62 protein-coding genes (2 of these 62 only partly in view) are annotated in these 53,726 nt (G+C 57.6%); 32 read left to right on the plus strand and 30 right to left on the minus strand.

Annotated elements, in window-relative coordinates:
- The 4 genes in view from P3G59_RS11935 to P3G59_RS11950 are tightly spaced (each overlapping or abutting the next) and all read right to left on the minus strand, a layout consistent with a single transcriptional unit that may run on beyond the window.
- Positions 1-218, minus strand: the beginning of a protein-coding gene (locus tag P3G59_RS11935) for an SDR family oxidoreductase (RefSeq protein WP_277761694.1). 592 nt of this gene lie to the left of the window's left edge; the window shows 218 of its 810 coding nt (coding positions 1-218); the start codon lies at positions 216-218; the stop codon falls past the left edge of the window.
- A complete protein-coding gene (locus P3G59_RS11940; protein ID WP_277761695.1) occupies positions 205-879 on the minus strand; it encodes an iron-containing redox enzyme family protein in 675 nt (224 codons plus the stop codon). Before P3G59_RS11940 ends, P3G59_RS11935 begins: the two co-directional genes overlap by 14 nt.
- Positions 876-2,357 carry an AMP-binding protein gene (locus tag P3G59_RS11945; RefSeq protein WP_277761696.1) on the minus strand — a complete coding sequence of 494 codons (1,482 nt, stop codon included), beginning with the start codon at positions 2,355-2,357 and terminating at the stop codon, positions 876-878. Before P3G59_RS11945 ends, P3G59_RS11940 begins: the two co-directional genes overlap by 4 nt.
- Positions 2,347-3,024, minus strand: coding sequence for a thermostable hemolysin (locus tag P3G59_RS11950; protein ID WP_277761697.1), 678 nt, complete (start codon positions 3,022-3,024; stop codon positions 2,347-2,349). The genes P3G59_RS11945 and P3G59_RS11950 overlap by 11 nt, the downstream gene beginning before the upstream one ends.
- 208 nt (positions 3,025-3,232) lie before the next feature.
- Here P3G59_RS11950 and P3G59_RS11955 point away from each other — a divergent pair, with 208 nt between their 5' ends.
- The 7 genes from P3G59_RS11955 to P3G59_RS11985 all read left to right on the plus strand — a co-directional run bounded on the left by P3G59_RS11955 (position 3,233) and on the right by P3G59_RS11985 (position 9,044).
- Entirely contained in the window at positions 3,233-3,781 is a 549-nt protein-coding gene (locus P3G59_RS11955; protein WP_277761698.1) for a cytochrome b, read from the plus strand.
- A gap of 198 nt (positions 3,782-3,979) precedes the next feature.
- Positions 3,980-4,873: a tetratricopeptide repeat protein gene (locus tag P3G59_RS11960; RefSeq protein WP_277761699.1), complete on the plus strand. Its 894-nt coding sequence runs from the start codon at positions 3,980-3,982 to the stop codon at positions 4,871-4,873.
- Between the two features lie 125 nt (positions 4,874-4,998).
- Positions 4,999-5,211, plus strand: a complete 213-nt coding sequence (locus tag P3G59_RS11965) for a DUF4287 domain-containing protein (RefSeq protein WP_277761700.1) — start codon at positions 4,999-5,001, stop codon at positions 5,209-5,211.
- 13 nt (positions 5,212-5,224) lie between these two features.
- Positions 5,225-5,704 (plus strand): GNAT family protein, encoded by a 480-nt coding sequence (locus P3G59_RS11970; RefSeq protein ID WP_277761701.1) that lies wholly within the window; start codon positions 5,225-5,227, stop codon positions 5,702-5,704.
- A gap of 643 nt (positions 5,705-6,347) precedes the next feature.
- On the plus strand, positions 6,348-6,710 hold the full coding sequence (locus tag P3G59_RS11975; protein WP_277761702.1) for a DUF6124 family protein: 363 nt from the start codon (positions 6,348-6,350) through the stop codon (positions 6,708-6,710).
- 136 nt (positions 6,711-6,846) lie between these two features.
- Complete coding sequence (locus P3G59_RS11980; RefSeq protein WP_277761703.1) at positions 6,847-8,388, plus strand: DUF2235 domain-containing protein; 1,542 nt, start codon at positions 6,847-6,849, stop codon at positions 8,386-8,388.
- Positions 8,388-9,044 carry a DUF2931 family protein gene (locus P3G59_RS11985; RefSeq protein WP_277761704.1) on the plus strand — a complete coding sequence of 219 codons (657 nt, stop codon included), beginning with the start codon at positions 8,388-8,390 and terminating at the stop codon, positions 9,042-9,044. The genes P3G59_RS11980 and P3G59_RS11985 overlap by 1 nt, the downstream gene beginning before the upstream one ends.
- Positions 9,045-9,395: 351 nt before the next feature.
- Here P3G59_RS11985 and P3G59_RS11990 read toward each other — a convergent pair whose 3' ends face one another.
- From P3G59_RS11990 to P3G59_RS12005, 4 genes are all read right to left on the minus strand, one after another.
- A complete protein-coding gene (locus P3G59_RS11990; protein ID WP_277761705.1) occupies positions 9,396-10,481 on the minus strand; it encodes a DUF6161 domain-containing protein in 1,086 nt (361 codons plus the stop codon).
- A 267-nt stretch (positions 10,482-10,748) separates the two neighbouring features.
- Positions 10,749-11,015 (minus strand): DUF1883 domain-containing protein, encoded by a 267-nt coding sequence (locus tag P3G59_RS11995; RefSeq protein WP_277761706.1) that lies wholly within the window; start codon positions 11,013-11,015, stop codon positions 10,749-10,751.
- 601 nt (positions 11,016-11,616) lie between these two features.
- Positions 11,617-12,723 (minus strand): DNA alkylation repair protein, encoded by a 1,107-nt coding sequence (locus P3G59_RS12000; RefSeq protein WP_277761707.1) that lies wholly within the window; start codon positions 12,721-12,723, stop codon positions 11,617-11,619.
- Positions 12,724-12,725: 2 nt separating this feature from the next.
- On the minus strand, positions 12,726-13,331 hold the full coding sequence (locus tag P3G59_RS12005; protein ID WP_277761708.1) for a glutathione S-transferase: 606 nt from the start codon (positions 13,329-13,331) through the stop codon (positions 12,726-12,728).
- A gap of 363 nt (positions 13,332-13,694) precedes the next feature.
- Here P3G59_RS12005 and P3G59_RS12010 point away from each other — a divergent pair, with 363 nt between their 5' ends.
- Positions 13,695-14,345 (plus strand): hypothetical protein, encoded by a 651-nt coding sequence (locus P3G59_RS12010; protein WP_277761709.1) that lies wholly within the window; start codon positions 13,695-13,697, stop codon positions 14,343-14,345.
- Positions 14,346-14,516: 171 nt separating this feature from the next.
- Here P3G59_RS12010 and P3G59_RS12015 read toward each other — a convergent pair whose 3' ends face one another.
- On the minus strand, positions 14,517-15,425 hold the full coding sequence (locus P3G59_RS12015) for a MurR/RpiR family transcriptional regulator (protein ID WP_277761710.1): 909 nt from the start codon (positions 15,423-15,425) through the stop codon (positions 14,517-14,519).
- A gap of 401 nt (positions 15,426-15,826) precedes the next feature.
- On the opposite strand from P3G59_RS12015, the gene P3G59_RS12020 reads away from it, so the two are divergent.
- From P3G59_RS12020 to P3G59_RS12030, 3 genes are all read left to right on the plus strand, one after another.
- Positions 15,827-16,231, plus strand: a complete 405-nt coding sequence (locus tag P3G59_RS12020; protein ID WP_003225981.1) for a TraR/DksA family transcriptional regulator — start codon at positions 15,827-15,829, stop codon at positions 16,229-16,231.
- Positions 16,232-16,459: 228 nt separating this feature from the next.
- On the plus strand, positions 16,460-18,064 hold the full coding sequence (locus P3G59_RS12025) for a methyl-accepting chemotaxis protein (RefSeq protein WP_277761711.1): 1,605 nt from the start codon (positions 16,460-16,462) through the stop codon (positions 18,062-18,064).
- 113 nt (positions 18,065-18,177) lie between these two features.
- Positions 18,178-18,381 (plus strand): hypothetical protein, encoded by a 204-nt coding sequence (locus P3G59_RS12030; RefSeq protein WP_122600076.1) that lies wholly within the window; start codon positions 18,178-18,180, stop codon positions 18,379-18,381.
- Between the two features lie 6 nt (positions 18,382-18,387).
- Here P3G59_RS12030 and P3G59_RS12035 read toward each other — a convergent pair whose 3' ends face one another.
- Together P3G59_RS12035 and P3G59_RS12040 are read right to left on the minus strand one after the other, a co-directional pair.
- On the minus strand, positions 18,388-18,624 hold the full coding sequence (locus P3G59_RS12035; RefSeq protein WP_277761712.1) for a DUF2789 family protein: 237 nt from the start codon (positions 18,622-18,624) through the stop codon (positions 18,388-18,390).
- A 50-nt stretch (positions 18,625-18,674) separates the two neighbouring features.
- Complete coding sequence (locus P3G59_RS12040) at positions 18,675-18,926, minus strand: hypothetical protein (protein WP_277761713.1); 252 nt, start codon at positions 18,924-18,926, stop codon at positions 18,675-18,677.
- A gap of 420 nt (positions 18,927-19,346) precedes the next feature.
- Between P3G59_RS12040 and P3G59_RS12045 the strand changes: the two genes are divergently transcribed.
- The 3 genes from P3G59_RS12045 to P3G59_RS12055 all read left to right on the plus strand — a co-directional run bounded on the left by P3G59_RS12045 (position 19,347) and on the right by P3G59_RS12055 (position 21,134).
- Positions 19,347-19,796, plus strand: a complete 450-nt coding sequence (locus tag P3G59_RS12045; protein ID WP_052178306.1) for a hypothetical protein — start codon at positions 19,347-19,349, stop codon at positions 19,794-19,796.
- On the plus strand, positions 19,793-19,990 hold the full coding sequence (locus tag P3G59_RS12050) for a hypothetical protein (protein WP_277761714.1): 198 nt from the start codon (positions 19,793-19,795) through the stop codon (positions 19,988-19,990). Before P3G59_RS12045 ends, P3G59_RS12050 begins: the two co-directional genes overlap by 4 nt.
- A gap of 127 nt (positions 19,991-20,117) precedes the next feature.
- Positions 20,118-21,134 carry an ABC transporter substrate-binding protein gene (locus P3G59_RS12055; protein WP_277761715.1) on the plus strand — a complete coding sequence of 339 codons (1,017 nt, stop codon included), beginning with the start codon at positions 20,118-20,120 and terminating at the stop codon, positions 21,132-21,134.
- A 95-nt stretch (positions 21,135-21,229) separates the two neighbouring features.
- On the opposite strand, the gene P3G59_RS12060 is transcribed toward P3G59_RS12055, so the two are convergent.
- Together P3G59_RS12060 and P3G59_RS12065 are read right to left on the minus strand one after the other, a co-directional pair.
- The gene (locus tag P3G59_RS12060; RefSeq protein WP_277761716.1) at positions 21,230-23,362 is read right to left on the minus strand and encodes a TonB-dependent receptor; all 2,133 of its coding nucleotides are present in this window, start codon (positions 23,360-23,362) and stop codon (positions 21,230-21,232) included.
- A 92-nt stretch (positions 23,363-23,454) separates the two neighbouring features.
- On the minus strand, positions 23,455-23,844 hold the full coding sequence (locus P3G59_RS12065; protein WP_277761717.1) for a DUF2946 domain-containing protein: 390 nt from the start codon (positions 23,842-23,844) through the stop codon (positions 23,455-23,457).
- Positions 23,845-23,938: 94 nt separating this feature from the next.
- Between P3G59_RS12065 and P3G59_RS12070 the strand changes: the two genes are divergently transcribed.
- Positions 23,939-24,379: a DUF3995 domain-containing protein gene (locus P3G59_RS12070; RefSeq protein WP_277761718.1), complete on the plus strand. Its 441-nt coding sequence runs from the start codon at positions 23,939-23,941 to the stop codon at positions 24,377-24,379.
- 116 nt (positions 24,380-24,495) lie between these two features.
- Here the strand turns inward: P3G59_RS12070 and P3G59_RS12075 are convergent, their stop codons facing one another.
- The 6 genes from P3G59_RS12075 to P3G59_RS12100 are packed head-to-tail and all read right to left on the minus strand — an operon-like array spanning position 24,496 to position 30,553.
- Entirely contained in the window at positions 24,496-24,858 is a 363-nt protein-coding gene (locus P3G59_RS12075; protein ID WP_122600082.1) for a Na+/H+ antiporter subunit G, read from the minus strand.
- Positions 24,855-25,133 (minus strand): K+/H+ antiporter subunit F, encoded by a 279-nt coding sequence (locus tag P3G59_RS12080; RefSeq protein WP_007910754.1) that lies wholly within the window; start codon positions 25,131-25,133, stop codon positions 24,855-24,857. The genes P3G59_RS12075 and P3G59_RS12080 overlap by 4 nt, the downstream gene beginning before the upstream one ends.
- Positions 25,130-25,618: a Na+/H+ antiporter subunit E gene (locus P3G59_RS12085; protein ID WP_277761719.1), complete on the minus strand. Its 489-nt coding sequence runs from the start codon at positions 25,616-25,618 to the stop codon at positions 25,130-25,132. The genes P3G59_RS12080 and P3G59_RS12085 overlap by 4 nt, the downstream gene beginning before the upstream one ends.
- Positions 25,615-27,294: a monovalent cation/H+ antiporter subunit D gene (locus P3G59_RS12090; RefSeq protein WP_277761720.1), complete on the minus strand. Its 1,680-nt coding sequence runs from the start codon at positions 27,292-27,294 to the stop codon at positions 25,615-25,617. Before P3G59_RS12090 ends, P3G59_RS12085 begins: the two co-directional genes overlap by 4 nt.
- Positions 27,291-27,635: a Na+/H+ antiporter subunit C gene (locus P3G59_RS12095; RefSeq protein WP_007910763.1), complete on the minus strand. Its 345-nt coding sequence runs from the start codon at positions 27,633-27,635 to the stop codon at positions 27,291-27,293. The genes P3G59_RS12090 and P3G59_RS12095 overlap by 4 nt, the downstream gene beginning before the upstream one ends.
- On the minus strand, positions 27,635-30,553 hold the full coding sequence (locus P3G59_RS12100) for a monovalent cation/H+ antiporter subunit A (RefSeq protein ID WP_277761721.1): 2,919 nt from the start codon (positions 30,551-30,553) through the stop codon (positions 27,635-27,637). Before P3G59_RS12100 ends, P3G59_RS12095 begins: the two co-directional genes overlap by 1 nt.
- Positions 30,554-30,918: 365 nt before the next feature.
- Here P3G59_RS12100 and P3G59_RS12105 point away from each other — a divergent pair, with 365 nt between their 5' ends.
- Complete coding sequence (locus P3G59_RS12105; RefSeq protein WP_277761722.1) at positions 30,919-32,616, plus strand: hypothetical protein; 1,698 nt, start codon at positions 30,919-30,921, stop codon at positions 32,614-32,616.
- A gap of 201 nt (positions 32,617-32,817) precedes the next feature.
- Here the strand turns inward: P3G59_RS12105 and P3G59_RS12110 are convergent, their stop codons facing one another.
- A complete protein-coding gene (locus P3G59_RS12110) occupies positions 32,818-33,753 on the minus strand; it encodes a DMT family transporter (protein ID WP_277761723.1) in 936 nt (311 codons plus the stop codon).
- Positions 33,754-33,838: 85 nt separating this feature from the next.
- Between P3G59_RS12110 and P3G59_RS12115 the strand changes: the two genes are divergently transcribed.
- The 3 genes from P3G59_RS12115 (at position 33,839) to P3G59_RS12125 (ending at position 36,499) form a co-directional block, all read left to right on the plus strand.
- Positions 33,839-34,402, plus strand: coding sequence for an XRE family transcriptional regulator (locus P3G59_RS12115; protein ID WP_277761724.1), 564 nt, complete (start codon positions 33,839-33,841; stop codon positions 34,400-34,402).
- A 125-nt stretch (positions 34,403-34,527) separates the two neighbouring features.
- Complete coding sequence (locus P3G59_RS12120; RefSeq protein WP_277761725.1) at positions 34,528-34,878, plus strand: hypothetical protein; 351 nt, start codon at positions 34,528-34,530, stop codon at positions 34,876-34,878.
- A 181-nt stretch (positions 34,879-35,059) separates the two neighbouring features.
- Positions 35,060-36,499: an FAD/NAD(P)-binding protein gene (locus tag P3G59_RS12125; RefSeq protein ID WP_277761726.1), complete on the plus strand. Its 1,440-nt coding sequence runs from the start codon at positions 35,060-35,062 to the stop codon at positions 36,497-36,499.
- Between the two features lie 200 nt (positions 36,500-36,699).
- On the opposite strand, the gene ppnN is transcribed toward P3G59_RS12125, so the two are convergent.
- A complete protein-coding gene (ppnN, locus tag P3G59_RS12130; protein WP_242206313.1) occupies positions 36,700-38,073 on the minus strand; it encodes a nucleotide 5'-monophosphate nucleosidase PpnN in 1,374 nt (457 codons plus the stop codon).
- 224 nt (positions 38,074-38,297) lie between these two features.
- On the opposite strand from ppnN, the gene P3G59_RS12135 reads away from it, so the two are divergent.
- The gene (locus P3G59_RS12135; RefSeq protein ID WP_277761727.1) at positions 38,298-38,825 is read left to right on the plus strand and encodes a DUF3087 domain-containing protein; all 528 of its coding nucleotides are present in this window, start codon (positions 38,298-38,300) and stop codon (positions 38,823-38,825) included.
- On the opposite strand, the gene P3G59_RS12140 is transcribed toward P3G59_RS12135, so the two are convergent.
- Positions 38,822-39,208 (minus strand): DUF2784 domain-containing protein, encoded by a 387-nt coding sequence (locus tag P3G59_RS12140; protein ID WP_277761728.1) that lies wholly within the window; start codon positions 39,206-39,208, stop codon positions 38,822-38,824. The two genes, P3G59_RS12135 and P3G59_RS12140, sit on opposite strands and share 4 nt — an antisense overlap.
- Positions 39,209-39,393: 185 nt before the next feature.
- On the opposite strand from P3G59_RS12140, the gene P3G59_RS12145 reads away from it, so the two are divergent.
- From P3G59_RS12145 to P3G59_RS12155, 3 genes are read left to right on the plus strand one after another with little or no spacing between them, the layout of a single operon-like run.
- Complete coding sequence (locus P3G59_RS12145; RefSeq protein WP_277761729.1) at positions 39,394-40,092, plus strand: AzlC family ABC transporter permease; 699 nt, start codon at positions 39,394-39,396, stop codon at positions 40,090-40,092.
- Positions 40,092-40,403 (plus strand): AzlD domain-containing protein, encoded by a 312-nt coding sequence (locus P3G59_RS12150; protein ID WP_174244501.1) that lies wholly within the window; start codon positions 40,092-40,094, stop codon positions 40,401-40,403. Before P3G59_RS12145 ends, P3G59_RS12150 begins: the two co-directional genes overlap by 1 nt.
- Before the next feature lie 53 nt (positions 40,404-40,456).
- Complete coding sequence (locus P3G59_RS12155) at positions 40,457-40,603, plus strand: hypothetical protein (RefSeq protein ID WP_277761730.1); 147 nt, start codon at positions 40,457-40,459, stop codon at positions 40,601-40,603.
- 46 nt (positions 40,604-40,649) lie between these two features.
- Here the strand turns inward: P3G59_RS12155 and P3G59_RS12160 are convergent, their stop codons facing one another.
- The 4 genes from P3G59_RS12160 to P3G59_RS12175 all read right to left on the minus strand — a co-directional run bounded on the left by P3G59_RS12160 (position 40,650) and on the right by P3G59_RS12175 (position 43,846).
- Positions 40,650-40,922 (minus strand): hypothetical protein, encoded by a 273-nt coding sequence (locus P3G59_RS12160; protein WP_277761731.1) that lies wholly within the window; start codon positions 40,920-40,922, stop codon positions 40,650-40,652.
- A 330-nt stretch (positions 40,923-41,252) separates the two neighbouring features.
- The gene (locus P3G59_RS12165; protein ID WP_277761732.1) at positions 41,253-41,933 is read right to left on the minus strand and encodes an SOS response-associated peptidase family protein; all 681 of its coding nucleotides are present in this window, start codon (positions 41,931-41,933) and stop codon (positions 41,253-41,255) included.
- Between the two features lie 29 nt (positions 41,934-41,962).
- Entirely contained in the window at positions 41,963-42,805 is an 843-nt protein-coding gene (locus P3G59_RS12170) for an ABC transporter permease (protein WP_277761733.1), read from the minus strand.
- Positions 42,806-42,865: 60 nt separating this feature from the next.
- A complete protein-coding gene (locus P3G59_RS12175; protein WP_277761734.1) occupies positions 42,866-43,846 on the minus strand; it encodes an aliphatic sulfonate ABC transporter substrate-binding protein in 981 nt (326 codons plus the stop codon).
- A 293-nt stretch (positions 43,847-44,139) separates the two neighbouring features.
- On the opposite strand from P3G59_RS12175, the gene P3G59_RS12180 reads away from it, so the two are divergent.
- From P3G59_RS12180 to P3G59_RS12190, 3 genes are all read left to right on the plus strand, one after another.
- Complete coding sequence (locus P3G59_RS12180) at positions 44,140-45,087, plus strand: ABC transporter substrate-binding protein (protein ID WP_277761735.1); 948 nt, start codon at positions 44,140-44,142, stop codon at positions 45,085-45,087.
- A 131-nt stretch (positions 45,088-45,218) separates the two neighbouring features.
- A complete protein-coding gene (locus P3G59_RS12185) occupies positions 45,219-46,118 on the plus strand; it encodes a polysaccharide deacetylase family protein (protein ID WP_277761736.1) in 900 nt (299 codons plus the stop codon).
- Between the two features lie 112 nt (positions 46,119-46,230).
- The gene (locus P3G59_RS12190) at positions 46,231-46,473 is read left to right on the plus strand and encodes a DUF1652 domain-containing protein (protein WP_016983016.1); all 243 of its coding nucleotides are present in this window, start codon (positions 46,231-46,233) and stop codon (positions 46,471-46,473) included.
- 4 nt (positions 46,474-46,477) lie between these two features.
- On the opposite strand, the gene P3G59_RS12195 is transcribed toward P3G59_RS12190, so the two are convergent.
- Positions 46,478-46,840, minus strand: a complete 363-nt coding sequence (locus P3G59_RS12195; protein ID WP_277761737.1) for an NUDIX hydrolase — start codon at positions 46,838-46,840, stop codon at positions 46,478-46,480.
- A gap of 225 nt (positions 46,841-47,065) precedes the next feature.
- Here P3G59_RS12195 and P3G59_RS12200 point away from each other — a divergent pair, with 225 nt between their 5' ends.
- Positions 47,066-47,263, plus strand: coding sequence for a DUF2188 domain-containing protein (locus P3G59_RS12200; protein ID WP_150652516.1), 198 nt, complete (start codon positions 47,066-47,068; stop codon positions 47,261-47,263).
- A gap of 67 nt (positions 47,264-47,330) precedes the next feature.
- Here the strand turns inward: P3G59_RS12200 and P3G59_RS12205 are convergent, their stop codons facing one another.
- On the minus strand, positions 47,331-47,570 hold the full coding sequence (locus P3G59_RS12205) for a hypothetical protein (RefSeq protein WP_065259780.1): 240 nt from the start codon (positions 47,568-47,570) through the stop codon (positions 47,331-47,333).
- Positions 47,571-47,755: 185 nt separating this feature from the next.
- On the opposite strand from P3G59_RS12205, the gene P3G59_RS12210 reads away from it, so the two are divergent.
- Positions 47,756-48,091 (plus strand): hypothetical protein, encoded by a 336-nt coding sequence (locus tag P3G59_RS12210; RefSeq protein ID WP_277761738.1) that lies wholly within the window; start codon positions 47,756-47,758, stop codon positions 48,089-48,091.
- A 78-nt stretch (positions 48,092-48,169) separates the two neighbouring features.
- On the opposite strand, the gene P3G59_RS12215 is transcribed toward P3G59_RS12210, so the two are convergent.
- Positions 48,170-48,718 carry an Rrf2 family transcriptional regulator gene (locus P3G59_RS12215; protein WP_277761739.1) on the minus strand — a complete coding sequence of 183 codons (549 nt, stop codon included), beginning with the start codon at positions 48,716-48,718 and terminating at the stop codon, positions 48,170-48,172.
- 292 nt (positions 48,719-49,010) lie between these two features.
- On the opposite strand from P3G59_RS12215, the gene P3G59_RS12220 reads away from it, so the two are divergent.
- Both P3G59_RS12220 and P3G59_RS12225 read left to right on the plus strand, forming a co-directional pair.
- The gene (locus P3G59_RS12220; protein WP_277761740.1) at positions 49,011-50,216 is read left to right on the plus strand and encodes an NAD(P)/FAD-dependent oxidoreductase; all 1,206 of its coding nucleotides are present in this window, start codon (positions 49,011-49,013) and stop codon (positions 50,214-50,216) included.
- A gap of 175 nt (positions 50,217-50,391) precedes the next feature.
- Positions 50,392-50,997, plus strand: coding sequence for a DUF6338 family protein (locus P3G59_RS12225; protein ID WP_277761741.1), 606 nt, complete (start codon positions 50,392-50,394; stop codon positions 50,995-50,997).
- A gap of 127 nt (positions 50,998-51,124) precedes the next feature.
- On the opposite strand, the gene P3G59_RS12230 is transcribed toward P3G59_RS12225, so the two are convergent.
- Complete coding sequence (locus P3G59_RS12230) at positions 51,125-52,024, minus strand: LysR substrate-binding domain-containing protein (RefSeq protein WP_277761742.1); 900 nt, start codon at positions 52,022-52,024, stop codon at positions 51,125-51,127.
- A gap of 117 nt (positions 52,025-52,141) precedes the next feature.
- Here P3G59_RS12230 and P3G59_RS12235 point away from each other — a divergent pair, with 117 nt between their 5' ends.
- Both P3G59_RS12235 and P3G59_RS12240 read left to right on the plus strand, forming a co-directional pair.
- A complete protein-coding gene (locus P3G59_RS12235; RefSeq protein ID WP_277761743.1) occupies positions 52,142-53,509 on the plus strand; it encodes an MFS transporter in 1,368 nt (455 codons plus the stop codon).
- Positions 53,510-53,539: 30 nt separating this feature from the next.
- Positions 53,540-53,726, plus strand: the 5' portion of a protein-coding gene (locus P3G59_RS12240) for a glucarate dehydratase family protein (RefSeq protein WP_277761744.1). It continues 1,088 nt past the right edge of the window; only the first 187 of its 1,275 coding nucleotides appear in the window; it begins with the start codon at positions 53,540-53,542; the stop codon falls past the right edge of the window.

Genomic DNA, 53,726 nt, shown 5'->3' on the forward strand with positions numbered 1-53,726 from the left:
GCGGCGACCAACACTTTGCGCCGGTCGCTGAGGAAGGTCAGGTCAGCGCCGACCCAGCACAACGACTCGGGGTAGCGCTTGAGCAGCGGCGCCAGTGCCTCCTGATGCCGCGCTACCGCCAGCACATGGGCACCAGCGGCGCACAAGGTTTCGGCGATGGCCAGGCCGATGCCGCCACTGGCGCCGGTCAGCACCACCCGCGCCTCACGCAGCTGCATGTTGAGCCTCCGCGTCACGCGGCAAGCCACGGAACATGTCGGTGTACAGGCGATAAACGACCTTCGAGGCATGGATCACGGCGGCTTGATCGGCAGGATCTTCCAACTGATTCATCAGGTGCCGATAGGTTTGCATGTGCTCGATGTCGAGCGAACCGTGGGAGCTCAGGTAACTGAACGCGGTTTCCGGCAACGCCAGGCGCTCGCGAATGCTGCCCGCCGCGTGGGTGGCCAGGGCGATGCTGGTGCCTTCGAGCACGTTGACCATGCCGAACAGACCCACCGGATTGCCCCGGGCGATCAGGTCGTAAAGGAAGCTGACCATCAACTCGATCGACAACGACGGCTGCCCGTCGCGCACCGCATCGTGATCACCGCCACACGCGGCGATGTCGTTGAGCACCCAGTGCTCGTGGCCGTATTCGTCTTCGATGTACTCGGCTACCGCTTTGCGCAGCCATTCCAGACGCGTCGGCAGGCGTGCGCCGCAGGCCATCATCAGCGGCACGGTATGGCGCACGTGGTAATACGCCTGGGCGAGAAACGCCCGATAACTGTCGAGGCTGACCTTGCCTTGCAGGGCATCGAGGATGATCGGCAGGTTGAACAGTTCGTGGCGTTCCTGTTGCGTGGCTTCTTGCAGGGTGTCAAAAAAACTCATGATGCGGACTCCTCGGAAACAGCGGATTCGGTCAATTGCGCGTGGTACTGCGCGACGATGGCGTCGCGGCGCGGGCGGCCGTTGGCGGTGAGCAAGCCATTGGCGGCGGTGAACGGTTGTGGCAGTCGCGTCCACTGATGCACCTGGGCGTAATCGGGCAAGGCCTCGTTGGCTTCGGCGACGGCAGCGGCCAGTTCGGCGTCGGTGCAGTCCGGGCGATGCGGCCAGAGCAGGGCGTGATTGCGCGGCAAGGCCTCGCCGTAAACGAACGCCTGAGCGATATGGCGGCGCTGGGTCAGCTCGGACTCGACCCATTCCGGGTTGACGTTGCGCCCGAAACTGGTGACGAACTGGTGCTTCTCGCGGCCCTTGAGATAAAGAAAACCTTCCGGGTCAAACTCACCCAGATCGCCGCTCGGCCACCACTCATCAGCGTACGGCGCGTCGCCCAGATAACCGAGCAACGTCGAGCCCTTGATCAGCACTTCGCCGTCCTCGGCCAGGCGCACTTCGACATGCGGCAACGGTCGGCCGACGCTGCCGGGGCGGCGCGCACCAGGGCGATTGAGGCACACCACCGAGGCGCATTCGGACAAGCCGTAACCTTCATAAACCGGCAGCCCGAGCCGTTGCGCGCGGTGCAGCAGATCCGCCGACACCCGCGCACCGCCGACAGCGGCAAAGCGAAGAGTTTGCGGGTCGAAGGCTTTCTGCTCGGCGGCGCTGACCAGTAACAGCAGCAACTGCGGCACCAGGATCAGACTCTCCGGCGCACGGCTGGCCAGATAACCGAGCAGGCGCGGAATCTCGACACCGCTGGCGCCCTGAATGCCGAGGGTTTTCTGGCTCGGCAAACTGAGCATCGCGCCGGCATACAGCGCGGCGTAACAGCCGAGGTTCTCCAGCAAGATCGCCAACGGCAACAGCGCCAGATGATGCTGCGGGCCTGTCGCTTCGCTGGCTTGATGCAGCTCCCGTGCAACCCGCAGCAGGCTGTCGGCGCTCAGGCACACACCTTTCGGCGTGCCGGTGGTGCCGGACGTGAAGGTGAGTTTTGCCGTGCCGGCCGGCATACGACTGGGGCCACTGAACGAGCGGCACCAGAACTCGCCGCGTTGTTCATAGCCGGCCGCGAGCAGTTCGGCGCCCAGCTCCGGCTCGGCGATCACTCGTTCGGCCTGGCTCTGTTCCAGACAGTGGGCACGTTGCGCCGCACTGAAAAACGGCGGCAGGGTCACGCAAGTCAGGCCTTCGAACAGCACGGCCAGATCCCAGAGCATCGCGTCGACGCCGTTGTCCAGCGCCAGCGCAATCACCTGCGCTTGCTCATCGCGCAAGCGCTCCTGGCGATACAGCACCTCGGCGTACACCGTGGCGTAATCGAGTTTCAGCGTGTCGCCCCACAGGGCGGTCGCGTTGTCATTGCGCCGGGCATGGTCGCGCAGGGTTTCCTGGAAGCGTTGCAGTTCAAGCGACATGGCAGGCTCCTTCAATCGAACTCGGCAAACCCAGGCGGGTAAACAGGCCGATATTGCGCAAATGGATGAACCCGGCGCGGATGTTGCCGACGTGCACCCAAGGTTTACTTTCGTAATAACTGCCCCAGTGTTGACGCTCGTCACCCAATCGATCCGGATCAGCGGCGCACAATGTCACTGGCTTCAAACCCAGGCGATGGAAGCTGTTGACCAGGCCGATGTTGCCGGTGAACGTCACCCATTCCAGGCCGCCCATGGCCAGCAGGTAGGTGATAGCGATGATGCTCAGGCGCGCACTGCCGGTGTCGCTGGCGGCGAGGTTGCCGACTTCGACGATGGCGCTGCGCTCGACCGGACGATTCGCCGCCGCGCTGATCAACGGTTCGATTGGCTCATCCAGATAGCGCTCGAGAAACAGTGGCTGCAGATGCGCGCGACGCACCCCGGCCACGGCACACAACTCGCCATCGCCGTTGTGCATGCCGAACAGCTCGGGCATGAAGTGGCGAATATCGGCACCATGGGCCTTGCGAAAACGTTGCTGAATGAAGGCTTCGAACGGCTCTCGCAGGGCATCGTCGGGCAGGGCACCGGTCAACGTCATCTGCGGCGTCTCGGCTTGACCGAAGCGCAGGGGCAGGGGGATGTTCCAGTCGAAATCGGGCATGGGCAGAACGCCTCCCTCAATGGTTTGAGGCGAGTATCGGAGGCATTTCTTAACGAAGTCTGAAGGTGAAAAAAGGTTAATCTGACGCTCTGTCTTCAGACTCTCTTAAGACTGGGCGGGCAGGGTAACGCCGTCGGTTCGCCCGGCAACCGGATCGAGACGGTCGAACGAATCGGCCGCCATTCACGACTATCACGAGGCGCAGCTTATGACCCGCGACACCGCCGTAACCCGTTATGGAAAACTCTCAATCACCCTGCACTGGCTGATGCTGGCGCTGTTCGTCGGCGTCTACGCCTGCGTCGAAATCAAGGGCTACATGCCCAAGGGCAGCGAAGCGCGCGGCTTGCTGATGGGCTTCCACGGCCTGTTCGGCGCGAGCATCTTCGCCCTGGTATGGATCCGCCTGCTCGGCCGCCTCAGTCCACGCCCGCCGATCACGCCCAAGCCACCGGCGTGGCAGACCGGCATCGCGCACCTGACACACCTGGCGCTGTACGGCCTGATGATCGCCACCCCAATCCTCGCCTGGCTGATGCTCGCCGCCGCCGACAAACCGTTCCCGTACTTCGGCTTCCACGTCCCGGCACCCGTGGCCATCGACCCGGACTTCGCCAAGCAACTGAAGTACTGGCATGAACTGATTGGCAGCACCGGTTACTGGCTGATCGGGCTGCATGCGCTGGCGGGGTTGTTTCACCATTATTGGGTGCGGGATAACACCCTCGTTCGCATGCTGCCGGGGCGTACGGAATAACCCTGATCCACTACAACCCCTGTGGGAGCGAGCCTGCTCGCGAAAGCGGTGTGTCAGCCTATGATGACGTTGGCTGACACGGCCTCTTCGCGAGCAGGCTCGCTCCCACAGTTTTTTGTGGTGTGTTCGAGTAACCGACACCTCAGGTTTTGCGCCTGCCTGCCGATGAAATCTGCACGATTTCAACGGATGCCATTCATGAACAAGGTTGTTGCTGTACTGGCGCTTACTGCCCTCGTTGCAGGCTGCAAATCCCACCATCGCCCCAATCTTGCGAACGATGAATTCCCCAGCTTTCGTTGTGCGGCGTACTTCAAGCAAGCGTCGATCAGCGAGCAGCAGTTCGACGACATCCGCTATCTCAGCACCCAGAACACCAACTGCAAGGTGATCCTCGGTGAGATGTACGAGCAGGGACATGGCGTGCCGAAAGATATCGAGAAGGCCAAAGACATCTATGAGGCGGTGGCCCGACGTGCGCCGAATGTCTACAGCCGCCTGGGCGATATGGCGGCAGCCGGTGTCGGCGGGCCGGTCGATCTGGTGGCTGCCCGGGACTTTTATGAGCGCTCTATCGCGGAGCCCGGCAATACCGCAATGGAGCTCAAAGTCGCCGAGTTTCTGGAGAACGGCAAAGGCGGCCCGCAAGACCTTCAGGGGGCGCTGAAGCTGTATTTCAAAGCCGACTCATGGGACAACCTCCAACGCCTGCGCACCAAAGGCGTGGTGATGACGATCGAACAACAACAGCAGTACAACAAGGTTTATCTCAACCGGATGCAGTACGGCGTCAGGGCGAAGATTGAAGATATCGAGAAAGCGCTGGCGCAAGAAAAGCTGTCGACCCCCGAGCGCAAGTCGGTGCAGCTGGAACTGACTTACACCCCCGGCTCGTTGATGCCAGCAATCGCCTTGCGGCAAAGTTGCGGTAACAGTGCCATCGACCAAAAAGTCATGCAGGGCTTTAGCGATTACCGATACCCCGGCGAACCGATCCTTTCGCCGGAGCAGAAAAACCACACAACTGTCGCCAGCGTCAGGACCGATGGGCTGACCGATAGAGAGCGACTCAGAGCGCTATCGAAAAAATAACGGGTGCCGTGTGGCCCGAACTGATCGGCGGGCCACTTGCCGGAACAGCGTCTCGCGTCCACTCTATGACCTGCCGACAAGGAGCGTCCGCCGACCCTCCGTCGGGACCACAGGGAGTTTGCAACATGAGCGAAGACAACAAGGTAAAAGGCCCGGCGTCGTACTTTCCCTCCATCGAGAAAAAATACGGTCAGCCCATCGATCACTGGCTGAACCTGCTCGCCGGCCTCGCCGACAAGAAACACATGGAACTGGTGGCGTGGCTCAAGGAGGAACACGGCATGGGCCACGGCCATGCCAACGCCTTGGTTGCGCATCATCTGGCGGGTAAAAAGTGAGGGCAGGGCAGCGATGAATTTCACCCACCGGCCAGTGACGGCCGACGACGTCAACACCCTCTGCAGCTTTCCCCAAGGTGAACAAGAGCTGTTCTTCATGTTCCCGAAAGCCAACTTCCCGCTGACGGAAGAGCAGATGCACAGCGCGATCAGCCAGCGTTTCGACTCCACGGTGTTCCTGGCCAACGGCGAATTCGTCGGCTTCGCCAACTTCTACCGCGCTGAGCACGATGGCATCTGCTGCATCGGCAACGTCATCGTCGCGCCCTACGCCCGTGGCCAAGGTGTTGCGCAATACATCGTCGAAACCATGACCGCACTGGGTTTCGAAAAATACCAGGCCAAGGAAGTGCAACTGTCCTGCTTCAATGAAAACACCGCAGGCCTGCTGCTCTACCCAAAACTCGGCTTCGTGCCGTTCTCCATCGAAGAGCGCCCGGCGCCGGGTGGCAAACGTTCAGCGTTGATCAACATGACACGCCACCGACCCTAACCATCCCCCAATCCCTGTGGGAGCCGGGCTTGCCCGCGATGATGCCAGCCGGCCACTGCGAACCCCGAGCCCAACACAAAACCTGTGGGAGCGAGCCTGCTCGCGAAGACGTCAGCCCAGCCACCCCAAATCCCAAGCCAGACTCAATCCCCTGTAGGAGTGAGCCTGCTCGCGATAACGCCAGCTCAGCCACCACCAATCCCAACTCAACCACAAATCCCTGTGGGAGCGAGCTTGCTCGCGAAGACGTCCACCCAATCACCCCATCAACCACTGACCGAAATAAACAGTAAAAACCACCACTGTTTAAACGAAGCCTCAAGTAACCACCGAAACCCTACAACGCCTTGCGCCGTTACCTACGACTAAGCCAGAATCCGCCGGCTTGTGCGTCTAGGTCGCGGGTTCTATCGTCTGTCGGTCGCTGAAAACAGCGATCGGGTTTGGTAGCCCTGAGTTTTCGTAGATTGCATAAGCATCATGATTCGCAGTGTCTGTTCGACACGGCTTTATGGTGGTCATGCACAGGGCGTCTTCGGGCGCGCCGGTTTTCTACGTCCCGGTCTACCAACCTGCGCATGGCCGCCACCCTCGTTTGGTAGCGAGAGTGACGGCTCCTTTTTTTGACGTAGGAGCTTCATCAATGATCAAACCAACACCCAACCCACCAGAAACCGACTCAACTTCCCCCTACGAATCCCCCGATTCAAAGCGCTTCCACGAAGCCGCCGAACGCGCCCTCGACCACTACCTCAAACCCGCCAGCCAAATCATGGCTAGCACCCAACAACCCGAACGCATGTACCTCGCCAACCCCAAGTACAACAGCGAATCCCTGCTTGCCAACGCCAGCGAAACCCTCGGCTCCGCCAGCGAAATGCTCCTCAACTTCGCCGCCATGCTCGAAACCTCCCACCGCAAAACCGCACTGGGCATCGCCCAAGTTGTGATGCTCGGCGAAATCGCCGTCAACCAAGCGCTGGATAACGTCGAAATCGCCAGCTAACCCCCACCCCGACGAGGGGAAACCCTCGTCGAACCCCGCTGTCACACCCTGGCTGGCACACGGCCACGGCTTGCGCCCCCCAGGCTCGGCTGTCACCCTTCGGGCCGTTCTCAAGGATCAGAACCAGGAATCACGGATGAGTGGCTACGTACCCAACCCCCCCCCAAACCATCGCTACGAAGAAGCCAAACCCGTCGATATTCACGCCCAGCGTTGGGCGGAATATGAGAAACACGGGAAAGAACCTGCGCGCGAACCTGAGAAAATCGGGATTGCGTTGAGGATTGGGGTGTTCTTTGATGGCACTGGGAATAATGCGAACAACACGGCGGCGGGATTGCTGTGTGGGGCGCAGCATCCGATTGCGCCGGAGGATATTCCTGCGAGTTGCATGCCTTACATGAGTGATCCGGACAGCAGTTACGGCAACGATGTCAGCAATGTGAAAAGGCTGAGCGACTTGTATGACGCCGTACCTGACGCAGTAGGAGAGGGGCCGCTGAAGCGAACCTCCCGCGTCGTCTATATCGAGGGCATTGGCACGCGCTCCGGAGAAGAAGACAGTAAGTTCGGCGCTGGCACCGGACGCGGTGAAACAGGTGTTGCCGGTCGAGTCGAGTCCTCATTTCCAGTCATTCAACAAGCTATCAGCCGAGTCCTGATCGATAACCCAGGGAGTGAAATCGCTTCCTTGACGTTCGACACGTTTGGCTTCAGTCGTGGCGCCGCAGCGGCTCGACATTTTGCCAATGAGATCGTCCGCACCAGTCGTGGCCCGCTTGGCACCGTGCTGAGAAACCTGCCCAGAGCCTTCAGCCCTAAATTCAACGACCAGTATAAAAGTGACATCAACATGGGGTTTATCGGCTTGTTCGATACCGTCCCATCGATTGCTGGTTGGTCGAATCTTGGCAACATCAAAAGCGCTGTTGCGACCGGCATCAAACTCTATCTCGATCGTCGTTTTTTTACTGACGTCGTGCAGTTGTCTGCCCGTGATGAATGCCGCGCCAACTTTGCACTCAGTCGCGTCAAAGCGGATCACTTGGAGATAACCTTGCCGGGCGTGCATTCGGATATCGGCGGAGGCTATCTGGAAGAGGCGCAGGAGTGTGTACTTGTCAGTCCCATGCAAACGCTGATCGTGCCTTGGAATACTGATGTCACGACGACTTCGATCTACCGCGATGCCGTCAATGCCAAGACCCAGTGGTTAGCCAAAGGCTGGCCTACGGAAATGCTTGAAATCGTAACGCCCGACGCATTGCTGATGCCGAACAGCCCGCAAGATCGACTCAGTCCCAATGTGAAGCGTGTGTACGCCGCTCTGCAGCTTAAACGCCCGGTGAGTGGCATGTTGTCCAGGGTCTACCTGCGAGTGATGCACCGCTTGGCAAAAGATAAGGGAGCTCGATTCAACGACATTCCAGATACGCCTGATCTGGCCATTCCTGAAGAGCTGCAACCCCTGTGCGATAGATTCTTGGCAGGTGACTACAGCGTCACAGCGCAAGAAGATGAATTGCTGAAATTGAAGTACATTCACACCTCCGCCAATTGGAACCATCCACTTGGCCGAAAAGACGGCAGTGGAATCAACGCGGTTTACATCAATGCCCCCACGGAAGACTCAATCCGCGTGCAACATCCTCATGTACCTGACTGGACGCTTTGGTAATGAAAGTTCTTGTGACCCTGCTGTGCGCTCTATTCATGACAGCCTGTCAATCTGCTGATCCGCTGTCGGCCAAGAATGATCCCAAAGCCGAATCCTGGGAGCTTGCGTTCACCGAGCCCTATTACATGAAGGTGTGGGTTGAGGACAGCGCTGTAGAAGACATCAACGGCAAGCTATTCAAGCGCACAGGATCCGGAACGGCCGCAGGCGGGGAGCCAGAAGACGGTAAAGAGTCCGCTCGAGGCTGGCACGCAGTAGGTGGTGCTGCAAAACCAGTGATTGGTGCTGATCTTCCCAAGCGCATTTACGTGCGCTGGCAATCAATTGTCGAGCCACAGACATATCATGTTTGGGTTGATGTGCCCGAAGAGGCGAGGAACCTGATGATGAAGTCGGTTAATCAGCGGTGTCCGGAAGCTCCGGAACAGCAGGCTAGCTATAGCGCTTCAATCTACCTGGGCCTTGCTCCTGGGGGCGTTGTGCAGGTGTTTGTCAGAGACTCTTGCCACCGTCCTGTCAAAGTGACCAGAACTCAAGCCGAGATCGATCCCTTGGGGCCCAGCCAGGGGAAGAACCAAGGGCGATACGCATATTCTGTCAGTGAAAAATCCAAGCACTACATCGAGAAGTTCGGCGTCCCGTATGGGAGTTGGTAAGCCGAAAGGTAATCAAGAAACCTAACATCCTGTTGCGCGTTGTTCATGAATACCTTCCAGTCTATTAGTCTACTTCCAGCAAAAAATGACTCGACATCTGAATGGGAAAGTAGTGAGTGGGGAACCCGAAAACTGTAAGGTTTGGTTCTAGGGGGGATTTTGTAGTATCTAACAGCCATGCCATTGTCATGTGAACTGGCCAAGGCTCAGTTAGGGTAAAACCGCTTGGGCCGAGCCATGTCCATAACCAGGGGTGTTATGCGCGCACCCGGTTAACGAAAAGCCCAAGCGATATATCGAAAAGTACGACGTCCCTAAAGAAGTTTACAATTGCATTAGATGAAGTGGGATTTATTTTTTCATTATTATTTCAAGTATTCTGCTGAATTCTGGTGCTGTCCCCTCTTCGGAGAAAGAACTTTGCGTAGGTCTGAATAAGGTCGTATAGAAAAGAGTTTGCTTGTCTGCGTCGGGTGAACCATTGATGGCAATCATTGCTACATAAGTTTTTATCATCGTTGATCGTTCGAGGGATTCAGATTCTAGTGAGATGTTAGCCATCATTAATTTTATGAAAATTCGTGTACACCAAATACCAGCAGTCGTGAAGACAATCAAAAATGCAATGCTGAAGTTGTTTTTTGGAAGGTTTATAGTTCCCCATGAGTAGTTGAGTTCTCTGCCTGCTGCGTATTCATATGCTATTAATAGTACCAACATGCTTAGGAACGTGCATGCAGAAAATACAGCCCGCTTCCCATTTTTTATAGCATTTTCTTGATGGGTTGATCGTCTCTCATTCCAATATCTTACAGGTTCGGAAAGGTTTACTGCCTCAGTTCCTGCAGATACTGCGTTTTTAATTCGTTCAACTGCTGCTGCACTGGTCTCATTTATTCTTTCGACTGTTGCCTGAATGTTTTTTTTCTCGGATTCAATCTTGACTTCAAGTTCGTTGTTAAATTTTTTTATAGTTTCATTTATTTTAAGGTTAGTTGACTCAGCCAGTAAGGTGGCTTTTTGGGTGTAAATTTCTGTAAGGGCCGATAGCTCACTATTTAGTGATAGTTCGTAAGAGATTAATATAAGTTCGAACTTTAAGGGGGCGTAAGCGTTTATTGTTAATATCTGAGATACGTGCTCGTCATGATTTGGGAGGTTCGCCTCATAGACAAAGTTTATGATCTGTTCTTTCGCTTCATTACTAGGGATGATCTCTTTGCTTTTTTCAAGTTGCTGAATATAAGTGGTTATTTTGTTAATGGTTGCTTGGCTGATGCTTGGTAAGTGAGCCTGGTTTTTATTTTGGTTGATTTTTTTCAGGTTCTCCGACCAGAAATTGATTTCATCATTTTTCCATTTTATAAGTTCGGAGGTGTCCAGCTTGGAGATTGAAGAGAATTTTTTATGCTCTAGTATATTGGTTATTTCGTTCAAAACGGTTTCCTTTTAGCTTTGCTTGTCGTGCACTAATCAATTTGAGAGTTGTGAGAAAAATAGTGGTGGTGTTGCGCACTTTTATACTGGTTTTCTGGAGAGAAAAGGTGCGGATTTTTTTTCAAAAAAATCAAACTGTCCCCCTTGGTTCTTAAGTGAGAACTAAAAGTTAGATTTTTTGCATGGTAAAGTTCGGAGGTGAAACCCCATTTTTAGGTGATGTTGATTGTGGTTTGTTCTCCATTGCCCGCTAAGTTATTGATATAGTTATTGAATGACTCGAACACTTGAACGTACCGAGCCTGGGAAACCGCCTAAATCAATCACTACGTGCCAGTGCCCAGTGCGTGGGATCGGTAGTTTGCTAATTGAAGTTGTCATGTGGCCACCAAAATGCTGATGCTTCCGGCCATTCTTGTAATTCTGAAAATTAATGCTGTCCATTAAAAGCACATTAGCAGCGTTACCTTCCAAGGTTACTTCGACAGATTGCCCTTGCTGGCATTGTTTAAGATCGTAGTGAGTGAATTTCATGAATCATTCTCTTGAATATCTAACAGAGTTGGAAATGGAATTGGTTCGCTATCGGGGATCAAACGGTCTCGGACTGTTTTTGCAATAATGGGTCCAGATCTGTGCTGCTTGAACCAGGGGAATAATAAGGAAAAACCAATAATGGCTGATCAAAGTTGCAGAAAATAGCAAATATACTTTGTCGGAAGGGAAGGTAGTTGTTGATATTGCGATCGATAAAGAAGCGAAAGTGGAAAGAAGAGCGATCGAGAAATTGAGATGTAAAGAAGCCGAAGATCCAGACCCTAAGTTTTTTAGTTTGTCTTCAGATATCTCGTAAATTGTTAAATGCTGGATTCGTACTCTACGAATAGCTGGCGAGAAATATTCGCTTGAGTTTGCTGGCACTATTTGCTCCTAATATCCTATTAAAAACTCGCTTTCCATGGGGCATTATTGTAAAGGCTTTTTTCTACGGCGCTCGTCAATTAACTAAGATGAAGCCGAAAATGTCAAGCGCGGTGAGCGTTCCGTTATGTTTTTGCGCGTCATCTCGTGGCTGCCTTTCGAGGGGGTGATTATTTTAGAATCTACCGGATCATTTTCAAGGCGTTTTTTGGGTTCAACCTTGGATAATGTCAAATGCACTTCTGGACATAAAAATACCATTAACTATAACGCTCACTCTATGTTGCCCGAAATAATGCTTATGCGTAGTAAAGTCCTTAATCTGCTGTCTCCTCCCCACCACCACACTCTTAAACCCCACCAAATCCACCGTCTTCAACTTAAAAACCTTCCTCGAAACCCCGCCATTCGCCTTCACATAGTCAATCGCATAATCAATCACCAACCGCTGCTCATGCGCCACCGTCGACTTCACCACAAACGACAACGTAATCGCTTCCCCCAACCGCACCACCGCCGGCTCAACCCGCACATCCAACAACTCAACCTCAGCCTTCGCCCCCGCGCCAATCACCGTCAGCGCCCGCAAATCCCCCTGCTTGATCAAACTCCGCAACGCATGCTTTGCAATCCAGGCCGTATGCTTATTCTCCAACGACCACCCTTCAATCGTGTCCAACACCCACTCCGGATGCACCTTCGTCACATCATTCAAATGATTCGCCACGGACTTGCGCACGTACAAACTCTCATCCGCCTTCAACCGATCAAGTATCCCGGAGGCCAACTGCGGATCCGCCTGCACCGCTTCCAATCGAAACGACCAAGGCAGGCGAGGGCGGCTGCCTTCGCTGGCGAGGCGTCGAACGTGGTGGTTTTCGTCGCGGGTCCAGTCGTGCATCCGTTCCAGCGAGCGTTCCAGGTCGCTGCGCAGAAAGTGGCGGATGGCGAATTCGGAGGAGCCGAAGGTGGTGAAGTATTTCAGCGCATCCATGGAGGTATCGAACGCGTGCCCGCCATAGCTCGCGACGTAATGCGGCAGGCACATGCTGACGAAGCCGCTGTTCAATCGTGGGGCGAGTTCGAAAAGCACTTCGAGGGAATCTTGGTAATCCAGCGGCAACACGGCATGCAGGCTTTCGCTGACACGCGCCATGCGTTGCATCACTGATAATTCGGCGAGTCCGTCCTCGGCATGTTTGAGAAACGCCTTGGCCTTGAACGCCGGGTACACGGCGCTCATTTCGCGGGCGATGTGTTGCAAGCGCTCGGCGTTGAAGATTTCCTTTAATGCCGGGGCGGCGGTGTCGGTGGTGCTCATGGTCAGGTCATCGGGGTGCTGACGAACGCTTCGAGGGTTTCGGCGTAGGCGGTGTATTGGGCGATGTGCGGGTAGCGGCGGGTGTCGATCTGGTCGGGGACGACGAGGCCGGTGAAGCTCCAGGCGACGGCGAGGCTGATGCCGGCCTGGGTGAGGGTGCCGTCGGTGGGCAGGCCGGTTTTTTCCAGTTCTTGCTCGAGGGCGGTTAACGCGGCGGCGAGTTGGCCTTCGACGCGTTCGACCCACGGTTGGTATTGAATGTCGGCCGGGCGCAGGTTGCGCTCGTAGTAGAGCTGCACGGCTTTTTCGCAGGCGGCGAGGCTGAGGCCGATCAGGCGCCGGGTGTGGGCGCGTTGTTTGAGATCGCTCGGCAGCAGGCTTTTGCCGGAACTGGCTTCGAGGTAGTCGAGGATGAGGGTCGAGTCCATCAGGACCACGCCGTCGTCGAGGATCAGCGTGGGGGCTTTGACCACCGGGTTGATCTGCTGGAATTGCTCGAAGTGGCGGAACACCGAGACCGACTCGTGTTCGAGGTCGATCCCCAAGCGTTTGGCGGAGATCGCCACGCGGCGCACGTAAGGGGAGTCCAGCATGCCGATCAGTTTCATGACGCGTTCCTTCAAGTCAAACCGGTGGGAAGGCATAACCTAGCCGACGTTGAGGCAATTGTCAGTCGTTTAAGCCGGGTTGTTCACGCGCATCTCATCGATTTTCTGCCAGCGGACAGTCCACCCGCGACAAAACGTGGCCAGGCACAAACATTACGTTTGCTGGACGCTGATCCGGTACCCCAAACGCAAAAATTTTCGAGGCGATATCTATATACCGCACCTGATGAAATCCGGTTGCCGACAATTACTCCATGAAAACACCTGATCTCGCCAGGGCGGCGACGCTGCTTGTTGTCCTTGCAGATCAGGTGCGATGCCTCTTTTTTCAATAGCCCAATGGCAAATCATCGGAGCAATACAATGACAACTCCAAGCGGAACAACATATCGCGAAGTCCCATTTTTACTGTACGACACACCATGCTGCCTCAAATTCCATTCGCAAGCACCAACCGGAAAAATTAGAGGGGCGGGCTCTGTATATCTGGTTCATCTTGTGGCAGGTGCATCATTGGAAATCGAGACAAAAGGCACTTGGCCTGACACAGGAAAGAGTCAGATATCGACCTGGGAGTTTGACGCTACTTCCCTGGGAAACATCGATGTATGGTTGGAAGGAAACAAGCTGAAAATTGGAACGTGTACAGTTTGTCTGCTTGATTACGACCCCGAGAAAACCTTTACCGACCGACTACGCGTCATTACCGCAAAGGGCTTGATCAAGGTTGTTGATCTTGCTCTTCGGACCATCAGTTTCGATGGTTTTGATGGCAGGTTTTTCGAAGCGCCAGACATCGCTCTAGCAACCTTGCCTCATGCATTTGCCAGTCTTGCTGACAAAGTCGTGAGCGTTCAGTGCATGGGTCTGGGTGACAGTACGAAACCCGTCAAATACAGCTTCCCGGGACGGCATTGGCTGGCGGGTGATGACGTTATCGATTTTGCGCAGTTGACGGTCCTCAACCGTTGCACCCATCTATTACCGGAGCGCTCCGCCTTACCGTTGATCTGACCACCCGCGCAATCCGCACCTGCTGATTTCTGTGGTGGGCGTCCAGGCATTAGGCGGAGATCGCCACGCGGCGTACGTAAGGGAGAGTCCAGCATACCGATCAGTTTCATGACGCGTTCCTTCAAGTCAAACCGGTGGGAAGGCATAACCTGGCCGACGTTTAGGCAATTGTCAGTCGTCGAATCCCGGTTGTTCGTGAATCTCATCGACATTCAGTTCCAGTCGATAGGCCACCGCCACAAACAAGGCCTGGCACAAACACAACGTTGCACTCAGCGAACGAAAGGCGAGGGCGCTGCCTTCGTTGATCAGCAATACGCTGTCGGCGAGTTTTGCCAGTGGCGAGAGGTGGCTGTCGGTGAGGATCAGGGTGTTGGCCCGTTGCTGTCGGGCGAAGCGCAGGCAGTGTTGGGTTTCCTTGGCGTAGGGTACGAAGCTGATGGCGATGACCAGGTCGTTGGCGCGCACGCTGCGCATTTGCTCTCGATAGCTGCCGCCTAGCCCTGAAACCAGATGAATTCGTTTCTGGGTGTGTTGCAAGTTGTAAACGAGGTAGTCGGCGACGGCGAAGGAGCGGCGCACGCCGACGACGTAGATGTTGTCGGCGTTGACGATCAGGTCGACGGCTTTTTCGAACGCAGCGTCGTCGAGTTCGCGGCCCAGGCGTTCGATGCCGGAGCGGGTGGCGTCGATGCATTCGCGGGCGAGGTCGCCGGCGCTGGCTTGCTGCGACGGGTTGGCGATCATGCTGCGGATGCGTTGCTGGTAGTTTTGCACCGGCGAGGCTTTGTGCGTGTAAGCGCTGCGGAACAGCGCCTGCATTTCGCTGAAGCCGCTGAAACCGAAGCGTTGCGAGAAGCGAACGATGGCGGACGGGTGCACTTCGCATTCGCGGGCGATGTCGCTGATGCGGTCGACCATGATCCGGTCGCTCTGTTGGCTGATGTAGCTGGCGATGCGTTTGAGCTGGCGCGGCAGAGCGTCGTATTCCTCGGTGATCAGTTGCAGCAGGCGCTCGGCATTGATCGGGGGACTGGCGAGAGGAACCTCGTCGGTGGCCGGCAGATCGGGGCGGGGCATAGGTCATCCTTCAGGCTGGTTGATCACACGGTGGGCCTGATAGTAGTGGGGCCTTTCGGGGTCTGCTTTGCTGAAACGATGCAGTGCGTGGTAAAAAATTGCGTCTGAACGCAGCGCGGTTAGCCGTTTGTCTTCTATATACAGCCGCTCGACTGAATTTCTTGCTATAAACGCACTCCGATTGCCCGTGTAACGCTGTGTCAGAGCAGTTTCCGGGCTTTGTCGGACAAATTCCCTGTATTTACAGTTGCTGAGGCCTCGATCGGGCCTTAGACTGCCGCCCCTCGTAAATTGAGTGCCGGGTGGCATTTGCAATAAACGATGCCTTTTCGCCGACCGCACGCGGTTCGCCGAAACGCTCCCTAATTCGCCTTAATGCACGTTTTTTTATAGAGATATCAATGACAAAGGACAAGTTGCTGGCCATGCCGGCAGATGACTACATGAATGCCGAGCAGCACGCTTTCTTCACTGAGCTGTTGCAGAACATGAAAGTCGAAACCCACGAGCGCATTGAGCAAAATCGTATCGCCATCGAAAGCCTGGACACCCCGGCTGACCCGGCAGACGCGGCTTCGGTTGAAGAAGAGCGCACTTGGCTGGTAAACGCGATCGATCGCGACCAGCGCATGCTGCCGCAACTGGAACAAGCCCTTGAGCGCATCAAGGAAGACAGTTTTGGCTGGTGCGATGACAGCGGCGAGGCTATCGGCCTGAAGCGCCTGTTGATCAGCCCGACCACCAAGTACTGCATCGAAGCTCAAGAGCGTCACGAGCAGATCGACAAGCACCAGCGTCAGGCCTGATTCTGCGAGGTGACCCTTTCAATAGGGGCGCCTTGAAAAGATCGCAGCCTTCGGCAGCTCCTACACGGGCGTTGCTGGAGGCTGCGATCTTTGTTTTTGCTCGTCTTCAATAAACCCGAGCCGTTCCATTGACCTGCCACAGACCCCACGACTAACGGACCATGGATAATGGCGTTGTAGTGGCGTTTAATGCAGTCACAACAATGAGAACAAGCGTGGGGTGTTGAAATGACGAGAGATGGATCTCTGGTTGGGGCGTTGCCTGCACCAGTGCTTTTGCCGAAAAACAGCTGGATCGCACCGACCCTGCAAAGCATCGCCCTGATGCTGTTGCTGGCCGGCATGACACTGGGTGAGTGGTCGCTGTACATCGGCATGCCGCTGGCAGTGCTGATTATCTGGCTGCCGCGCCTGCGCTCCCGAGCCATCCCCGAATCTCAGCCTGCCGACCTTGGCAGCGCAATGTCCGAACTGACCCGCGACCTTTCCTACACCACCAGCCACAACGCGTTGTCGGCGGCCGGCGTGGCGTTTTCGGTCAAGGAACTGGCGAGCAAGCTCGAATCGCAACTCGATGCGGCGGCGCAGATTGTCAGCAACGCCGAGGTGATGATCGCCACCGAGCACGCGACGTCGCAACTCAGCCGCGAAGCCCTTGAGGCAGCGAGTCAGGCGCATCACAGCAGCGCAGCAGGGCGCACGGAACTGGTGGATTCGATCTCGCGCATGCATCAGCTCAGCCAGCGCGCCAATGCCAGCCGTGAATTGATCGAAGCCTTGAGTGTGCGTAGCGATGATATTCAGCGCGTGACGCTGGTGATTCAGTCGATTGCCAGTCAAACCAATCTGCTCGCATTGAACGCGGCGATCGAAGCGGCGCGAGCCGGTGAGCATGGTCGCGGTTTTGCGGTGGTGGCGGACGAAGTTCGCGGGTTGGCCGCGCGCACGGCGTCGGCAACCGGTGAAGTCGGTGAGATGGTCGCTGATATTCAGCAACGCACGGCGCAGGTGGTGGAGCAGATTCGCCAGCTGTCGAGTGATCTGCAGACCGGTGTCGAGCAGGTCGAGCACACCGGTCAGCATCTGGACAACATTGCACGATTGGCTGCCGGGGTGGAAAGTCAGGTCGGTGAAATCGCCCAGGGCGCGGAAACCAATCGCGAACAACTGGACAGTCTTTTCAAAGCCATTGAGCAAATGCGCAGCGATCTGGCGATCAGCGATCAACAGACCCGCCGCCTCGCTGAAGCGGCAGTGCAAATGGAAGGGCAGGCGGAAACCATCAGCGAGCGCTTGGCTGAAGTCGGTCTGGATGACTATCACCAGCGTATCTACGATCTGGCCCGCGAAGGCGCGAGCCAGATTACTGCGCGTTTCGAGGCGGATGTCGAGCAGGGCCGGATCAGCCTCGAAGACCTGTTTGATCGCCAGTATCAGCCGATCCCGAATACACAACCGGCGAAATTTCAAACCCGTTTCGACCGCTACACCGATCAGGTGTTGCCGGCAATTCAGGAGCCGTTGTTGCCGCGTCACGAGGGGCTGGTGTTCGCCATTGCCTGCACGCAACAGGGGTATGTGCCGACGCATAATCAGCTGTTCAGTCAGCCGTTGACGGGCGATGCGCAGGTCGACGCAGTGAACAATCGCACCAAACGCAAGTTTGCCGACCGCACCGGTATTCGCTGCGGTAGCCATCAGCAACCGGTGTTATTGCAGACCTACACCCGCGACACCGGTGAGCTGATGCATGACCTTTCGGTGCCGATCATGATCAAGGGCCGGCACTGGGGTGGATTGCGTCTGGGCTATAAGCCGGAAAGTCCGCGTTGAGCGATTGTTACTTCTGATGCAATGAATCTGTGCACGGAGCTTGCTGTTTCCGCTCGGAAGAAATCATTAATCTGACCGCTTAGTTAGGGTGCTAATGATTTCGGGAGGGCTGCATGCAGTGCAGAGTTGATGTCGCCGTGATGATCGGCAGTGGCGTGCCTGCGGGTTTACGCGCAATGGGGCGCAGCGTCTGCTGGGTGGTGTTGCTCAATGGCGAGCGTCGCGGTACCGCGTTTGCCAGTCGCGACGAGGCCGAGGAGTGCAAGGCCGCGTGGCTCGCGCAGTTGCACGCCGAGCCGAGTGACAGCCTGCACTGATCAGAATTACTTGCCGTCGTGCAGGCGTACGTTCAGTTCATCGAAAACTATTGCCCTGTCGTCGTCTTTGCCGATCCACTCTTCGAGCGTTTGCTTTTGAGATTCCGACCAGAAGGGGGCGTCGACCAGTTTGGTTTCGGCGTCCAGTGGATGGGTTTCGATGAAGTCGTCGATGTCTGCGCTTTCGGAAGGCAGGTTCAACTGATCGAAGAGGGTTTTCAAGTTGTAGCCTTCGAGATCCATCATGTACTCCTTTCTGATTTGCGCCGGTAGGGTGCCGTCAATCGTTCTCTTTATCTGAGGCAGTCGCTGGCCAGGAGTTCGATTTGCATTTCAAGTGAGCGAGCAAGCGCACATGCTTCGTTGTGATCTTCGCGGAAACCTCTTACACGGCCGGTCAATGTTTCCTTTATATGGAAGAAGGCATTGCCGGCGGGTACGACCTGGAAACGCGGGTAATGGTCGTTGATAACGGTGGCACGCAGTATCAGCGGCAATTCGTTCCGGGCGTCAGGGGTCATGGCAAAGTGAGTCAGGGTGCACATATGAAGTCCTTTTCATCAGTTGGCCGATATTTACAGACCGTTGCGGGTAGTCGGAATGAGCATCGCTGCTCTAGAATCGCCAGTACCCGTTGGCGACAGGGCTTATCTAAAGCAATTTTTCGCCAGCGATATGTCGGAAAAGTGCTTTTTTTCGTGAGAATTTTCCCTAAAGTCAGTAGTCAGACTGCTCTTGCCAACGGTGAGGATTTTTCCTTCAAGCTTTGGCGACATCGGGATGAGTTTCGCGTGTGACAATCCAGTAGTCTTACCAGCCTCGTGTTGAATGAGCACTCTGCTCGATTCGGGCTCTATTGATTGATTTGGCAGTGACATCGGCCTGGCCGTTTTTTGCCGTGCGCGTTTTCCGTGTGCGGTTTTTTCAGATGTGGGGATGATTCTTTGGCAGTCAGTAATCTCGATATGCATGCGTTGTTCGTGTTGGGTGATTTGCGTGCAAAGCTGGTCAAGTTGTTCCAGTCGCGTTTTGTTTACATCACTGAGCAGAACGCCGAAGGCATTTACGTGGCCGAGATCGACACCGAAAGCGCCTTGGTGGTTGATGACAAGCCGGGGCTGAAACTCAAGGTCGGCGATCATTTCAGTGCATCGGTCTTGCCCAGCCGCGAGGGCGGCAAGATGGATATCCGCTTTCGTGAAATCAAACTCACGGTCTATGGACTGGGCGATTACGCATTCGTCGAGACCGCTGACGGGCACGCGATCCTGTTCAAGGAAGGCCATAGCGTAGTGACCGTGTTTGCCGCTCATCAGCAATTGCAGGAAGGCCTGACCAAAACGCTGAAAGCCGTGACCGCCAAAGCCGCCAAGTGGCGCAAGGGTGAACTGGTGACGTTCAAGGCCAGCGAGTGAACCGCGCGGATTTCCATTCGCAAAACCTCGACACTGCACGCGAGGAGGCCCGGCGTTTGTTCACCGCCAAGGCCGAACTGCAAGGCGCCTGGTTGAATTGGGTGGCGGCGCAGATCTATCAGTTGCGTCCCGCGGAGTACGCCAGCATGGTCAGACGTGAGCTGCAAAGCTTGCAGGAAAAGTCTGATTCATGACCTCGTCCGGGGTTCGGCCCGGAAAAAGCAGGAACCTCGGCTACAGTCAGTTGACTGAGTATTCAGAGGCTTGCGGTCTTCTGTCAGGCCATCCTGCCATTGCTGTGAACAGCACGAGGTGCAATGCATGAACGGATTTCGACGGTTATTGGCCGCCAGCGTGGCCACGTTCGGTTTGCTGACATCAGCGCAATCGGTGATGGCCGCCCAGGCGCCGATCCATTTTGCCGACCTGAACTGGGAAAGCGGCAGCCTGATTACCGATGTTCTGCGGATCATCGTCGAGAAGGGCTATGGTTTGCCGACCGACACTTTGCCTGGCACCACCATCACGCTGGAAACCGCACTGGCCAACAATGATATTCAAGTCATTGGCGAAGAATGGGCCGGGCGCAGTCCGGTGTGGGTCAAGGCCGAGGCCGAAGGCAAAGTCGTCAGCCTGGGCGATACGGTCAAGGGCGCTACCGAGGGTTGGTGGGTGCCGGAGTACGTGATCAAGGGCGACCCGGCCAAGGGCATCAAGCCGTTGGCGCCGGATTTGCGCAGTGTCAGCGATCTGAAGAAATACAAAGACGTGTTCAAGGACCCGGAAACACCGAGCAAGGGGCGATTCCTCAACAGCCCGATCGGCTGGACCTCGGAAGTGGTCAACAAGCAGAAGCTGACGGCTTACGGTCTCCAGGATGACTACACCAATTTCCGCAGTGGCTCAGGCGCGGCGCTGGATGCCGAGATCAGTTCTTCGATTCGTCGCGGCAAACCGGTGCTGTTCTACTACTGGTCACCGACGCCGCTGCTGGGCAAGTTCAAACTGGTGCAGCTGGAAGAGCCGCCGTTTGATGCCGAGGCGTGGAAGACGCTGACCGACGCCGATAATCCCAACCCGAAACCGACCCGATCGTTGGCCTCGAAGCTGTCGATTGGCGTGTCTACGCCGTTCCAGAAGCAGTATCCGCAGATTGCCGAGTTCTTCAGCAAAGTGGATTTTCCGATCGAGCCGTTGAACAAGGCGTTGGCGGAAATGAGCGAGAAGCACACGGCGCCACGGGATGCAGCGGTGACCTTCATGAAGGCCCACCCGGACGTGTGGCAGGCCTGGTTGCCGAAGGATGTGGCGGAGAAGGTTTCGGCTGATCTTAAATAGAGGCTGTAGCGACGGGCCTCTTCGCGAGCAAGCTCGCTCCCACAACGGATATGTGTCGTCCACACAATGTGGGAGCGAGCTTGCTCGCGAAGGTCTTAAAATTTCGTCATCACCGCAAATTCAAAGGTCCGCGGTGTTCCGAGGTAATACGCCGGCGAAACATGCGCGAATTCGGCACACACCTCATTGGTCAGGTTGCGCACGCGCCCGGTCACGGTGGTGTGCGAATCCACCTTGTAGCTGAGGAAGCTGCCAAACAAGGTGTACGACGGCACGGTCATGGTGTTCGCCGTGTCGGCATACACCGACGCGACATACCGCGCATCAACCCCACCTCGCCATTGCGGCGAAAAATCATAGGTCAGCCACAGATTGCCGACCCGATCCGGCACGTTGGTCGGCGTGTTGCCCTTGCGCGATACCACCACCCCGGCGGCATTCTTTTCGGTGAAATCATCGTACTGCGCATCGACCCAGGCGAAGTTACCTTCGGCCAATAACTTGTCGGTGATCCGTAACGAGCTGGCGATCTCTACTCCTTTCGAGGTCTGCTGACCGACCGCAATGCTGGTGGTCGGGTCCAGCGGATCGGTCACGGCAAAGTCCTTTCGCTCAATGGTGTAGGCGGCAATCGTCGCAGAACCACGCCCGTTCAGATAATCAAATTTGCTGCCAATCTCCCACTGTTTACCGGTCGAAACGTCGAAGTCCTGCGTACCGTTCGGCTGCTCGGCGGCGGTGCTGTATTGCACGTAGACGTTGGCCGATGGAATGAATTGGTACGTCAGGCCGGCGCGGCCGGTGACCGGCTCCCAACGACGCTTGAGGTGCTTGGGGTTAGCGGCAGTTACAGTGCGATGGTTGGTCACGTCGAGGTCAATGTCGTCATAACGCAGACCGGTAAGCAGCGAGAGCTTGTCGGTCAACGCCAGCCGGTTTTCCGCGAACAGCGCCTTGGTGGTGACCTCGTTGGTCTTGTCGCTGATCAGCTTGGGGTTGGTGCCCGGGATATCGTAGAAGCGCCCCGGGCGGTAGTTGTTCGGGTCCACTGTGCTGGCACCTTTGACGTTCAGGGGCGAATTGGTGGTCTGGTTGACCTTGTATTCGAAGCCCCCCGACCACGTCGTGTCGAGACCGAAAAGCGTGTTGTCATGGCGCAGCTCGAACTGGTTGCCGTTCTGCTCGCCCTGGTGGCGTACCTGATACGCGGTGGAACGGTTCACGGCCGTGTTGTCAGCGTTGTACTGGTAGGTTTCGAGGTTGCGGTAATCGCGCTGGCTGTCGAGGTGATACAGCGTGTTGCGCAGGGTAGTGCTGTCGTTGATCCGGTAGTCGATGATCGAGCGCACCCATATTGTCCGCTGCTCGTACCGACCGTCCTCGACGTTGTAGTTGTTGAAGCGATTGTGTTTGTCGATCTTCAATTCGCCGGCCTTGGGATTGAGTACGGGCGTGCCCCAGTAAGGACTGTCTTCGTGTTCGTCCTGATATTCCAGCGCCAACGTGTGCGACAGGTTCGGAGTGAGATCGCTGAGCAGCGAGAACGCCGCGCTCCAGGCATCGCGCTCCTGGCGGTCGATGTAGCCGTTGCTGGTGTTGTGGCTGACGTCGAGTCGCGCGTAATGCTGGACGTCGGCGCTTGGGTCGGTCAGGGCATGGTTGAGGCCGAACGCGGTTTCGGTCGTGTCGTAGGTGCCGTAGCTGATTCGACCTTCAACTGCCTGTTCATCGCGGGAGGCCAGTTTGGTCACGTAGTTCAGCGAGCCGCCGACGGAGCCCGCGCCATTGATCAGCGACGACGGGCCACCGACCAGTTCCACACGGTCGTAAATCCACGAATCGACTGGCCGCGCGAGGCCGCCGGACACGTTGATGCCGTTGAACATCTGAGTGATCTGGCTGCTGGTAAAGCCGCGATAGGAAACGAATCCGCCAAACCCCGGCGGTGCGCTGGCGTTGACCCCGGGCAGGGTGTTGGCGGCGTCCTGGAAGTTTTGCGCGCCGTGGCGCTCGATGTCGTTGCGATTGGCGATGGCCACCGAGGCGGGTGTGTCGCGCACGCTTAATCCGAGGCGCGAGGCCATGCCGCTGGATTGGTCGAGGCTCAGGCCCGGTTCCGCGCCGGATTCGCCATCGATGGTGATCGGCGCCAGATCCACGGTGGATTGCGCCCAGACGTTGACGGACAGGCAGCCGCACAGGCTCGCCAGCAAAGTGAGTTGTTTCATCATTGAATCCTGAATGCTTGTCTAGGAGTCAGCGCACAGGCGAACGCCGCGCGTTGGCGCAGTGGGCTGACAAATCAAAAAGGCTGAGACACTCAGGCGAGCGGTGGGGCGCGAGGATTGGCCGAAGGCCATGTGAAGCGGGCAGGGAGGTCGGCGCTGACGATGGGCGCCACTGGCGGGCTGTGTTGTTCCGGCAGGATCGCCAGGGTCAGGCTCGAGTTGAACGCCGGGCCCATGCCGCCGCCGACCGAGCACAGCGGGCAACCGAAGGCCTTGGACAGGGTTGGCAATTGTTCTTCGGTGGGATTGCTGGCGAGCGGTGCCTGGGTGGCCGGGTCGACCGTACAGAACTGGCCGCCGATACCGTTGAGCTGCATGCCGACCATTTGTCCGTGACCGATGCTGCAGGCGAACACGTTGAACAGGACGCAGCAATAGAGCATCCAGGCCAGCAGTGAGCGATCGGAACGGGAGAATTTCATGGAGCGGCACTTTACCGTACCGCTGATCGGTCGTGCACTTGAAAAAAATGCGACTAGGATGATTTGTTCAAATCCCTTTCCAAGGATTTCAACCATGACCTTTGTGTTGGCTCAATGGCTGGTGACGGTATTTGCCCTGATCAGCCTGATGCATGTGTATTGGGCGCTGGGTGGGCAGTGGGCGGCGGCCGTCGTGGTGCCGCAGGTGCCGGTGCGCGGATTTGTCGCAACGGTGCGCCCGGCATTCAAACCGTCGGGCTGGCTCACGTTGGTGGTGGCAGCCGCGTTGCTGGTGATCGCTGTGTTGGTGTGTATGCGGGTTGGCTGGGGAATGCCGGCGGTGACCCATAAGGCGTTGCAATGGGTGATCAGCGCAATTGCGCTGTTGATGTTTGCCCGGGCGATTGGTGATTCGCATCTGGTCGGGTTTTTCAAGGACGTGAAGGACTCGCGGTTTGCGCGACTGGACACCTGGGTGTATTCGCCGTTGTGTCTGGCGTTGGGAGCGGGGTTGTTGGCGGTGGCCTGGGTTTGAGATTTGAGGTGATCTGGAGATTGCTATCGCGAGCAGGCTCACTCCTACATTTGGAATGCGTTTCTCTGTAGGAGTGAGCCTGCTCGCGATAACGTCATTGCAGACAATACAAAACTTCAGCTACCACTCTCGGTTCGGCGGCTGCTGACCTCTGCCGGCACATCATCCCCGGCCATGCGCTTGCGGAACAACGCCGCCCGAGCCAGTAGCAAGGTGGTCACCGGCACGGTGATCGCGAGCAGAATCGGAATCAGCCAGGCATGCACCACCGGCCCGGACTTCAGCGCCGAAAAGCAGATGATCGACGCCAATGCCACACACCATGCACCCAGGGTCGAAGCCAGTGCCGGCGGGTGCATGCGCTGGAAGTAATCCTTCATGCGCAATAAGCCGATCGCACCGATCAACGCGAACAGACCGCTGAGTACCAGCAGGATCGCCACCGGAATCTCGACCCACAGAGACAATTCAGCATTCATTCGATCACCTCGCCACGCAGCAGGAATTTCGCCAGGGCAAACGAGCCGACGAAGCCGAACAGCGCGATCAGCAGCGCCGCTTCGAAATACGTGTCACTGGAGTAACGAATGCCCAGGGTCAGCATCATCAGCATCGCGACGATGTACAGGTAATCCAGCGCCAAGACCCGATCCTGTGCCGACGGGCCTTTGAACAGGCGCACCAGCGTCAGCACCATGGCCAGCGAGAACAGGAACAGCGTCAGCAGGATGGCATTCGACAGTAATGGGCTCATTCGAAAATCTCCATCAACGGCCGCTCGTAGGTGGTCTTGAAGTGCTCGATGAATTGCGCTTCATCATCCAGATCCCAGACGTGCAGCAACAGAATGCTGCGATCCAGCGACAGTTCCGACCACACTGTGCCGGGCACCACCGTGCAGATCATCGCCAGGGTCGCCAGACCGTGGGCATCGCGCAAGTCCAGCGGGACTTTGACAAAACCCGAGTGCGGAGGGCGACGGCCGGCGTTGAGCACGCCCCAGGCGACGATCAGGTTGGACGTCACCACGTCACGGCCCACGAGCAGGAACAGACGCAGAATCGTTCCCGGACGGCGAATGCGCACTTGTTTCGGACGCAGTTTGCGCATCATCAACGGTGCAGCAAAACCCAGTATCGCGCCGAGCAGCAGATTGCCCGGGCTGATCGACAGGTTCAGGGTCAGCCACAAGGCGCACAGCGCCAGCGACAACAACGGTGCAGGAAACACACGCTTCATGGCTGCACCTCCAGCATCGCGGCCTTGGCTTCCGGGCTCGGCACGGCGCGAGTGCCGAGCACCGCCATCACGTACTGCTGCGGGTTGTTCAGCGCGTCGGCGGTGGCCTGGGTGTAACGCAGCAGGGGTTCAGCCTTGAAGGTCAGGACGATGCTCAGCCCCAGTAGCAGGAAGATCGGCGCGCATTCGAGTTTGCGCAGCAGCGGCGAGGGACGCTCCTGCGGTGTCCAGAAACGCTGGATGCCGAGGCGCGAGAACGCCATCAACGACGCGAGGCCGGTGAGGATCAGTAGCGCCAGCAACGCCCAGGCCGCGTTGGATATCGGCGCGCCCGTGCCCAGGCCCAGCGGATTGAGCAATGCCCCGATCAGGCTGAGCTTGCCGATAAAACCGGACAGCGGCGGCATGCCGATGATCAGCAGGGCGCAGGCGATGAAGCTCAGGCCGAGAAACGCCATGGTCCATGGGATGACCTGACCGACCACGGCTTTCTGCTCGTCATCGAGGTTGATGCCTTTGGGTGGCTGCAGGGATTCCTGCGGACGCGGCAGCAGTTCGCTTTCGTCCTCCAGCGGGATCTCGTTGGCCGAGCGCGAACGTTCGATCAGCTCGGCCAGCAGGAACAGCGCGCTCAATGCCAGCGTTGAGCTGACCAGATAGAACAGCGCTGCGCCGATCAGGTTCGGTTGGGCGAAGCCTACTGCGGACAACAGGATACCGGCCGACACCAGAATGCTCAGGCTGGCCATGCGCTCCAGGCGTTGCGCGGCGAGAATCGCCAGCGCGGCGCAGGCCATCGTCGCCATGCCGCCGTAGATCAGCCAGTCGCCGCCGAAGAATGCCGACGCTCCGGCCTGCCCGGAAAACAACAGGGTCCACAGACGCAGCAGGGTGTAGACGCCAACCTTGGTCATGATCGCGAACATCGCCGCCACCGGTGCACTGGCCGATGAATAGGCGGGTACGAGCCAGAAATTCAGCGGCCACATACCGGCCTTGGCCAGGAACGCGACGGCGAGAATCCCTGCACCGGCGTGCAGCAAGCCACGGTCGGCTTCAGGTACCAGCGGAATCTTCATCGCCAGATCGGCCATGTTCAAGGTGCCGGTAACCCCGTAAATCAGTGCCGCGCCGATCAAAAACAGCGACGAGGCCAGCAGGTTGATCGAGATGTAATGCAGCCCCGACGACACCCGCGCGCGACCCGATCCATGCAACAGCAGGCCATAAGACGCGGCCAGCAGCACTTCGAAGAACACGAAAAGGTTGAACAGATCCGCCGTCAGGAACGCGCCGTACAGGCCCATCAATTGAATCTGGAACAACGCGTGAAAGCTCGAACCGGCGCCGTCCCAACGTGCCATGGCGAAGAGCAGGGCGCTGACGCCGATGACCCCGGTCAGCACCAGCATCAGCGCCGACAGCCGATCGACCACCAGCACAATGCCGAATGGCGCCTGCCAGTTGCCCGGCAGGTACACACCGATGGAACCGGGCACGCCGGTGGTCTGCGTCCATTGCAGCAACAGCACCGAAATGAACAGGCCGATAAGGCTGGAGAACAGGTTGATTTTCGCCTTCAGCGGTCGGTGCCGTTCACCGAGCATCAGCATGATGGCGGCAGTCAGCAGCGGCAGCAGAATCGGTGCGGCGATCAGGTGAGTCATCGCCATCATTCTTTAGGCTCCCGGCCGTCGACGTGGTCGGTGCCGGTCAGGCCGCGCGAGGCGAGCAGAACGACGAGGAACAGCGCAGTCATGGCGAAGCTGATGACGATCGCGGTGAGGACCAGGGCCTGTGGCAGCGGGTCGGTGTAGTGCAGCAAGTCCTGGGTGACGCCGTCCTTGATCACCGGCTCCTTGCCGATGAACAGACTGCCCATGCTGAAAATGAACAGGTTGACGCCATACGACAGCAGACACAGGCCCATGACCACCTGAAAGGTCCGTGGCCGCAGGATCAGCCAGACGCCGGAGGCGGCGAGTACGCCGATGGCGATTGCGATGACTTCTTCCATCAGACGGCTCCTTTGCTGGCGACGGACTTGGGCAGCGATGCGGTCTTGTGACCCCGCACCGATTGGTGGGCGAGGGCGGTGAGAATCAACAGCGTCGAACCGACCACCACGCCGTACACGCCGATATCGAAGAACAGTGCGCTGGCGACATGGATGTCACCGAGCAGCGGCAAGGTGAAATGCCAGGTGTGCGTGGTCAGGAACGGATAACCGACCAGCATCGCGCCCAGGCCTGTAGCGGTGGCGAACAGCAACCCGGTGCCCATCCAGCGCAGCGGCCGCAGGCTCATTTGCGCCTCGACCCACTGTGTACCGGCGACCATGTATTGCAGGATGAACGCCACCGACATCACCAGCCCGGCGACGAAGCCGCCACCTGGTTGGTTGTGCCCGCGCATGAACAGGTAGAACGACACCACCAGCGCAATCGGCAGCAGCAGGCGCACCAGCACTGCCGGCACCATCATGAAACCGAGTGCGGTGTCGCTGGCCGAACGCGGGTTGACCAGGTCGGTGACCACGTCCGGCGCCAGCAAGCGCTGCTGGGCAGGCAGTTGCAGGCTTTCTTTCGGTGGGCGGAAACGCCGCAGCAGGGCGAATACGGTCAGCGCCACGGCGACCAGCACGGTGATTTCGCCAAGGGTGTCGAAGCCACGGAAATCCACCAGCATCACGTTGACCACGTTGCTGCCGCCGCCCTCGGGCATGGCGCGGCTGAGGTAGAACGAGGAGATGTCGTTCGGCGTCTGCCGCGTGAGCATGGCGTAGGACAGCAGCGCCATGCCGCCACCGACGGCAATCGACAGGAGCAAGTCGCGCAGACGACGAATGCGTGCCTTGCGCAGGCTGCTTGGCAGTGGCGAGACTTCTTCGATACGGCGTGGCAGCCAGCGCAGGCCGAGCAGGATCAGCACGGTGGTCACGACTTCGACCGCCAGTTGCGTCAGGGCCAGATCCGGCGCGGAGAACCACACGAAGGTGACGCACGTCATCAGGCCGCAGACGCTGACCATGGTCAGGGCGGCGAGACGGTGATACTTGGCCTGCCACGCGGCACCGAGGGCGCAGGCGATAGCCAGCAGCCACAGGGTCACGAAAACGATCGAGCCGGGAATCTTCGGCCGGTCGCCCCAGCTCAGGCTGCTGTGCAGCATCGGAATCAGGCCGGCAAGCACCGCCGCCAGTACCATCAGAAACAGCTGCATTTGCAGGCGTCGGGTGCCGAGTCGGCGTTCCACACGGCGAGCCATGCGCATCATCTCTACCAGACTGCGCTCGAACAGGCGCTTGCCGTTGAAGCGGCCTACCAGCGGCGGGTATTTGAAGCGTCCCTGTCTGAACTGATTGCGCAGCAACAGGTAGAGCACGATGCCGCCAGACATGGCGATCAGGCTCATGATCATTGGCGCGTTCAGACCGTGCCAGATCGCCAGACTGTATTCCGGCAGTACGCCACCGACGACTGGCAACGCCGCTGCGGCGAGCAACGGGCCGACGATCTGCGCCGGGAAAATCCCCACCAACAAACAGGTGAATACCAGCAACTCCACCGGCGCGCGCATCCAGCGTGGCGGCTCGTGCGGAGTGTGCGGAAGGTCAGTGGCCGGTGGACCAAAGAACACATCGACGGTAAATCGCAGCGAGTAGGCAACGCTGAACGTACCGGCAATCGTCGCAACAATCGGCAGCGCCGCTTCGACCCACGCCGTGGCGTTGATGAACACGGTTTCGGCGAAGAACATTTCTTTCGACAGGAAGCCGTTCAGCAGCGGCACACCTGCCATCGAGGCGCTGGCAACCATGGCCAGCGTCGCGGTGAAGGGAATCAGTTTGATCAGACCGCTGAGCTTGCGGATATCGCGGGTGCCGCTTTCGTGGTCGATGATGCCCGCCGCCATGAACAGCGAGGCCTTGAACGTGGCGTGGTTGAGGATGTGGAACACCGCCGCCACAGCCGCCAGAGGACTGTTCAGCCCCAGCAGCAACGTGATCAGGCCCAGGTGGCTGATGGTCGAGTAGGCCAGCAGACCTTTGAGGTCGTTCTGGAACATCGCGCAATACGCGCCGAGCAACAGCGTACAGGCGCCAGCGCCGCTGACGATGTAGAACCATTCCTCACTGCCGGACAGCGACGGCCACAGACGGGCGAGCAGGAACACCCCGGCCTTGACCATGGTGGCCGAGTGCAGATAAGCCGAAACCGGGGTCGGCGCCGCCATCGCGTGGGGCAGCCAGAAATGGAAAGGAAACTGCGCACTTTTGCTGAGTGCGCCAATAAGAATGAGGGGTAACAGGATAGGGTAGAGGGCATGTGCACGAATCATGTCGCCGGCGGCCAGGACCTTGTCGAGGTCATAGCTGCCGACGACATGGCCGAGGATCATGACCCCCGCCAGCAGGCATAACCCGCCAGCCCCGGTGACCATCAACGCCATGTAAGCGCCGCGACGGGCGTCGGCACGGTGATGCCAATAGCCGATCAGCAAGAATGAAAAGAGACTGGTCAGCTCCCAGAAGAACACGATCTGGATCAGGTTGCCGGAGATCACCAGGCCGAGCATGGCGCCCATGAATGCCAGGAAAAACGCGAAGAAACGCGGCACCGGGTCGTCCGGCGACATGTAATAACGCGCATAGAGAGAAACGAGCGTGCCGATGCCGAGTACCAGCATCGAGAACAGCCAGGCGAAGCCGTCCATGCGCAGGACAAAGTTCAGCCCGAGGCTGGGCAGCCACATGAACTCTTCGCGGATCACGCCGCCGTGGGCAATTTGCGGGTACAACATCGCGACCTGGACGGTGCCGATCAAAGCGACCAGACCTGCCAACAGGGACTCGGTATTACGCGCGTTGTGTGGCAGCACCGCTGCCAGACAGCTGCCAATGAATGGCAGAAGCAGTAGAACTATCAGGGACATAGGCTTCTAATCTGCGGAAGTTTGTGAAGCATCATACGTGCCAGCTCCCCGATCACCAAACGCCAGGATGTCTCAGAATCCTACAAAGTAGTCTGGAATTTTCTGTTTGGCATTGTTTCAGGTGAAGGGATGTTGCCTGGGATGGCGCTATTGTGAGCAGGCTCCATCCGATTTGTGTAAATACCTCCTACGCAGGAGGAATTAGCATCGGCTGCATTTGGATTCTTCTTGCAGATAGCAGCGACCATCTGTCGGAAATCAGGATCTACCTGTCAGATGTGACAGTTGTCAGTCTTGCGGGTGAGGAGTGTGATGGTTTTCGCAATCGAGAGGACTCGGTTGGATCACACTTGCGGGAGAAAATCATGGACATCCAGTCATCAGCGCTGAATCAGTTGTTTGTACTTTATCCAGTGATCATTCAGGGGTGGATCTCCCCGGTGAAACCTGCCGATCTCGCTCACGGGGGCATTCCGAAATCTCTCTATGACGGAGAGCCAAAAGGGCTGGAATGCCTCATTGATCCATGGGCCGAGCTGCAGTTGCAGTCGCTTTCCTGGGATATGGCAGTCGATGATCGCGTTGACCTGTACGTTAATAACGATCCCACTCCCGTTACAGGCAAGACCGTCGATCCGGGTGAGGAACAGTCGCGTATCCGCCTTTACATTTCCCATGGCAGATTGCTTAACGGCCTCAACGGGATCCGTTACAAGGTGACGCGTCCGGGTGGGAACAGTGCATACTCTCGAGATTTGAACGTGCTGTATTACCTGCGCGCGCCCGGTGACCCGGCGCCGCAGGGGATGGATCTGGTGATACCGCCCGATGTGCTCGGGGACGGGGTCAGTGCTGCACGCGCAGCGCAAGGTGTGGAGTTCGGATTCACCTGTTCCAACCTGCGGGACCATAGCCGCATCCGCTTCCAGATAGGTGATGAGACGGTTGAATGGGATATCACCGACGCGTCGGTACCGGTCACCAAAAAGCTGTTCACGGACACATTTCAGAGGGTCGGTGACAGCCCGCATGTGCCACTGGATTTCGTGGTTTTTGACCAGTTGGGCAATTTCAACCGATCATCAACCAAGCAGATCGATGTTCATCTTCGCCGTATTGATCTTTCGTCGGCGATCCTTCGAGAAATCCTCAGTGATAACAATGACGATCCCAGCAAGGTCGACCTCGTCAAGTTGCACGGTAATCCGTTGTCAGCATTGATTCACCTCGTCGACACGATCTGGAAAGTGGGGGACTTCATCAAGCTGGCTTTCACCGCCGAGTTGAATGACAACGTCGTGGCTACTCACGAACTGACAACGCAGATAACCACAGTGCCGAATCAATTCGTGTGGAGTATTGATAACAACAAGATCATTGCCGACAGTACCGTGAAGGTGGTGTATCAACAGGTTCGAGGCGGTGAGGTTATTGCGTCCTCGATCCCTGCCAGCGCGCAAGTGGTTGGCGCCTTGGATCCAGTCAGAATTACGTCGGTGAAGGACTTGGCTGGGCGGGACATTTTTCATGGCTACGAAACCGTTGCCCGCTCGGTAGTGTTATCAGGAACTGCGCAAGTGGGCGCGAACGTCGAAATCTACGATGGCGCGCAGTTTAGAGGGTCAACTGTTGCAACCGATGGGCGATGGGAGGCCCCGATCACAGAACTCTCGCTAGGTGAGCATAGGTTCAGTGCAAGCTATACTCGCGGTTCTGCCGAATTTTGGAGCATACGGGTCGTGGAGCTTGCTCCGCCGAGATTATTGTCAATCGTAAGCGAATTGGGAATCAGCTATCCAAGTGGCACTAAGATCCCCTTTAATTATCCTGACAGAAAAAATTTAATGTTCACAATTTCGTGTCAGTCGCTGCCCTACGAGCGACGCTTATATCTCAAAAGACCTATAGCCGGTTACGGGTCGGTAATGGTTCCTACCGGTGCCAATCGTGCGATTGTAAAGTCAGGTGGGACAATCGACCCCGGACGCATAGACTGGGTAATCGACGACGACGCAGGCATCGTCTCCACTCCGCCCTATTATTACTGGAACACATTTGGATAAAAAAGGGTCGGTAATAGACAGTGCAAGGGATGCATATGTTTATATGGCATTGTTCAAAAGAAGTGACGGCGGTACAACCAGGATGGCGGCTACGCTTTGTATCGCCGCGGTAATAGTAGGCAGCCGGCGTTGAGCACTCGACTCAACGCCGGTCTTGTCAAATAACTATAAGCATGATGTTAATCGCAATCCGGCGCTGATTTAACCTTCAGTGCCCTGACCCACATTCGCTTGGTATGGCGAAGTCTTACCCTTGGTCTTCAACTCACTGACAATCACCGCCGCCACAATCAACCCTGCGCCCACCAGCGCAATCGCCGGCAAACGCTCCCCGGCAATCCGTCCGACAATCCCGGCCCACACCGGCTCACCGGCGTAGATCAATGTTGCCCGAGTTGGCGAAACGCTCTTTTGCGCCCAGTTCATCGCCACCTGAATCGCTGCACTTGCCGCGCCCAGACCCAAAGCGGTCACCAGCAGGGTCCAGGAGAAATCCGGAATCATTTCTCCGGTCGGGACGACCATCAAAAAGGACAGCACCGACGTCACCGCCAGTTGCACCACGGTCACCCGGCGCACATCCACTTGTCCGGCATAGGTGCTGATCAAAATGATCTCGGCGGCGATGGCGATGGCGCTGATCAACGTGACAATTTCACCGGGACTGAAATTCAGCGCAGCCCCGGACGGCCCCGACAACAACATCAACCCGGTGAACGCCAGCATGATGCCGATGCTTGGCATCAGTCCGGGCCGCCGCCCCAGTACCAGCCATTGCAACAACGGCACGAATGGCACGTACAACGCGGTAATGAACGCCGACTGGCTGCTTGGGATCGTTTGCAAACCGACCGTCTGCAAACCGTAACCAAGCATGATCGCCACGCCGATGAAGGCGCCGGCCTTGAGTTCGAACAAGGTCAGTTCGCGCAGATGACGCCACGAGAACAGCGCAACGATAAAAGCCGCCGCCGCAAAACGCAGGCCGACGAAAAACATCGGGCCGCTGACGGTCATCGCGTGCTGAACCAGCAGGAAGGTACCGCCCCAGACCATGGTGATCAGTACCAGCACGCACTCGGCTTTGCTGAAACGAGAGAAACGGAGAGAAGCGGAGGCGTTGTTAAGCGACGTCATGACCTTGCGCACTATAAAAAGGAGGCCGCACAATGCGCCCAACGTTGCGCAGTATACTGCCCAACCTCACCGAGTGAGCAATATAGTGCACAAAGATTCAACACAACGGGCTTCCGTTTTACAACACGTCAGCCAGAACGTCAGGCGCCTGCGGCATGCCGCCGACCTGAGCCAGACCGCGCTGGCGGAAAAATCCGGTGTCAGCCGGCGCATGCTGGTGGCGATCGAGGCTGGCGAAAAGAATGTCAGCCTGACAACCCTCGACCGCGTTGCGGAGGCGCTCGACGTCGCCTTCAGTGATCTGATCCAGGCGCCCGATGCCCGCGATCCGAGTCGGATCAACGAAGTGGCCTGGGCCGGGACGATTCCCGGCAGCAAAGCCGTGTTGCTGTCGAAAGCCACCGCTACCCGCGAAGTCGAGCAATGGGAATGGTGCCTGCAACCGGGCGAGGTCTACCCGTCGCAACCGGATGCCGACGGCTGGAGCGAGCAGATCTATGTGTTCGAAGGTTGCTTGACCCTGATGCTTGGCGATCAGCCGCAGAACATCGGTACGGGGGAATTCTTCATGTTTGCCAGTAACCAGCCGCATGCGTATCGCAATGATGGGCAAGTGGCGGCGCGGTTTGTGCGTAATGTGGTGATTTGACTGTTGACTACCATTCGTCGGTTAGTGGCTTGAACCTGTAATTTCTGACAGTAGACGGTGAAATACCCTTCAACTCTAATGCAATTGCAATGAATTCCATTAGGTATCTGAAGAGGATTTATAAAATGCTTAAGCAACTCATTATTAAAGAGGCAGTAGATGGCGTAATTAACCTCAGTACTCTAGGTGAAATCGCTACAGTGATTATTCCTCCTGTGCAAGAGCCGTGGGCAGGTCCAAATGACGATGCAGACGTATACATCGGAGAAAATAAAGAGTATTTGGGGGTTGTAAGACCTGTCCTGCCAGAGATTGGGGGTGAATTAAAAATCCCAAAAAGTATTTTGTTGAAATATTCAGGCAACATCAAAATCCCGTTTCACTACTCCGTCTTTCCAGGTGGAGGCGGAAATGATTTCCCAGCGGAGGTTGCCTTTTACAGTATTGTTCTTGCCGTAAATACCCGCCGTAAGTAGTTGAGCTCAGATAGGGCAGCCCGTTCTGATTATCAGGCGGGCTCTGTTTGCAACTTTTTTCGATATCCTGGGTTTCGTCGAATTGTTTGTCTAGACCCTCCCAAATCTTAAACAAGACCAGCTGATAAAAGGGGCGATTTAGCATATTGTTACCCAGAATAAATCCCCTTAGTAAAAAGCCATGAGCCAGCAGGTCCACACGGAATTATCTATATCTTTGCGATTTGCAGACATCCTGATTATCGGCGCAGGTCTCAGCGGCACGATGCTGGCGGTGCAATTGTTGCGTCTGCCTGGCCGACGCAAGATTCTGATCATTGAGCCGCGTGCTGAGTTGGGAAGGGGCGAGGCGTACAGCGCGGTCGAGTTGGGGCACACGCTCAACGGCAACGCGGCGCGAATGAGCGTCGATCCGGATAATCCTGATGATCTGACGCAATGGCTCACCGAGCACATTGCCGGTGGTGGCTGGCCTGAATCGGCCGAGCAGAATGTACCGGTCAGCGAGCTGTTTCCACCGCGCGGATTGTTTGGTGTTTATGTACAGCAGCGTCTGGCTGAAGCGCGCATTGTCGGAATGCAGAATGGCTCGAGTGCGGAGCACATCCGCGCGGAGGTCGTCGATCTGCAAGTCGATACCGATTCGGTGCAGCTCACGCTGAGCGATGGGCAGTTATTGCAAGGAGCCTGCGCGGTGCTGGCGACCGGTATGTTCCCCGCTGCACGAACTCCGCAGAAAGCTTCCAGTGGCCTCAACGCTGCCGCCCTCGATCCCTGGGATGTCGCGGCCATGCGCCAGCTCGATCCGCAATCCACCGTGATGATCATCGGCTCCGGCCTGACCATGGTCGATGCCGTGGTATCGCTGGAGCAAGCCGGGCATCGCGGGCCGATTGAAGTGTTTTCGCGGCATGGCCTGTTGCCCCATGTGCGCCGCCAACCGCCGTCCTGGGTGGACTTTCTTGGCAACGATCACAGCCTGCGCTCGCCGCGCCAGTTATTGCGCGAATTGCGCCGGCAATGCCAGACAGCCATCGCCCAAGGCATCGATTGGCAGGCGCCACTGGATACGGTCCGGGTGCACATCGGCCGATTGTGGAGTCAGGCAACTGACCTGCAGCGTCGACAATTCGTACGGCATGTGCGGCCGTGGTGGGAGAGCCATCATCATCGTTCGCCGCCGTTGAGTGCGGCACTGGTTGAACGGTTGCAGGCGCAAGGGCGATTGCGCATTCAGGCCGCGTCGTTCAAAGGGCTTGAGCCGAGTCCCGAAGGTGGTGTCAGCATTCGTATTCGGCGGCGTGGCGAGTCTGCGACTTGCGTGGTGCATGGCGCCGCGCTGATCAACTCCAGTGGCATCGAGTACGACTGGCGCCGAGTGGCGCGACCATTACCGCAACAGTTGTTGGCACGGGGACTGGTGCGACCGGGACCGTTGGCGTTGGGGATTGCGGCTGCGGGTGATGGCGCAGTTCTAGACAAACACGGGCAGGTTGCGAATCCATTGTTTGCTATGGGGCCACCGTTGCGCGGGATGTGGTGGGAGAGTACGGCGGTGACGGATGTGGCGTTGCAGGCCAAGGCGCTGGCTGCGCGGTTGGTGGGAACGTCGGAAAATTGAGGTGCTCTTTCGGGCCTCTTCGCGAGCAAGCTTGCTCCCACAGGGGGACTCTGGTTGTAAACACCCTTTGTGCCACACCACAGAACCTGTAGGAGTGAGCCTGCTCGCGATAGCGTTGGTTCAGTCGATATAAAAGGTGACTGATCTACCGCTATCGCGAGCAGCTCGCTCCTGCATTTGTAGCGTGGTAAGCGAAAGAGTTAAGCCACCACTCGATAACACGGCACATACGCCGCGCCACCCGGTAGCTTCATCCGGTGTTGGGCGACGAAGGCTTTGAGCAGCGCATCGAGCGGTTGCATGATCGCCGCATCACCACGGATCTGGTACGGCCCGTGTTCTTCGATCAGGCGAATGCCCTTGTCCTTGACGTTGCCGGCGACGATCCCGGAAAACGCCCGGCGCAGGTTGGCCGCCAGTTCGTGGGGTGGCTGGTCGCGGTGCAGTTTCAGATTGGCCATGTTCTCGTGGGTCGGATCGAACGGGCGCTGGAAGCCTTCGTCGATCTTCAGCAGCCAGTTGAAATGAAACGCATCGTTGCGCTCGCGGCGGAACTGCTTCACCGCTTTCAAGCCCTGGGTCATCTGCCGTGCGACTTCAGCCGGGTCGTCGATGATGATTTCGTAATGCTGTTTGGCCGCTTCGCCGAGGGTGGCGATGACGAACGCGTCGAGCTGTTCCAGATACGGTGCGGCATGTTTCGGCCCGGTCAGGATTACCGGGAACGGCAGGCCGGCGTTGTCCGGATGCATCAGGATGCCGAGCAGATAGAGGAACTCTTCGGCAGTACCGGCGCCGCCCGGGAAGATGATGATGCCGTGGCCAACCCGCACGAACGCTTCCAGACGTTTTTCGATGTCCGGCAGAATCACCAGTTCGTTGACGATCGGGTTCGGCGCTTCGGCGGCGATGATGCCCGGCTCGGTCAAACCAAGATAACGACCACCGTGAATACGCTGTTTGGCGTGGGCGATGGTCGCGCCCTTCATCGGGCCTTTCATCACGCCGGGGCCGCAACCGGTGCAGATGTCGAGGCTGCGCAGGCCAAGTTCGTGGCCGACTTTCTTGGTGTATTTGTATTCTTCGGTGTTGATCGAGTGGCCGCCCCAGCACACGACGATTTTCGGCTCGACGCCCGGGCGCAGGGTGCGCGCGTTGCGCAGCAGGTGGAAAACGTAGTCGCTGATGCCTTGCGAGGTGCTCAGGTCGATGCGTTGGCTGTCGAGTTCATTTTCGGTGTAGACGATGTCGCGCAGGGCGCTGAACAGCATTTCGCGGGTGCTGGCGATCATTTCGCCGTCGACGAAGGCATCGGCCGGAGCGTTCAGCAGCTCCAGGCGTACGCCGCGATCCTGTTGGTGAATGCGGATTTCGAAGTCTTTGTAGGCTTCGAGGATGGTCTTGGCGTTATCGACATGGGCGCCGGTATTGAGGATGGCCAGGGCGCACTGGCGGAAGAGGGTGTAGGTACTGCCGGATCCGGCTTCGCTCAGTTGCTGAACTTCACGTTGAGAAAGGGTTTCCAGGCTGCCTTTCGGGCTGACCGAGGCATTGATTACGTGTCGTTGGGTCATGCAATGATCCTTAAAACGATGTCATCCCAAAACCAGGCGAATGGCATCCGAATAGTGTGTATCCATGAATGAAGATGGCACGATCTGCGCTATACCGCCATGTCCCCGTTGGACGCTGAAAAGATGAAAAGGAGCCCCAGCATAGCTAAATCCGCAGCAGAGGCGATAATGCGCCGGCCGGTTTTTTCAGTTACCCCTTTTGTCGCTCAAGGAAGTCATTTGTGATGTTCGAGATTCAGCCGATGGACGCCGCCACCTTTCGCCAGCAGACCCGGCGCAGCACGATCATCATCGCTGTGCTGTTCCTGGTGCTGGCGATGTTGTTTTCCAGCGTGGCGGTGGCGCTGTTCGGCGAGCCCGGTGGCGATAACCTGCGCTTCAATGTCGGCGGGGTGTTTGTGGCGTTTCTGCTGACTGCAGCGTTACTGCGCGGGCGCTTCTGGAATCAGAGCTGGATGGCGCCAGCCGTGTACAGCTGGCGACTCAAGCGCAACCTGATGAGCATCACCAATGTGATGCATCAGGTGACCGCTGCGGTGGAGCAGAACGATCCGCTGGCGATGAAGGTTCTGCGTTTCTACCATTTGGGTTTGACGCAAATGCACGAACTGGACGGTAACTCCAGCGATCACGGGCAACTGTGGCGGGAAGTTGAGGCGCATAAGGAGCGGATGCAGGCGCTGGGGCTTGATACCGAGCAAACGCGCCTGGATCCGGCCTGGCTGGAAGGCTTGAAACCGGCGTCGCGCTAAAACGGAATGCGCCTGGCCCGGCGAAGTTTCCACGAACGGATCAAGCGCCCATACACCAGCAGGTTGACCGACAGCACCACACTGCCCAGCGCCAGTTGAATCTGCGGCGTGAGCCCGGCGGGGTAGATGATCGGCCAGATGTAGTGCTCGATGAAACCGCCGGCGTATTCCGATTGCCCGGCGGCGTGGCGCATGAGGTTTTCCCAGTAGGTCAGCGGGCAGGTCAGGTGCAACATCTCGACGGCGAAGCCCCATGCGGCGGCCGGCAAGTGCAACCACATCAGCCGGGGCCACTTGAGCACCAGCAGCCCGCCGAACAGCACGAAGAGAATGAACAGCAAATGAAACAGCACCAGCCCGTCGGCTGCGATTCGGTACAGCATGTCGTCTCCCTGACGCGATTGTGAATGGCGCTATGTTACGCCGGTCAGTGAGGCAAAGCTCAGTGCGAAAATTTGCCAATCGGTGCGCATCCGGCCGATTTCCCACAAGTGCGCAAGATTGTTCAAGCCAGAGAAGCGAAATGGCTGGCACAGTCTGCGACCGTTTTCCTGGTTGAAGAACGTTTATGTCTGACTCACTTATGCCGCGCAGTGCGTTCCTTCGCGGCGCTGCGGCGATCATGCCGTTGTCTCTGGCCACCGCGCCGTGGGGGCTGTTGGCCGGTTCAATGGCGATCGAAGCCAACCTTACGCCGCTGCAAGGCCAAGGCTTGTCGAGCATCGTGTTTGCCGGCGCTGCGCAACTGGTGGCGATCGGTATGCTCAAGGGCGGGGCGGGGATTTTCTCTATTCTGCTGACCACGCTGCTGCTGACGTCGCAGCACTTGCTATACGGCATGAGTATGCGTTCGGTGATTTCGCCGTTGCCGGGTCGCTGGCGCATAGGTCTGGGTTTTTTGCTCACCGATGAGTTGTTTGCGCTGACCAGTCAGCATGATCGTCAACAATTCAATCGCTGGTATGCGCTCGGCGTCGGCCTGACGTTCTACATCGCGTGGAATCTGTTCACCCTGGCCGGCATTGTCCTCGGTAGCAGCATTCCGGGGCTTGAGCACCTGGGACTGGATTTTTCGATTGCCGCCACGTTTATCGCATTGATCACGCCGGTGGTGCGTAACGTGCCGACGGTGGTGTGTGTGGCGGTGTCGCTGTTTTGTTCGGTGCTGTTCAGTTACTGGCAATGGGGCTCGGCCCTGGTGTTGTCCGGGCTGGCCGGAATGAGCGCAGGGTTTATCTGCAACAAGCTGTATCGGGAGCGTACATGATGGTTTGGGCGGTGATTTTCGGCATGGGGATTCTGGTGTTTCTCAATCGCTACGTGTTTCTCGAACCGCGTTTACCGGTGCGTCTGAGCAGTAATGCGCGACAGTTTCTCGGGTTTGCGGTACCGGGGATGTTGACCGCTATCTGTGGGCCGATTGTCTTCATGCCCGACAAACAGCTGAATCTGCAGTGGGATAATCCGTATTTGCTTAGTTCGCTGGTGGCGATCGCACTGGTGATATATACGCGCAGTACTTTGCTCAGCATGCTGTTGAGCATGGCGTTCTTCTTTTTGCTGCGCTGGTGGTTGTAAGTTGTCTGTTCTACGCTTCAGGGATGGAGGTTTACTGATAACGGGAGGTGCGCATGGCGACTGAGCAGAAGCATCCGCAGGCGGATGAGCAAGAGACTGATGAGCCGAGCGAAGAGGAAATAGAGCGGGAGAAGCATAAGGAACAAACCTGGAAGCACGATGACAGCCGAGAGCTTTCAGACCCTGACCGCAAATTTTGAGTGATTTGTACGAAAAAGCCCCGCATGTGCGGGGCTTTTTTGTGGTTCAGAGATCGTCCAGCTGCGTGAAGTCGGGGTGTGAGGCCCGGTATCCCAATGTTCGGTCGATCCACGCGTTCAGCTCGTTGACCATCACCGGTGGGTGGCCGGGATACGCTTCGAGGGTGGTGCGCAGGGTGCGTTCGATATCGGGAACGGTACGCAGGTTCCGAGTCTTGATGTAGTGGCCGATAAAACAGTCGAGTTCAAAGCGTTCTGTCATCGACAGATAAATACACTCCAGGCCGCTGACCTGTTTGATTGCAAAATCGTCGCGCAACTTATTTCTCTGCAAGGCTTGTAGACGTTGTAGGGGATTCCTGGTTTGTTGACTCTTTGGTCAACTGGTATACCAATCGGCAATGCGGCGCGCATGCTATCCGTAGTGCATCTAAATGTATGTATGACGGTTGAAATGTCAGACAGGCGGTTAGTTCATTCGAACGTGTGTTTTATTGGCAGCGTTTCAAGGATGAAACAGACGTTGTAACGATCATGCGCCACCCCTAGGAGCTGCCGAAGGCTGAGATCTGTTGTGAAAAAGCAAAGTCAACAGATCGCAGCCTTCGGCAGCTCCTACAGTGGATAAACGCGTCAGGGCGGTAAATGTTTAACTCTGCTCGATAATCAAACTGCTCCCCTGATTGCGCACGTTACCGACGGCTTTGCCGACTTTGTGCCATTCGAACACTTCACTGCCTTCACTTTCGAACAGCAACATTTGCTCGGCGCGTTCAACCGGCGTCGCCGGATCGAGCCACTCGCGCACCCGATCTGCGCGGAACACCAGCGGTCGGCGATCATGGATGTCGAGCAGGCCGCCGACGGCATCGGCGGTGATGATCACGAAGCCGTCGTCGTCCCGGGCCGGCGTTTCGGCTGTCGGAAATTGACCGATGGCCGCACAGAAAATTGCTCCGTGGTCCGCGCGACGGATCAGCCACGGTTGTCGGCTTTTTTCTTCGCTATCGACCCATTCAAACCAGTTGTCGATGGGCACAATCAAACGTTGTCGCCAGATCGCCCGGAAGAACGGGCCATGGGCGACTTTCTCGACCCGGGCATTGATCGGTGGTGGGCGATCCTTGGCCCAATGCGGGCGCCAGCCCCAGCGCAAATTGTCGGCATGCAGGTGCTGACCTTGTTGACGAAGGACGGCCAGCGCGGTGGTCGGCGCCGCGTTGTAGCGATCGAGTGGCGCGTCGCCGACGTGATTGATCAACGCGTCGGGAATGCTCAGCACCGCGACGAAGTCATGAATGCCACGGTACTGCGAGAGTCTTCCGCACATGGCCTGAATCTCCGGTTGGAGATTTCAGCTTAGTCGTTGGCGTCCTGGCCGGTGAACGTGTCACGCCAGCCCAGCCAGCGGCGTTCGAGCATGGCCAGCAAGCCATCGCTGAATTTACCGAGTAAGGCGAGCACGATGATCGCGGCCAGTACGATGTCCGGCCGCGAGGTTTCCCGGCCGTCACTGAGCAGATAGCCCAGGCCCTTGGTGGCCGCGATCAACTCCGCCGCCACGAGAAACATCCACGCCAGGCTCATGCCGCTGCGCAACCCGGTGAACAGGCCGGGCAGGGCGGCCGGCAGCAAAATTCGTCGCACCAGTTGCAAGCGGCTGAAGCCATAGATGCGGCCGACTTCCACCAGTTTGCGGTCAATGTCGCGAATCGCCGCGACCACGTTGACGTACACCGGAAAGAACGCACCGATAGCGATCAAGACAATTTTCGACGTCTCGTCGATGCCCAGCCACAACAGCAGCAGCGGCACCCAGGCCAGGCTCGGAATGGAACGCAGCGCTGCAAAAGTCGGCTCCAGATAGGCCTCGGCTTCGCGGCTCAAACCGACCCAGGCAGCAAACACCAGGGCGAGACTGGCGCCAATGGCAAAACCCAGCAACACGCGAATCAGGCTGGCGCCGATGTGTTTCCACAGTGCGCCTTCGGCAAGGTCGGTGAGGGTCAGGGCGATTTCGCTCGGCGCCGGCATCTGGTAGGACGGCAGCCAACCGATGCGTACGATAATTTCCAGTGCGATGATGATCAGCAGCGGCACGGCCAAGCCTTTGAAACGGCGCTGCCACGCCGGACTGAAACCCGCCGGGCGCTGACGCGACACGGCAAGTGGCGCGGGCAAGTCATTGCTGTGAGTGGTCATGGTTCAGCTCCGCTCACGACCCATCCGCGACAGGTGCGGATGTGTCGTGAGACTGATCGGTTACTGGTGGGCGACGGCTTGCTGCACACCGCTGTCGAGCAATTGATCGATGACTTGATCGACATTCACGCCACGACGCACCAGCTCCTCGGAGACCAGAATCGGCGCCGCTGCCTTGGAGGCGCTGATGTCCTGCCGGGTGAGTTGCGGGCTGCTCAGGTCGGTGCGTGACAGTTGCAGCTTGGCCACGTCGAGCGGCAAGCCGGACTCCTTGGCGAGCAGGGCGGCGAATTCATCAGGGTTTTTCAAGGCCCAGTCGCGGGCCTGTTCGTAGGCTTTGATGACGGTGTCGATGGTCTGCGGATGTTCTTTGGCGTATTGCTCGGTGACGCTGACGACGCCGTAACTGTTGAACGCCGGGTTGCGGTAGAGCAGGCGCGAACCGGCCTGCACCTGACTGGCGGCCATGTGCGGATCGAGTCCGGCCCAGGCGTCGACATCGCCCTTTTCCAGCGCGGTGCGGCCATCTGGATGCTGCAGATGAACCAGTTCCACATCGTCTTTTTTCAGGCCGGCCTGTTGCAGGCTGCGCAGGGTGAACAGGTACGGGTCGGTGCCTTTGGTGGCGGCGATCTTTTTGCCCTTCAGGTCGGCGACGGTCTGATATGGCGAGTCCTTGCGCACCACCAATGCCGTCCATTCGGCACGGCTGTAGACGTAGACCGATTTGATCGGGCTGCCGTTGGCGCGGCTCAGCACAGCGGCGAGGCTGGCACTGGAAGCGAAATCCACACCGCCACTGTTCAGGTATTCCAGCGAGCGGTTGCTGCCCTGGCTCAATACCCAGCTGACTTTGGTTTGCGGCAAGGCTTTTTCGAGGAAGCCGAAGTGCTTGAGCACCAGGCTGACTGGCGAGTAATAGGCGTAGTCGAGATGCACTTCTGCCGGCGCGGTTTCGGCCGCGTGGGCGAGCGGTTGCAGGCTCAGCATCATTGCGCTGGCGACCAGCAATGATTTAAGAGGAAGAAAGAAAGATGTCATGGGGCGCTCCGGCAAAGGCACAGGTTTCTTATGTCCAAAAAGATATTTTTATCGAATGCTTCCTGCATGAAAGGAATATTGCAGGCTCTGTGCCATGTACTTGAAAGCGCCGTTTTAAAAGGGCTTGAGCGGGTATTGCGAGACTCCAGCTGTTGCGTGAGCAACACTGTGGTCCGTCACTGTTGCCAAGCAAACAGCAGCGCTCAACGGAGATGAGCTTATGCGTTAATCGAATTTCAAAACCAGGAAATAACAGCGTTATGGTCTATGCAATCTCCTTTGCAGGACTCGCCATGAAGCTTTCTCGTTTCCTACGCGGTGCGCTAAGCGCTGCCCTGTTTACTTCGCCACTTTCCTACGCAGCCGAGACGTTGGTCCTGCACGTCGGTGATCAGAACTACTACAACATTCGTGCCTCGGTGGAGGCGTCCGGCGTGTTGAAAGACGCACCGTATACCGTCGACTGGAAACACTTCCAGGCCGCAGCGCCCTTGGCGGAAGCCCTGCAGACGGGTTCGCTGGATCTGGGCTTCCTCGGTGATTCCGGCTTTTTGTTTCTGGCCGCCAAGCAGGCGCCGGTCAAGCTGATCGGCGTTTCGCGGCAAAATCCGGACACCATCGCGCTGTTGGTGCCGAAGGATTCGCCGGTAAAAACCATCGCCGATCTGAAGGGCAAAAAAGTCGCCTACTGGCCCGGCGCCTGGAGCCAGCAGTTGACCTTGCGCGCTCTGGAGCAGGGTGGACTGCCGGAGAACTACGTTGACTTCGTCAAGTTGATGCCAATCGATGCCGCCGCAGCCTTGCCGCAGGGCAGCATTGACGCTTTCCCTGTGTGGGAACCGTACATTTCCCAGCAGATCGTGTTCTCCGGCGCGCGGCCGATCCTGACCGCAAAGAACTTGATGCCGGGACTCAGTGCAATCGCTGCGTCCACGCCGTCCATCGACAGCAAACGTGCGGCCATTGCGGATTTTCTCGGTCGTTTGAAACGGGCCCGGGCATGGGTTGATAGCCATACGGATGAATACGCCGATCTGTGGGCGAAGAAAGCCAATCTCGATCAGCAGGTGTCTCGTCACTGGTTGCGCCAGGCGCACATGACGGTCGGGCCGGTGGACCAGCAAGCCGCTACGGACCTGCAAAGCACTGCCGACTTCTTGTTCAAAGTGAAAGCGCTGCCGGCTCCGTTGGCCACCGCTGGAATTATCGACACGTCTTTTCAACAGGCATTGGCTCACTGAACGAGCGCCGGAACCAAACCCTGTGTACCTTATCCTATCTCCGCTCGCGTATCGGAGCGCAGGGATGGATAGGGGCGAGGGAGTTTTGCCAATCGACAACATGACGGCAGTCGCCGTGCTCAAGGCAAAACATGACATCCGGATTCAAACTTCTTTGTGCCGCGCTTATTGCTCTCGGGCTGGCCGGGTGTATCGCCGCCCCGATAGAAATGACCGCGCAAACCGAAGCGCGCCTGAAGTCGCAGGCGCCGGTGCGCTTTCTGTTGACGTTCGACGACGGCCCCAGCGCTTCGAGTTTCTGGAATCCGTCGGCCACGGTACTCGACAGTCTCAAGGACAATCCGCTGATGCCAAATATCAAAGCGGTGTTTTTCGTGCAGACGCGCGCGCCGCGAGCAGGCAACAGTGACATCGGCCGCGCCATCATGCGTCGCGAGCATCAAGAGGGGCACATACTCGCGTTTCACACGGCCACCCACTGGCACACCAATCATCGCTCGCTCGACCCGCAAGCACTCGAAGAGTCACTGACCAACGGCACGGCTGATATCGCTGCCATCACCGGGGCGCCGCCGACGTTGCTGCGCCCGCCGTTCTGGAACTACGACAAACGCACCTTCGCGGCCTATCAGCAGCACGGTTTGCATGTGTTGCTGACGGATTTAAGCGCCAACGACGGCAAGATCTGGGGCTTCAATGCCAGCCCCCGGCGGCGGGCAAACATGCTGCGACAATTATCAGAAGTCCGTGAACGTATTGCCCTTGGCGAATTTCCGACCGTTGACGGCGTGATTCCGGTGGTAGTGACGTTTCATGACCTCAATCGCTATACCGCGCGGCACACCCGCGAATACCTGCAAATTCTGCTGGAGAGCGCCGCCGCCACAGGCGTGACGCTGGCGGACAAACCTTTCTACGATGATCACGCCGCGCTGGAAAAAGCCGCGTTGGCTCGCACGGTGGAGAAAAGCTCGGAAGCGGTGAATTTGCCGGGGATATGGAACTGGATCTGGGATCACGACGCGCACTGAAGGCAGGCTGGAAAGTTGTGATCGGGTTGGCATTTTTGTATCGAGCGAGACACAAATTGCTCATCTATGCTCAACGAGTCGACCGACCCCATCGCCTGCGAGGCGTCCACTCATGCTTGCCATTGACGATATCTGCCGGATTGTCGAATCCGGCTTTCCTGCGTTCAAGTGCGATTGCATTCCGAGCACGCAGGGCCTGCTGCAAATCAAGGTTTATGAGCCGGACAGCGGGCGCGTCGAGTTGCTGTTGAATGGCGTTTCCCCGGAACACCTTGTCACGATCCGTGACATTTCCAACTTCATCGGCGAATTACGCACCGAAATGAGCGCCGGCCGCCGAGCGTTCGCCGGCTAACGCGTCATAAACGCCGTTGAAACGCTCGAACGATGCGCAGCGTCGCTTCGCTGGTCTGCAGATTGCCCACGGCATCCAGCGGATGCCAGATGCATTCGGTGATCTCGTTTTGTGGGCGCACGTGCGCAAAGTCCTGCACGGACGCTTCGTAGACATGATGCCGCGTGCTGCCGTTCTGCAGTTCCATCAGATACAACACGTCGTCAGCGTTCAGGCCGGTTTCTTCCTGCAATTCGCGTACGGCGGCCTCCGCGCGGGTTTCTCCGGGCTCGACTTTGCCACCGGGCAAGGTCCAGCGACAGCGGGGTTTGCGCACCAGGAGAATGTGGCGATCCTGCTCGCATATAACGGTTGCACGTACTTTCATCTGTTACCTGATTACTGCCTGTCACAAAATAGAAATAAAACTGCAATATTTGAGCCGAGGCATGCGGCAAGGGTTCATTGGAATTTTGAGCATTGATGACAGCGAAAAGTGCCAGACCCATCACCGTCGAAGCCTGGCGACACTCGGTCGGCATTTCGTGCGGATCGAGGTGTAAGGTAAAAGCGTGAAGCTGGATCTGACCGTTAGCAAAAAATGGAGGTGTCCATGAGCATGCCGATGTTGAACAAGATGCACATGAACGGCTATGACGTGCTTAGCGTAAACAATGGCCCATGGCGGGTTTGCACTCAGGGCGATCGGCTGGCGTCGTTTGGCAGCCGGGAGGAAGCGCTGGCCTACGCCGCCGCACTGCCCGGCTACAAAAAACGCTCGACGCGCGCACAAAGTCACAAAAACCACTGACTGGCTGGCAGTACGAAAAAGCCCCGGCATGCGTCGGGGCTTTTGTTTGGGGTAGGGCGGGTGGGTCTCAGTGGACCTTGGTTCGGCTGATGGCGCGGGCTTTCACTTCCCTGGCATAGAGTTGCAACCGTTCTTCATCGCTTTGCAGCACCTCGCAGGATCTCAGTACGGTTTGCGCGTCGGCCTCGTTGCCGGATTTGCGCAGTTGTTCCGCGATACGTTTCAGGTCGACTGCCGACCATCTCAAGTCCGATGCAACGCTTTGCAAGTCGCGTTGAAGTTCGTGTTCGTATTCATTGAGCCGCATGATCACCTCCAGAACATTCTCGGTAGAAAAGAGTAGTCGCATTTTTCGCTGATGGGCAAAGCCAGTTCATCAGCAGGCTGAACGGTTGTGAAAAGTTGTGCAGATTGCGCCATGGGCGCGTTGCCACGATGGATGTAGAGCCGCTTACACGCTACATTCGCTTTTTTTCAGATCAGGAATACACCATGCGGATATGGATCGGGAGTCTGGCGTTGGCCATGTTGGCGGGTTGCTCGTTACCGGCCTCGCTGGTGCCGGGTGAGCCGAATATCAGCAAGACCAGTGAAAAGACGCCCAAGGACTATGCCGCGTGCGTATTGCCGTTGTGGCAGCGGGATGTCGCGAAAACCTCGCAGACGTCGATTTCCAACGGTTACCGCATCACCGCGCCGAGCGTCATCACGGCGGACGAGATTCTCGACATCGTCAAATACAAGGATGGCAGCCGGGTCTCGTTGTATCAGGGGCCGCCGTGGGCCAAGTCCGGTTCGTTGCGCCAATCGGTGCGTGACTGCCTGTAACGACGCTGCAGAGACAAAAAAAGCAGAAGCCGGATCAACGGCTTCTGCTTTTTTTTCGACTGCTGTCAGGCAGGCCTTTCAGTCTGAAATGTCGGTCAGGGGAATGCTGCCTACATTGCCCTTTTTCTCCCGCCGGTCCTGAATCCAGTCTTCCACTTGCTGACCGAACTCTTTTGGTGCTTTGCGCCCGACCTTTCTGGCGATGTCGAGAATCGTCTGTTGGGCCAGCGCTTCTTCCATGCGTTGTTGCGCAGTCATCATGGCGGCGTGAATCGAGCACGTGCCGTCGACGGCCCACGCCGGCGCGTTGCCTTCAAACAGGGCACAACGCCCGCGAATGTCGCGGCACTCGAAAATATTCTTGTGCCCGTCGATGGCTTTGACGATGTCGAGCAGGGTGATTTCATCGGCCGGCCGCGCCAGGCTGAATCCGCCGCGCACCCCTTCGGACGCCACCACCAGTTTGCCCTTGGCCAGTTTGGTGAAGATCTTCGCCAGGTATTCCAGCGGCACGCCTTGCAGTTCGGCGAGGTCACGCACGCTGGCCTCGCGAGTTTCGCGGCTGTTGGTGACGAGGAATGCCAGGCAATGGATGCCGTATTCGACGCCTGCACTGTAAAGAGACATAAATAAGTCCGACTTGATTTGTCGTAAATGCTAACAGCCTGAACTGAACTCGGCAATCCGCCTTATGCGCTGAAATGCCATGAAACTGGCTGATTTTCTCATCGGCTGGGGATTTGCTTAAGTCGATACAGCGTATTATTTATCGATAAATCCGATTAAAGCTATCGGATAATCTGACTTGTGAGATTTATATCCGACCAATAAAGTCGGCGGTATTGGGTTGGCAAGGTCTGACTCACGACGAACTTGATGTCACCTCTTTCCACCGTTGGGCGTTTTCTGGAGAAACACAATGAAGCAGCAGATTCTGATTATCGGCGCAGGGTTTGGCGGCATGTGGTCGGCGTTGAGCGCTACGCGTCTGGTTGACCAGCAAGGTCGCGACGACGTCGAAATCAGCGTTCTCGCACCGCAAGCGGAGTTGCGCGTACGTCCACGCTTCTATGAACCGAATGCGCATCAACTGGCCGCTCCGCTGCATGAACTGTTCGAAGCAGTCGGCGTTCACTTCATCAAAGGCGCAGCCGAAACCATCGACGTGGCGAAAAAAACCGTTGGTTACACCGATGCCTCCGGCGACAAGCAAGTGTTTCACTACGACAAACTCGTTCTGGCCAGTGGCAGTGGTCTGGCGCAGTCGGCCACACCGGGCGTCGCGCAATATGCATTTGACGTCGACCAGATCGAAGCAGCCATTCGCCTGGAAACCCATCTGAAAGCGCTGAAAATCCTTCCCGAAACCCGGGCGCGCAACACGGTCGTGGTGGCGGGCGGTGGTTTCACCGGGATTGAAACGGCAACCGAAATGCCGGGTCGCCTGCGTGAGATTCTTGGCGAGCAGGTCGACATCAATGTGATCATCGTTGATCGCGGGCAGAAGATCGGCGCGTCGATGGGCGAAGAAATCAGCCAGTCCATCCTCGAAGCCAGCGAAGCATTGGGCGTCGAATGGCGTCTGGGCGTATCCGTGCAGTCGGTGGATGCCAGCGGAGTGACGCTTTCGGACGGCCAGCATATCGAGGCGAAAACGGTGGTCTGGACCACCGGCGTGCGCGCCAGTTCGCTGACCGAGCAGATCCCCGCCGAGCGAGACACACAAGGTCGCCTGCACGTCGACGCACACCTTAAAGTCATCGGTCAGGACGACATCTTCGCCACCGGCGACGTGGCTTACGCCGCCACCGACGACATCGGCAACTACGCGCTGATGACCTGCCAGCACGCGATTTCGCTGGGGCGTCACGCCGGCAACAACGTCGCGGCGCAGATTCTCGGAGTCGACCCGACGCCGTATAGCCAGCCGAAATACGTGACCTGCCTGGACCTCGGTGCCTGGGGCGCGGTGTACACCGAAGGCTGGGATCGTCAGGTGAAACTGGTCAAGCAGGAAGGCAAAACCCTGAAAACCCAGATCAACACCCAGTGGATTTATCCGCCAGCGGCTGATCGAGTGAGTGCGTTGGCAGCGGCTGATCCGCTGATTCCGGTGGTTGCATAACCATCGCAGCGTCAATGAATCCCGCTCCCTGAGCGGGATTTTTTTGTCCGCACAAAGGGGGATGGCACGTAATGAGTGGTGACAGTTGTGCGCGAGGGTTGTCAGTCGTGTGCACTAGGCTTTTGAGGGCCGGTTGATAGTCAGGCCGGTATGACCTTTCAAGGAGCCTCGGATCATGGATGATCTGGTCAAAGAAGTTATTCCGCTGTTGCAGTATCTGATTCCCGGTTTTTTGTCGGCGTGGATTTTTTATTCGCTGACGGCGTTTAAACGACCCGATACGTTTGGGCAGATTGTGCAGGCGTTGATTTTCACGTTTGTGATTCATGGTGCGGTTTTGGGGATTGGGGCCATATGTCTGTGGGTGGGTTCGAAAGGCTTTTCTGTAGGGAAATGGGATGCCAAGGTCGAAACGATGTGGGCATTCGTTGTGTCGGTGACGCTGGGGTTGGTTTCCTGCTATCTGGCCACGAATGACAAATTGCATGGCTGGTTACGCAGTCGAAATGTCACGAAACAAACTTCCTACCCCAGCGAATGGTTCAGCATTTTTGCCCAGCATCATCGTCTGGTCACACTGCATTTGAGCGACGAAAGGCGCGTTTTTGGCTGGCCCGTGGAGTGGCCGCCGGAATCCAGCAGTGGCCAGTTCGTGATGCAGAATCCCTGTTGGCTGGATGCCGAAGGGGCAGAAGTGCCTTTTGGCGCTGAGTTTTTGCTGATAGATTCCGGGAAGGTCAAGTGGGTCGAATTCGGCCCGAAATCGGAGGTTTCGTTATGACAGCCAGAGCACCGCAACCAATGCCAGAATGGGTGGCGCGTCGTTACACGAAAGATGGCAAGCCAGTGGCAAATGCTCAGCCCAGAGCACCGAGCGCTCCACCACCGTTGAAGAGCTAGTATTTTCTTCAGCCCCAACCCTCAGCCACCGCCCGGCGAATCGCTTCCAGCAACATTGCGAACGCCGGATTGTCGTTGTTCTCTCGCCAGATCAGATGCAGCTCGCTCTGCACGCCTTCGCCCAGATCGATCTCGCGGAACACCACATTTTTGAACACCACACTGGTAGCGCAACGCGGTACCAGTGCCAGGCCCATGCCAGCGTTGACCAGCGCCAGAATCGTCAGAGAAGAACCCAGCCACTGCACATAATCCGGCGCGACCCGCGCTGAGCGCAGCATGCCGGTGAGCAATTCGTTGAACGGCGGATACGCGGCGTGGGAGTACATCAGGAACGGCTGCTTATCCAGATCACTGACCGCCACTTCAGCCGCCGTTGCCAATGGATGACCGCTCGGCACTGCCAGTACAAACGGTTCACGCACCAGGCATTCAGTCGCGTAGCCCGGCTCCAATAATGGCGCACGGGCGATGCCCAGATCGATGCGGCGCGCGCGCAGGGCTTCGTGCTGCTGGTAAGTATTCATCTCCGTCAGATCGATTTTCACCTGCGGCTGTTTCAATCGCGCCTCGGCGATCACCTTGGGCAGAAACTCATACACCGCGCTGCCTACAAAACTGATGTTCACCGAACCGATGTCGCCCTCGGCAAACCGCCGGGCGGTGACTGCCGCTTGCTGCGCGCGTTCCAGCAGGTTCTGTGCTTCGATGAAAAAAGCACGGCCGGCGGCGGTCAGCGCGACGCTACGGGTGCTGCGGGTGAACAGCTCGACGCCAAGGTGATGCTCCAGCAACTGGATCTGCCGGCTCAGCGGCGGCTGGGTCATGTTCAGTCGCTCGGCGGCGCGGCGAAAGTTGAGTTCGGTGGCGACAGTGGTGAAGCAGCGCAGTTGGGTCAGTTCGAACATTGATCTAATCCGGGTATCAATCGAATGCCAAGTTAGATTAGACGGGATCAATGCCCCCGTCCATGATCGGCCCAACGCTTCACGCCATCCCTAAAAAAACAAGATCGGGAGTCGCCCTTGAAAACCCTCCAGAGTCCGCTGGACGTCACGGTTCTCGCCCGTGCCGCCGCCAAGGTCAAGCGCCACGTGCTGCCGCTGTTCGTGGTGATGTTCATCGTCAACTACATCGATCGGGTCAACATCGGTTTCGTGCGCAGTCATATGGAAACCGATCTGGGCATAGGCGCGGCGGCTTACGGCCTCGGCGCCGGATTGTTCTTCGTTGGCTATGCGCTGTTCGAAGTGCCGTCGAACATGCTTTTGCAACGTTACGGCGCGCGAGTCTGGCTGACGCGGATCATGTTCACTTGGGGCGCTGCCGCCATGGCCATGGCGTTCGTCAAAGGTGAAACCAGTTTCTACGTGCTGCGATTTATTCTTGGCGCGGCAGAGGCTGGGTTCTTTCCGGGGATCATTTATTACTTTACCCAATGGCTGCCGGCTTCCGAGCGTGGCAAGACCATGGCGGTGTTTCTCAGTGGCTCGGCGATTGCCTCGGTGATCTCCGGCCCGGTGTCCGGTGCGCTGCTGCACATCAGCGGACTGGGCCTGCACGGCTGGCAGTGGATGTTTTTGATCGAGGGCGCAGCATCGGTGGTGCTTTGCGCGTTTGTCTGGTTCTGGCTGCAATCGCATCCGCGTCAAGCCAAGTGGCTGAGCGAAGAAGAGCGCGAGGCGCTGGTAGCGGCGATTGCCGAAGAGCAGCGCGCTCGTGAGGCGGTGCAGGTGGCCAGGCCGTCGATGTTCAAGCTGTTGGCGGACCGGCAGATTGCGCTGTTCTGCTTCATCTACTTTTCTATCGCCCTGACCATTTACGGCGCAACGTTCTGGCTGCCGAGCATGATCAAGAAGATGGGCAATCTCGGCGACTTCCAGGTTGGCCTGCTTAATTCGATCCCATGGATCATTTCGATTGTCGCCATGTACGGTTTTGCGGCGATGGCCGGCAAGTGGAAATTTCAGCAGGCATGGGTAGCGCTGACGTTAGTGATCGCGGCGATCGGCATGTTCATGTCGACCACTGGCGGGCCGATCTTCGCCTTCGTTGCCATCTGTTTCGCCGCCATCGGCTTCAAGGCTGCGTCGGCGCTGTTCTGGCCGATTCCGCAAAGCTATCTGGATGCGCGTATCGCCGCTGCGGTGATCGCCCTGATCAACTCCATCGGCAACCTCGGCGGCTTCGTCGCGCCGACGGCGTTCGGCTTCCTCGAAGAAACCACCGGCTCCATCGAGGGCGGACTGTACGGCCTGGCGGCGACGTCGCTGATCGCTGCGGTGGTGATCTTTTTCGCCCGTACCGCGCCGGGTGCCAAGGGTAAAACCCTGGCAAAGCCCCATGACGAGACCGCCGTCGTTGCGACGGCCAGCCCGGCCGCGAGCCACTGAATTGATTGTTGATCTGTCAGGAGCGTTATCTTGAAAATCACCCGAGTCACCGTGACCCCGATTGCCTTCCGTGATCCGCCGCTGCTCAACGCCAGCGGTATCCACGAACCCTTTGCCTTGCGTTCGATCATCGAAATCGAAAGCGACAACGGCTACATCGGCCTCGGCGAAAGCTATGGCGATGCCCCGGCGCTGGCGATCCAGCAGCAGTTGCAGG

This window comes from Pseudomonas sp. A34-9, assembly GCF_029543085.1.
Classification (GTDB): domain Bacteria; phylum Pseudomonadota; class Gammaproteobacteria; order Pseudomonadales; family Pseudomonadaceae; genus Aquipseudomonas.

Excerpts from the sequence above, each read along its gene's own strand:
- P3G59_RS11940 (WP_277761695.1), bottom strand. The coding sequence starts at position 879 with ATGAGTTTTTTTGACACCCTGCAAGAAGCCACGCAACAGGAACGCCAC.
- P3G59_RS11945 (WP_277761696.1), bottom strand. The coding sequence starts at position 2,357 with ATGTCGCTTGAACTGCAACGCTTCCAGGAAACCCTGCGCGACCATGCC.
- P3G59_RS11950 (WP_277761697.1), bottom strand. The coding sequence starts at position 3,024 with ATGCCCGATTTCGACTGGAACATCCCCCTGCCCCTGCGCTTCGGTCAA.
- P3G59_RS11955 (WP_277761698.1), top strand. The coding sequence starts at position 3,233 with ATGACCCGCGACACCGCCGTAACCCGTTATGGAAAACTCTCAATCACC.
- P3G59_RS11960 (WP_277761699.1), top strand. The coding sequence starts at position 3,980 with ATGAACAAGGTTGTTGCTGTACTGGCGCTTACTGCCCTCGTTGCAGGC.
- P3G59_RS11965 (WP_277761700.1), top strand. The coding sequence starts at position 4,999 with ATGAGCGAAGACAACAAGGTAAAAGGCCCGGCGTCGTACTTTCCCTCC.
- P3G59_RS11970 (WP_277761701.1), top strand. The coding sequence starts at position 5,225 with ATGAATTTCACCCACCGGCCAGTGACGGCCGACGACGTCAACACCCTC.
- P3G59_RS11975 (WP_277761702.1), top strand. The coding sequence starts at position 6,348 with ATGATCAAACCAACACCCAACCCACCAGAAACCGACTCAACTTCCCCC.
- P3G59_RS11980 (WP_277761703.1), top strand. The coding sequence starts at position 6,847 with ATGAGTGGCTACGTACCCAACCCCCCCCCAAACCATCGCTACGAAGAA.
- P3G59_RS11985 (WP_277761704.1), top strand. The coding sequence starts at position 8,388 with ATGAAAGTTCTTGTGACCCTGCTGTGCGCTCTATTCATGACAGCCTGT.
- P3G59_RS11995 (WP_277761706.1), bottom strand. The coding sequence starts at position 11,015 with ATGAAATTCACTCACTACGATCTTAAACAATGCCAGCAAGGGCAATCT.
- P3G59_RS12000 (WP_277761707.1), bottom strand. The coding sequence starts at position 12,723 with ATGAGCACCACCGACACCGCCGCCCCGGCATTAAAGGAAATCTTCAAC.
- P3G59_RS12005 (WP_277761708.1), bottom strand. The coding sequence starts at position 13,331 with ATGAAACTGATCGGCATGCTGGACTCCCCTTACGTGCGCCGCGTGGCG.
- P3G59_RS12010 (WP_277761709.1), top strand. The coding sequence starts at position 13,695 with ATGACAACTCCAAGCGGAACAACATATCGCGAAGTCCCATTTTTACTG.
- P3G59_RS12015 (WP_277761710.1), bottom strand. The coding sequence starts at position 15,425 with ATGCCCCGCCCCGATCTGCCGGCCACCGACGAGGTTCCTCTCGCCAGT.
- P3G59_RS12020 (WP_003225981.1), top strand. The coding sequence starts at position 15,827 with ATGACAAAGGACAAGTTGCTGGCCATGCCGGCAGATGACTACATGAAT.
- P3G59_RS12025 (WP_277761711.1), top strand. The coding sequence starts at position 16,460 with ATGACGAGAGATGGATCTCTGGTTGGGGCGTTGCCTGCACCAGTGCTT.
- P3G59_RS12030 (WP_122600076.1), top strand. The coding sequence starts at position 18,178 with ATGCAGTGCAGAGTTGATGTCGCCGTGATGATCGGCAGTGGCGTGCCT.
- P3G59_RS12035 (WP_277761712.1), bottom strand. The coding sequence starts at position 18,624 with ATGGATCTCGAAGGCTACAACTTGAAAACCCTCTTCGATCAGTTGAAC.
- P3G59_RS12040 (WP_277761713.1), bottom strand. The coding sequence starts at position 18,926 with ATGTGCACCCTGACTCACTTTGCCATGACCCCTGACGCCCGGAACGAA.
- P3G59_RS12045 (WP_052178306.1), top strand. The coding sequence starts at position 19,347 with ATGCATGCGTTGTTCGTGTTGGGTGATTTGCGTGCAAAGCTGGTCAAG.
- P3G59_RS12055 (WP_277761715.1), top strand. The coding sequence starts at position 20,118 with ATGAACGGATTTCGACGGTTATTGGCCGCCAGCGTGGCCACGTTCGGT.
- P3G59_RS12060 (WP_277761716.1), bottom strand. The coding sequence starts at position 23,362 with ATGAAACAACTCACTTTGCTGGCGAGCCTGTGCGGCTGCCTGTCCGTC.
- P3G59_RS12065 (WP_277761717.1), bottom strand. The coding sequence starts at position 23,844 with ATGAAATTCTCCCGTTCCGATCGCTCACTGCTGGCCTGGATGCTCTAT.
- P3G59_RS12070 (WP_277761718.1), top strand. The coding sequence starts at position 23,939 with ATGACCTTTGTGTTGGCTCAATGGCTGGTGACGGTATTTGCCCTGATC.
- P3G59_RS12075 (WP_122600082.1), bottom strand. The coding sequence starts at position 24,858 with ATGAATGCTGAATTGTCTCTGTGGGTCGAGATTCCGGTGGCGATCCTG.
- P3G59_RS12080 (WP_007910754.1), bottom strand. The coding sequence starts at position 25,133 with ATGAGCCCATTACTGTCGAATGCCATCCTGCTGACGCTGTTCCTGTTC.
- P3G59_RS12085 (WP_277761719.1), bottom strand. The coding sequence starts at position 25,618 with ATGAAGCGTGTGTTTCCTGCACCGTTGTTGTCGCTGGCGCTGTGCGCC.
- P3G59_RS12090 (WP_277761720.1), bottom strand. The coding sequence starts at position 27,294 with ATGATGGCGATGACTCACCTGATCGCCGCACCGATTCTGCTGCCGCTG.
- P3G59_RS12095 (WP_007910763.1), bottom strand. The coding sequence starts at position 27,635 with ATGGAAGAAGTCATCGCAATCGCCATCGGCGTACTCGCCGCCTCCGGC.
- P3G59_RS12100 (WP_277761721.1), bottom strand. The coding sequence starts at position 30,553 with ATGTCCCTGATAGTTCTACTGCTTCTGCCATTCATTGGCAGCTGTCTG.
- P3G59_RS12105 (WP_277761722.1), top strand. The coding sequence starts at position 30,919 with ATGGACATCCAGTCATCAGCGCTGAATCAGTTGTTTGTACTTTATCCA.
- P3G59_RS12110 (WP_277761723.1), bottom strand. The coding sequence starts at position 33,753 with ATGACGTCGCTTAACAACGCCTCCGCTTCTCTCCGTTTCTCTCGTTTC.
- P3G59_RS12120 (WP_277761725.1), top strand. The coding sequence starts at position 34,528 with ATGCTTAAGCAACTCATTATTAAAGAGGCAGTAGATGGCGTAATTAAC.
- P3G59_RS12125 (WP_277761726.1), top strand. The coding sequence starts at position 35,060 with ATGAGCCAGCAGGTCCACACGGAATTATCTATATCTTTGCGATTTGCA.
- ppnN (WP_242206313.1), bottom strand. The coding sequence starts at position 38,073 with ATGACCCAACGACACGTAATCAATGCCTCGGTCAGCCCGAAAGGCAGC.
- P3G59_RS12135 (WP_277761727.1), top strand. The coding sequence starts at position 38,298 with ATGTTCGAGATTCAGCCGATGGACGCCGCCACCTTTCGCCAGCAGACC.
- P3G59_RS12140 (WP_277761728.1), bottom strand. The coding sequence starts at position 39,208 with ATGCTGTACCGAATCGCAGCCGACGGGCTGGTGCTGTTTCATTTGCTG.
- P3G59_RS12145 (WP_277761729.1), top strand. The coding sequence starts at position 39,394 with ATGTCTGACTCACTTATGCCGCGCAGTGCGTTCCTTCGCGGCGCTGCG.
- P3G59_RS12150 (WP_174244501.1), top strand. The coding sequence starts at position 40,092 with ATGGTTTGGGCGGTGATTTTCGGCATGGGGATTCTGGTGTTTCTCAAT.
- P3G59_RS12155 (WP_277761730.1), top strand. The coding sequence starts at position 40,457 with ATGGCGACTGAGCAGAAGCATCCGCAGGCGGATGAGCAAGAGACTGAT.
- P3G59_RS12165 (WP_277761732.1), bottom strand. The coding sequence starts at position 41,933 with ATGTGCGGAAGACTCTCGCAGTACCGTGGCATTCATGACTTCGTCGCG.
- P3G59_RS12170 (WP_277761733.1), bottom strand. The coding sequence starts at position 42,805 with ATGACCACTCACAGCAATGACTTGCCCGCGCCACTTGCCGTGTCGCGT.
- P3G59_RS12175 (WP_277761734.1), bottom strand. The coding sequence starts at position 43,846 with ATGACATCTTTCTTTCTTCCTCTTAAATCATTGCTGGTCGCCAGCGCA.
- P3G59_RS12180 (WP_277761735.1), top strand. The coding sequence starts at position 44,140 with ATGAAGCTTTCTCGTTTCCTACGCGGTGCGCTAAGCGCTGCCCTGTTT.
- P3G59_RS12185 (WP_277761736.1), top strand. The coding sequence starts at position 45,219 with ATGACATCCGGATTCAAACTTCTTTGTGCCGCGCTTATTGCTCTCGGG.
- P3G59_RS12190 (WP_016983016.1), top strand. The coding sequence starts at position 46,231 with ATGCTTGCCATTGACGATATCTGCCGGATTGTCGAATCCGGCTTTCCT.
- P3G59_RS12195 (WP_277761737.1), bottom strand. The coding sequence starts at position 46,840 with ATGAAAGTACGTGCAACCGTTATATGCGAGCAGGATCGCCACATTCTC.
- P3G59_RS12200 (WP_150652516.1), top strand. The coding sequence starts at position 47,066 with ATGAGCATGCCGATGTTGAACAAGATGCACATGAACGGCTATGACGTG.
- P3G59_RS12205 (WP_065259780.1), bottom strand. The coding sequence starts at position 47,570 with ATGCGGCTCAATGAATACGAACACGAACTTCAACGCGACTTGCAAAGC.
- P3G59_RS12210 (WP_277761738.1), top strand. The coding sequence starts at position 47,756 with ATGCGGATATGGATCGGGAGTCTGGCGTTGGCCATGTTGGCGGGTTGC.
- P3G59_RS12215 (WP_277761739.1), bottom strand. The coding sequence starts at position 48,718 with ATGTCTCTTTACAGTGCAGGCGTCGAATACGGCATCCATTGCCTGGCA.
- P3G59_RS12220 (WP_277761740.1), top strand. The coding sequence starts at position 49,011 with ATGAAGCAGCAGATTCTGATTATCGGCGCAGGGTTTGGCGGCATGTGG.
- P3G59_RS12225 (WP_277761741.1), top strand. The coding sequence starts at position 50,392 with ATGGATGATCTGGTCAAAGAAGTTATTCCGCTGTTGCAGTATCTGATT.
- P3G59_RS12230 (WP_277761742.1), bottom strand. The coding sequence starts at position 52,024 with ATGTTCGAACTGACCCAACTGCGCTGCTTCACCACTGTCGCCACCGAA.